Source organism: Mucilaginibacter aquaedulcis, assembly GCF_030409325.1.
GTDB lineage: Bacteria > Bacteroidota > Bacteroidia > Sphingobacteriales > Sphingobacteriaceae > Mucilaginibacter > Mucilaginibacter aquaedulcis.
On the sequence record NZ_JAUFPR010000004.1, the window covers coordinates 1 to 57,671 of the forward strand.

Annotated in this window: 50 protein-coding genes and 1 pseudogene (1 of these 51 running past the window's edge); 27 read left to right on the forward strand and 24 right to left on the reverse strand. The window is 42.5% G+C overall.

Annotated features, from left to right (window positions below; genetic code table 11):
* Positions 1-105, reverse strand: a pseudogene (locus QWZ01_RS18300) (glucosamine-6-phosphate deaminase); the annotation flags it as partial.
* A gap of 241 nt (positions 106-346) precedes the next feature.
* Here QWZ01_RS18300 and QWZ01_RS18305 point away from each other — a divergent pair.
* Positions 347-1,540: an anhydro-N-acetylmuramic acid kinase gene (locus tag QWZ01_RS18305; protein ID WP_290325800.1), complete on the forward strand. Its 1,194-nt coding sequence runs from the start codon at positions 347-349 to the stop codon at positions 1,538-1,540.
* Between the two features lie 44 nt (positions 1,541-1,584).
* Positions 1,585-3,090 (forward strand): NAD(P)H-hydrate dehydratase, encoded by a 1,506-nt coding sequence (locus QWZ01_RS18310; protein WP_290325803.1) that lies wholly within the window; start codon positions 1,585-1,587, stop codon positions 3,088-3,090.
* Between the two features lie 349 nt (positions 3,091-3,439).
* On the opposite strand, the gene QWZ01_RS18315 is transcribed toward QWZ01_RS18310, so the two are convergent.
* The 6 genes from QWZ01_RS18315 to QWZ01_RS18340 all read right to left on the reverse strand — a co-directional run bounded on the left by QWZ01_RS18315 (position 3,440) and on the right by QWZ01_RS18340 (position 7,970).
* The gene (locus QWZ01_RS18315; RefSeq protein WP_290325805.1) at positions 3,440-4,261 is read right to left on the reverse strand and encodes an anti-sigma factor; all 822 of its coding nucleotides are present in this window, start codon (positions 4,259-4,261) and stop codon (positions 3,440-3,442) included.
* 4 nt (positions 4,262-4,265) lie between these two features.
* Positions 4,266-4,817 (reverse strand): RNA polymerase sigma factor, encoded by a 552-nt coding sequence (locus QWZ01_RS18320; protein WP_290325806.1) that lies wholly within the window; start codon positions 4,815-4,817, stop codon positions 4,266-4,268.
* A gap of 32 nt (positions 4,818-4,849) precedes the next feature.
* Positions 4,850-5,734, reverse strand: coding sequence for a lipoyl synthase (lipA, locus tag QWZ01_RS18325; protein WP_290325807.1), 885 nt, complete (start codon positions 5,732-5,734; stop codon positions 4,850-4,852).
* Positions 5,735-6,008: 274 nt separating this feature from the next.
* On the reverse strand, positions 6,009-6,338 hold the full coding sequence (ytxJ, locus tag QWZ01_RS18330) for a bacillithiol system redox-active protein YtxJ (RefSeq protein WP_290325809.1): 330 nt from the start codon (positions 6,336-6,338) through the stop codon (positions 6,009-6,011).
* Positions 6,339-6,574: 236 nt separating this feature from the next.
* A complete protein-coding gene (gene ribH / locus QWZ01_RS18335) occupies positions 6,575-7,069 on the reverse strand; it encodes a 6,7-dimethyl-8-ribityllumazine synthase (RefSeq protein WP_290325811.1) in 495 nt (164 codons plus the stop codon).
* A gap of 223 nt (positions 7,070-7,292) precedes the next feature.
* On the reverse strand, positions 7,293-7,970 hold the full coding sequence (locus QWZ01_RS18340) for a tetratricopeptide repeat protein (protein ID WP_290325813.1): 678 nt from the start codon (positions 7,968-7,970) through the stop codon (positions 7,293-7,295).
* A gap of 277 nt (positions 7,971-8,247) precedes the next feature.
* Here QWZ01_RS18340 and recF point away from each other — a divergent pair, with 277 nt between their 5' ends.
* A complete protein-coding gene (gene recF / locus QWZ01_RS18345; RefSeq protein ID WP_290325814.1) occupies positions 8,248-9,348 on the forward strand; it encodes a DNA replication/repair protein RecF in 1,101 nt (366 codons plus the stop codon).
* Positions 9,341-9,631: a DciA family protein gene (locus tag QWZ01_RS18350; protein WP_290325815.1), complete on the forward strand. Its 291-nt coding sequence runs from the start codon at positions 9,341-9,343 to the stop codon at positions 9,629-9,631. Before recF ends, QWZ01_RS18350 begins: the two co-directional genes overlap by 8 nt.
* 96 nt (positions 9,632-9,727) lie before the next feature.
* On the opposite strand, the gene QWZ01_RS18355 is transcribed toward QWZ01_RS18350, so the two are convergent.
* A complete protein-coding gene (locus tag QWZ01_RS18355) occupies positions 9,728-10,147 on the reverse strand; it encodes a nucleoside-diphosphate kinase (RefSeq protein ID WP_290325817.1) in 420 nt (139 codons plus the stop codon).
* 122 nt (positions 10,148-10,269) lie between these two features.
* Here QWZ01_RS18355 and QWZ01_RS18360 point away from each other — a divergent pair, with 122 nt between their 5' ends.
* Genes QWZ01_RS18360 through QWZ01_RS18380 form a run of 5 tightly spaced genes read left to right on the forward strand, consistent with a single transcriptional unit; the run spans position 10,270 to position 15,198 of the window.
* Positions 10,270-11,280 (forward strand): DHH family phosphoesterase, encoded by a 1,011-nt coding sequence (locus QWZ01_RS18360; RefSeq protein WP_290325819.1) that lies wholly within the window; start codon positions 10,270-10,272, stop codon positions 11,278-11,280.
* Between the two features lie 14 nt (positions 11,281-11,294).
* Positions 11,295-12,257 (forward strand): FKBP-type peptidyl-prolyl cis-trans isomerase, encoded by a 963-nt coding sequence (locus tag QWZ01_RS18365; protein ID WP_290325821.1) that lies wholly within the window; start codon positions 11,295-11,297, stop codon positions 12,255-12,257.
* Positions 12,258-12,317: 60 nt separating this feature from the next.
* Positions 12,318-13,319, forward strand: a complete 1,002-nt coding sequence (locus tag QWZ01_RS18370) for an FKBP-type peptidyl-prolyl cis-trans isomerase (protein WP_290325823.1) — start codon at positions 12,318-12,320, stop codon at positions 13,317-13,319.
* A gap of 48 nt (positions 13,320-13,367) precedes the next feature.
* On the forward strand, positions 13,368-14,135 hold the full coding sequence (locus tag QWZ01_RS18375) for a TatD family hydrolase (protein ID WP_290325825.1): 768 nt from the start codon (positions 13,368-13,370) through the stop codon (positions 14,133-14,135).
* Positions 14,136-14,175: 40 nt separating this feature from the next.
* Positions 14,176-15,198 carry an asparaginase gene (locus QWZ01_RS18380; RefSeq protein WP_290325827.1) on the forward strand — a complete coding sequence of 341 codons (1,023 nt, stop codon included), beginning with the start codon at positions 14,176-14,178 and terminating at the stop codon, positions 15,196-15,198.
* Between the two features lie 346 nt (positions 15,199-15,544).
* Here QWZ01_RS18380 and QWZ01_RS18385 read toward each other — a convergent pair whose 3' ends face one another.
* The 3 genes from QWZ01_RS18385 to QWZ01_RS18395 all read right to left on the reverse strand — a co-directional run bounded on the left by QWZ01_RS18385 (position 15,545) and on the right by QWZ01_RS18395 (position 20,185).
* On the reverse strand, positions 15,545-16,702 hold the full coding sequence (locus tag QWZ01_RS18385; RefSeq protein ID WP_290325829.1) for a PepSY-associated TM helix domain-containing protein: 1,158 nt from the start codon (positions 16,700-16,702) through the stop codon (positions 15,545-15,547).
* Positions 16,703-16,711: 9 nt separating this feature from the next.
* Complete coding sequence (locus tag QWZ01_RS18390) at positions 16,712-19,093, reverse strand: TonB-dependent receptor (RefSeq protein ID WP_290325831.1); 2,382 nt, start codon at positions 19,091-19,093, stop codon at positions 16,712-16,714.
* 156 nt (positions 19,094-19,249) lie between these two features.
* Positions 19,250-20,185, reverse strand: a complete 936-nt coding sequence (locus tag QWZ01_RS18395; protein ID WP_290325833.1) for a hydrogen peroxide-inducible genes activator — start codon at positions 20,183-20,185, stop codon at positions 19,250-19,252.
* A gap of 88 nt (positions 20,186-20,273) precedes the next feature.
* On the opposite strand from QWZ01_RS18395, the gene QWZ01_RS18400 reads away from it, so the two are divergent.
* Positions 20,274-21,767 (forward strand): catalase, encoded by a 1,494-nt coding sequence (locus QWZ01_RS18400; RefSeq protein ID WP_290325835.1) that lies wholly within the window; start codon positions 20,274-20,276, stop codon positions 21,765-21,767.
* A gap of 147 nt (positions 21,768-21,914) precedes the next feature.
* Here the strand turns inward: QWZ01_RS18400 and glmS are convergent, their stop codons facing one another.
* From glmS to QWZ01_RS18415, 3 genes are all read right to left on the reverse strand, one after another.
* On the reverse strand, positions 21,915-23,750 hold the full coding sequence (gene glmS / locus QWZ01_RS18405) for a glutamine--fructose-6-phosphate transaminase (isomerizing) (RefSeq protein WP_290325837.1): 1,836 nt from the start codon (positions 23,748-23,750) through the stop codon (positions 21,915-21,917).
* Between the two features lie 191 nt (positions 23,751-23,941).
* On the reverse strand, positions 23,942-25,336 hold the full coding sequence (locus tag QWZ01_RS18410; protein ID WP_290325839.1) for a DUF4270 domain-containing protein: 1,395 nt from the start codon (positions 25,334-25,336) through the stop codon (positions 23,942-23,944).
* Between the two features lie 15 nt (positions 25,337-25,351).
* Complete coding sequence (locus QWZ01_RS18415) at positions 25,352-26,176, reverse strand: glycogen/starch synthase (protein WP_290325841.1); 825 nt, start codon at positions 26,174-26,176, stop codon at positions 25,352-25,354.
* Positions 26,177-26,415: 239 nt separating this feature from the next.
* Here QWZ01_RS18415 and panC point away from each other — a divergent pair, with 239 nt between their 5' ends.
* Positions 26,416-27,249, forward strand: a complete 834-nt coding sequence (gene panC / locus QWZ01_RS18420) for a pantoate--beta-alanine ligase (RefSeq protein ID WP_290325843.1) — start codon at positions 26,416-26,418, stop codon at positions 27,247-27,249.
* Between the two features lie 106 nt (positions 27,250-27,355).
* Entirely contained in the window at positions 27,356-27,706 is a 351-nt protein-coding gene (gene panD / locus QWZ01_RS18425) for an aspartate 1-decarboxylase (RefSeq protein ID WP_290325845.1), read from the forward strand.
* Positions 27,707-27,761: 55 nt separating this feature from the next.
* Here panD and QWZ01_RS18430 read toward each other — a convergent pair whose 3' ends face one another.
* A complete protein-coding gene (locus QWZ01_RS18430) occupies positions 27,762-28,286 on the reverse strand; it encodes a hypothetical protein (RefSeq protein WP_290325847.1) in 525 nt (174 codons plus the stop codon).
* 407 nt (positions 28,287-28,693) lie between these two features.
* Between QWZ01_RS18430 and carB the strand changes: the two genes are divergently transcribed.
* The 3 genes from carB to QWZ01_RS18445 all read left to right on the forward strand — a co-directional run bounded on the left by carB (position 28,694) and on the right by QWZ01_RS18445 (position 33,039).
* Complete coding sequence (carB, locus tag QWZ01_RS18435) at positions 28,694-31,510, forward strand: carbamoyl-phosphate synthase large subunit (protein WP_290325849.1); 2,817 nt, start codon at positions 28,694-28,696, stop codon at positions 31,508-31,510.
* A gap of 105 nt (positions 31,511-31,615) precedes the next feature.
* A complete protein-coding gene (locus QWZ01_RS18440; protein WP_290325851.1) occupies positions 31,616-32,305 on the forward strand; it encodes a hypothetical protein in 690 nt (229 codons plus the stop codon).
* 251 nt (positions 32,306-32,556) lie between these two features.
* Complete coding sequence (locus tag QWZ01_RS18445; protein WP_290325853.1) at positions 32,557-33,039, forward strand: hypothetical protein; 483 nt, start codon at positions 32,557-32,559, stop codon at positions 33,037-33,039.
* 25 nt (positions 33,040-33,064) lie between these two features.
* Here QWZ01_RS18445 and QWZ01_RS18450 read toward each other — a convergent pair whose 3' ends face one another.
* A complete protein-coding gene (locus QWZ01_RS18450) occupies positions 33,065-33,529 on the reverse strand; it encodes a DUF4920 domain-containing protein (RefSeq protein ID WP_290325855.1) in 465 nt (154 codons plus the stop codon).
* 252 nt (positions 33,530-33,781) lie between these two features.
* Here QWZ01_RS18450 and QWZ01_RS18455 point away from each other — a divergent pair, with 252 nt between their 5' ends.
* Positions 33,782-35,164, forward strand: coding sequence for an NHL repeat-containing protein (locus tag QWZ01_RS18455; protein ID WP_290325857.1), 1,383 nt, complete (start codon positions 33,782-33,784; stop codon positions 35,162-35,164).
* 237 nt (positions 35,165-35,401) lie between these two features.
* Here QWZ01_RS18455 and radA read toward each other — a convergent pair whose 3' ends face one another.
* The 4 genes from radA to QWZ01_RS18475 all read right to left on the reverse strand — a co-directional run bounded on the left by radA (position 35,402) and on the right by QWZ01_RS18475 (position 39,970).
* Complete coding sequence (gene radA, locus QWZ01_RS18460; RefSeq protein WP_290325859.1) at positions 35,402-36,865, reverse strand: DNA repair protein RadA; 1,464 nt, start codon at positions 36,863-36,865, stop codon at positions 35,402-35,404.
* 172 nt (positions 36,866-37,037) lie between these two features.
* Positions 37,038-38,588 carry an Rne/Rng family ribonuclease gene (locus tag QWZ01_RS18465; RefSeq protein ID WP_290325861.1) on the reverse strand — a complete coding sequence of 517 codons (1,551 nt, stop codon included), beginning with the start codon at positions 38,586-38,588 and terminating at the stop codon, positions 37,038-37,040.
* Between the two features lie 230 nt (positions 38,589-38,818).
* Positions 38,819-39,667, reverse strand: coding sequence for a tetratricopeptide repeat protein (locus QWZ01_RS18470; RefSeq protein WP_290325863.1), 849 nt, complete (start codon positions 39,665-39,667; stop codon positions 38,819-38,821).
* Positions 39,668-39,676: 9 nt separating this feature from the next.
* Positions 39,677-39,970, reverse strand: a complete 294-nt coding sequence (locus tag QWZ01_RS18475) for an HU family DNA-binding protein (RefSeq protein ID WP_090470293.1) — start codon at positions 39,968-39,970, stop codon at positions 39,677-39,679.
* Positions 39,971-40,346: 376 nt separating this feature from the next.
* Between QWZ01_RS18475 and mutY the strand changes: the two genes are divergently transcribed.
* Positions 40,347-41,396: an A/G-specific adenine glycosylase gene (mutY, locus tag QWZ01_RS18480; RefSeq protein ID WP_290325871.1), complete on the forward strand. Its 1,050-nt coding sequence runs from the start codon at positions 40,347-40,349 to the stop codon at positions 41,394-41,396.
* A 24-nt stretch (positions 41,397-41,420) separates the two neighbouring features.
* Complete coding sequence (locus QWZ01_RS18485) at positions 41,421-41,834, forward strand: single-stranded DNA-binding protein (RefSeq protein WP_290325873.1); 414 nt, start codon at positions 41,421-41,423, stop codon at positions 41,832-41,834.
* Between the two features lie 75 nt (positions 41,835-41,909).
* Here QWZ01_RS18485 and QWZ01_RS18490 read toward each other — a convergent pair whose 3' ends face one another.
* Complete coding sequence (locus QWZ01_RS18490; protein ID WP_290325876.1) at positions 41,910-44,096, reverse strand: S9 family peptidase; 2,187 nt, start codon at positions 44,094-44,096, stop codon at positions 41,910-41,912.
* A 106-nt stretch (positions 44,097-44,202) separates the two neighbouring features.
* Between QWZ01_RS18490 and QWZ01_RS18495 the strand changes: the two genes are divergently transcribed.
* On the forward strand, positions 44,203-45,735 hold the full coding sequence (locus tag QWZ01_RS18495; RefSeq protein ID WP_290325878.1) for a serine hydrolase: 1,533 nt from the start codon (positions 44,203-44,205) through the stop codon (positions 45,733-45,735).
* A 104-nt stretch (positions 45,736-45,839) separates the two neighbouring features.
* On the opposite strand, the gene QWZ01_RS18500 is transcribed toward QWZ01_RS18495, so the two are convergent.
* The gene (locus QWZ01_RS18500) at positions 45,840-46,151 is read right to left on the reverse strand and encodes a hypothetical protein (RefSeq protein ID WP_290325880.1); all 312 of its coding nucleotides are present in this window, start codon (positions 46,149-46,151) and stop codon (positions 45,840-45,842) included.
* Between the two features lie 107 nt (positions 46,152-46,258).
* Between QWZ01_RS18500 and QWZ01_RS18505 the strand changes: the two genes are divergently transcribed.
* From QWZ01_RS18505 to QWZ01_RS18535, 7 genes are all read left to right on the forward strand, one after another.
* The gene (locus QWZ01_RS18505) at positions 46,259-48,076 is read left to right on the forward strand and encodes a M61 family metallopeptidase (protein ID WP_290325883.1); all 1,818 of its coding nucleotides are present in this window, start codon (positions 46,259-46,261) and stop codon (positions 48,074-48,076) included.
* Between the two features lie 6 nt (positions 48,077-48,082).
* Entirely contained in the window at positions 48,083-49,378 is a 1,296-nt protein-coding gene (locus tag QWZ01_RS18510; protein ID WP_290325885.1) for a M20/M25/M40 family metallo-hydrolase, read from the forward strand.
* A 63-nt stretch (positions 49,379-49,441) separates the two neighbouring features.
* Positions 49,442-49,969: an AAA family ATPase gene (locus QWZ01_RS18515; protein ID WP_290325887.1), complete on the forward strand. Its 528-nt coding sequence runs from the start codon at positions 49,442-49,444 to the stop codon at positions 49,967-49,969.
* Between the two features lie 258 nt (positions 49,970-50,227).
* Complete coding sequence (locus QWZ01_RS18520; protein ID WP_435404567.1) at positions 50,228-50,686, forward strand: RNA polymerase sigma factor; 459 nt, start codon at positions 50,228-50,230, stop codon at positions 50,684-50,686.
* Positions 50,683-51,249 carry a hypothetical protein gene (locus QWZ01_RS18525; RefSeq protein ID WP_290325889.1) on the forward strand — a complete coding sequence of 189 codons (567 nt, stop codon included), beginning with the start codon at positions 50,683-50,685 and terminating at the stop codon, positions 51,247-51,249. Before QWZ01_RS18520 ends, QWZ01_RS18525 begins: the two co-directional genes overlap by 4 nt.
* The gene (locus tag QWZ01_RS18530) at positions 51,230-52,654 is read left to right on the forward strand and encodes a DUF4097 family beta strand repeat-containing protein (RefSeq protein ID WP_290325894.1); all 1,425 of its coding nucleotides are present in this window, start codon (positions 51,230-51,232) and stop codon (positions 52,652-52,654) included. The genes QWZ01_RS18525 and QWZ01_RS18530 overlap by 20 nt, the downstream gene beginning before the upstream one ends.
* 84 nt (positions 52,655-52,738) lie before the next feature.
* Positions 52,739-53,506, forward strand: a complete 768-nt coding sequence (locus tag QWZ01_RS18535; protein ID WP_290325897.1) for a TerC family protein — start codon at positions 52,739-52,741, stop codon at positions 53,504-53,506.
* A gap of 175 nt (positions 53,507-53,681) precedes the next feature.
* On the opposite strand, the gene QWZ01_RS18540 is transcribed toward QWZ01_RS18535, so the two are convergent.
* Positions 53,682-54,869: a class I SAM-dependent rRNA methyltransferase gene (locus QWZ01_RS18540; protein ID WP_290325898.1), complete on the reverse strand. Its 1,188-nt coding sequence runs from the start codon at positions 54,867-54,869 to the stop codon at positions 53,682-53,684.
* A 224-nt stretch (positions 54,870-55,093) separates the two neighbouring features.
* Here QWZ01_RS18540 and QWZ01_RS18545 point away from each other — a divergent pair, with 224 nt between their 5' ends.
* Positions 55,094-55,942 carry a DUF2911 domain-containing protein gene (locus QWZ01_RS18545; protein ID WP_290325901.1) on the forward strand — a complete coding sequence of 283 codons (849 nt, stop codon included), beginning with the start codon at positions 55,094-55,096 and terminating at the stop codon, positions 55,940-55,942.
* A gap of 18 nt (positions 55,943-55,960) precedes the next feature.
* Here QWZ01_RS18545 and QWZ01_RS18550 read toward each other — a convergent pair whose 3' ends face one another.
* Positions 55,961-57,671 carry the 3' portion of a sodium:solute symporter family protein gene (locus QWZ01_RS18550; protein WP_290325903.1) on the reverse strand. The gene runs 2 nt beyond the window's last position, so 1,711 of the gene's 1,713 nt are visible here — the last part of the coding sequence; only part of the start codon is in view: it crosses the right edge, with 1 base visible at position 57,671; it ends in the stop codon at positions 55,961-55,963.

Consider the following 57,671-nt stretch of genomic DNA (forward strand, 5'->3'; position numbering starts at 1 on the left):
CGCTATCCGTTGTGCTACCGCTAATGACGCTTCCTGCTGGGTGCTGTATACGCTTACCGGCAGCTTCTCGTACCGGGTCTCTTCCAATAAATTTAATCGGGCCATGTGTATTGATTAATAGGTTTGTAAGCTTGTTCAAAACAAATATATCAGATATTTATAAAAAGCCTCACCTAAATCCTCTCCAAAGGAGAGTACTTTTTACCTTTAAACGATCATTTGTTTATTTAGCCCTTCTCCAAAGGAGAGGGGTTGGGATGAGGCTCTGTAAAAGTTAAGTTAATCAAAGCTCCACCTAAACGGTGAGGCTCTTTGCAAACCCAACAACTTATAGTAATTTAAACGCATGTTATCTCTCAATAAAAATTTGCAAAAGCTGGTTGATATTGCTCAAAAACCTACCAAAACGGGCATTGGCCTTATGTCGGGCACATCGCTTGATGGCTTGGATATTGCTTTATGCAGCTTTACCGGCAACGGTTTGCAAACCAAATTCAAGCTGTTACAGTTTGTTACTATCCCCTACCCGCAAAGTTTTAAGGATGAGGTTCAGCAGGTATTTGCCCGCAAAACGGCCAGCCTTGAACAGGTTACACTGCTCAACGCTTTTATAGGTAATTACCACGGCGAACTGGTTTTAGAGGCCCTTGAAAACTGGAACATAACACCTAATACTGTTGATTTTATAGCAAGCCACGGGCAAACTATTTATCATGCCCCTAAGCGTCTGCATCAGCTGCAAAATTTCCCTAATGCCACTCTACAAATTGGCGATGGCGATCATCTGGCGGTAAAAACGGACATCATTACCATTAGCGATTTCAGGCAGAAACACATTGCCGCAGGCGGCGAAGGTGCTCCTTTAGCCTTATATGGCGACGTGCTTTTAGGCAGCAAACCCGGCGAAAACAGGATACTCCTGAACATTGGCGGTATTGCCAACCTAACCTACTTACCTGGCAATGGCGATACTACTCAAATTTTATGCACCGATATTGGCCCCGGAAATACCCTGATTGATGCGGCCTGCCGCAAGTATTTTGATATGGCTTATGATCTTGATTCGGCTATTGCTAAGCGGGGTAAGGTGAACAAGGCTTTGCTCAATGCTTTACTTGATCACCCGTTTTTTGCCGAGCAGCTCCCGAAAACCACCGGACCGGAGCTGTTTGGTCTGCACTATGTAGAACAGGCACAATCGAGATCAGAAACGCAGAACATCAGCAATGATGACCTTGTGTGCACCCTAAGCGCATTCACTGCCACCTCCATCGTCAACTTTTTAAAAACCAATATAACTGCCGATAACCTGAGCATATTTGTGAGCGGCGGCGGTGCCAGGAACCCTTTTGTGATGAACCATCTGAAGCAGGCTTTTGCAGAAACACCGATCACAGATACCGGCGACCTGGGGATTGACCCTGACGCCAAAGAGGCCATCCTGTTTGCTCTGTTGGGTAATGAGGCCCTGTGCGGTGAGCCTTTAACCATTGGTGATAACCCCGCGGTACTGATGGGAAAGTTTAGTTTCCCGGTTTGAGCAATTGTAAAACAAAACCTATAATTCCTTACTTTTAGGATTATATGCAACCATTACTTACTGCCGCCCAAATACGTGAGGGCGATGCTTATACAATCGCCAACGAACCTATAAGTTCTGTTGACCTGATGGAGCGTGCCTCAAAGGCTTTTGTTGGCTGGTTCATCAATCACTTTCCTGATAAGAGAAAACCGATCAGTTTTTATTGCGGCACGGGCAATAACGGCGGCGATGGGCTGGCCATTGCCCGCCTGCTTCATCAGCATGATTATAAAAAACTGCATGTATATATAGCCCACTTCAGCGATAAGGCTACTGATGATTTTAACATTAACCTCGACCGGTTAAAGCAAACAGACATCCCGGTAACTGAAATTAATAAAGGCGGTGACCTGCCAGATGATCATAGTCATATCATCATTGATGCCCTGCTGGGTAGCGGCCTGAACAAGCCCCTCCACAGCGATTATGAGCGACTGGTAAAACATATTAACCAACTCAAAAAAACCGTAGTAGCTGTTGATGTGCCTACCGGTTTTTTTTCGGAAGGAGAAGTGTTACCCGATGCCATCGCTATAAAGGCCGATCTGGTGATCACTTTTCAACAGGCCAAGATCAATTTTTTACTACCTGAATCGGCCCCTTATTTGGATTGCTGGGAGGCGGTGAATATTGGTATCAGCGAAAAATTTGCACGATCACTAAACTCACCCTATCAATTTATTGATGAGAAAGATATTCGACAGGTATTAAAACCCAGGCATCGCTTTAGCAATAAGGGTACTTATGGCCATGCACTTATTATTGCAGGGCAGGCCAAAACCATGGGCGCGGCATTGCTCAGCGCATCGGCTGCCGCGCATGCCGGGGCTGGATTAACAACCGCTTGTGTACCTGAAAGTGGCCTTACAGCCCTGAACAGTTACCAGCCCGAAATTATGGCGATTGTACGTAATGAAGATAGCCTTCCTGAGATTGAGTGGGACAGATTCAGCTCAGTAGCCATTGGCCCCGGGTTAGGTAAGGGCGAGGATAGCGTTGCTTTATTATCAGCCGTTATTAAAAATTATAAGAAACCAATTATTGCCGACGCGGATACCCTGAACATACTGGCCGAACATCCCGACCTGTTAGCTCAACTGCCCGAATGGAGTATCCTCACCCCTCACATGAAGGAATTTGACAGGCTTTTTGGCGAGCATAAAAGCTGGTGGCACAGGCTGCAAACCGGACTTAAACAAGCACAAAAGCTTAATATATATATCGTTTTAAAAAATGATTATACCATAACCCTGTCGCCTGAGGGAAAGGCTTATTTTAATTCTACCGGTAACCCCGCTATGGCATCGGGCGGTATGGGCGATGTGCTTACCGGTATTATAGCTGCCTTACTGGCTCAAAAATATTCGCCTTTACAAGCCTGTCTTGCCGGTATTTATATCCATGGTAAAGCGGGTGATGAACTTGCACTTCCCAATCGTTTGAATGTAGTTTTGCCGGGGAAAATTGTGACGCAGCTTGCTGTTACAATGGCCAAGTTAATGGCATAAAAAAAACGGTTGTAAGTATCGTACAACCGTTTTGATTAACTATTAACTGATCTTATAAAGAACTAAATACTCAAACTCGGGAGTTAGATTTATATGATATAAAACAGGTTTTTTCAATCTAACTGGTTATAAGACGCTCGAAACATCCTATTAGTTACAAAAAAACGAATAATTGATTGAGATTATTATTAAATAACTGTTAAATAAATAAATGAAAGGCAATTTACTCACGTAATTGCTTAACAATCAATACCAAGCAGTTTAACCAAAAGATTAATATGCCCGCAATAGCATATCAAAAGCAGTTATTAATATTATATTAAGAAGTGTTGAAAAGAAGTCTATTTTTTTAGAATTTTCCTAAAACCACCATTTGATCCATGGTAGGGTTTATACTGCCACCTTTGGGTTCAAGTGTTACCGCAAAGGCATCGGCACGGGCAATTGATTTCATTTCTTTCATTTGGGAGGTATCTGCAGGGGCATCAAAAACACCCAGGTCAACAGGTTTACCACCCACCAATGCCCAAAGCTGGTATTGGTGATCTTTATCGTTCTGAGGCAGCTTCACGTTTTGCATATCAATCAGCACCTTTTTCCGGGCCGGACTAAATGCTACCGTAACGGCCAAAGCCGGATTTTTGGCTGTACCCTCTAATTTAAGCAGTTTATATGACGGATCACGGAAAACGCTTATTTCCCTATCCAACAAGTTTACCCGGTTGGTAAAATGCTGATTTTGTAATTGCAGGGTTATTAGTTGTGTGTTTGATTGCTGCAAACGTGAATAAACGCTAATGAGTGCTACACCACTGGCAACCAACAGTGCAAGGCTGGCAGCAAAGGCATATTTATAAAAATTAGGCTCTTTACGCGGCGGCAGGCTTACCACATTGGTTTTATGCGGAACCGCCTTTTGAGGAAAGTTATTATCATCACCAAAATTGGTAAGGATGCTACCTAATACACGGTGTCGTAGTTCTTCAGAAGGCTCAATCTCGTTTTCTTTTGCATAAAGCTCCATTGACCGCTCTATAGCATCCAGCTCTGCTTTTATAGCCGGATGTTTTAAAGCCATGGCCTCAACCTGCAACCTCTCGTCGGGGGTAACATCCCCCAGAACGTAAAGTTCCAGAATGCCAGATTCAATATATGCTTTTATATCTTCCACTACTTCAATTAAAATGTTTTCTGAGCTCCTGTATACCCATTCTTAACCGCGTTTTAATAGTGCCAAGCGGAATTCCTAATTCATCAGCAGCTTCAACATGCGTGTAACCTTTGAAATATACCAGATCGATAATTGATTTTTGCTCAGGCTTTAAGGTCTGAACCAAATCTTTTACCCCCATCAACTCAGGTTTGTAAATCGTACTATTCTGTTCGTCAATAGAAGTTACGTTATTTTCAATCTCCTGGTTTTTATTCTGGTTCCTAAAATCTTTTGATCTGATTTTATCAATTGCAAGATTTCGTGCAATATTGATCATCCAGGTAAACAGGCGACCTTTTTCGGTGCTGTAACTGGAAAATGAATGCCATATTTTTACAAAGGTTTCCTGTAAAACATCTTCGGCAATAGCAGTATCAATAACAATGCGTGAAATAACTCCATATAATGAAGCCGAATACATATCATATAGTGCCTCAATAGCAACCTTTTCATGGTTCCTAAGCGAAAGAACCAGTTGCTCTTCTGTCAGCGATATTTTATGTTTCTTACTCAACGATGTGAATATATAAAGGAATTATCATATTATCATATATCAAACAGATGTTTTTCTGCATGATAAGATGAACGCACCAGAGGTCCGCTCTCTACGTATCTAAAACCCTTATCTAATCCAAATTGTTTTAATCTTGCAAATTGATCTGGATGAATCCAGTCAATTACCGGATGGTGGTTGCGTGTTGGCTGTAAGTATTGGCCTAAAGTTAATATATGAACACCTGCAGCAAGCAGATCGTCCATAGCTTCTAATATATCGTCCTCGGTTTCGCCCAGGCCAAGCATAATGCCCGATTTAGTGCGCAAACCTGCCGCTGAAACGTGTTTCAGCGCCTCTAAACTACGATCATATTTAGCTTGTATACGTACCTCTTTGGTAAGGCGGCGTACGGTTTCCAGGTTATGTGATACTACTTCGGGCCGGGTTTCCAGAACGCGGGCCAGGTTATCCCAGTTACCTCTGAAATCGGGCAGCAGGGTTTCCAGTGTAGTATCTGGGCTTTCGCGGCGTATAGCGTTAATAGTTTCGGCCCATATGATAGATCCGCCATCTTTCAGGTCGTCACGATCAACCGAGGTTATAACACAGTGTTTTACCTGCATCAGTTTTACTGATGTGGCCACACGGTTAGGCTCATCAACATCAACAGCTAATGGCCTGCCGGTTGCTACAGCGCAAAACGAGCAGGAGCGGGTACAAATATTACCCAATATCATGAAAGTAGCTGTGCCGGCTCCCCAGCACTCGCCCATGTTCGGGCAATTACCACTTTCGCAAATAGTGTGCAGTTTATGCTCATCAACCAAACTACGTACGTGAGTGTACTCTTTTCCAATGGGAAGCTTAACCCTAAGCCAATCTGGCTTACGTTGGGGTTGTTGGCTTACAGCAGGAACTACCGATAATTCAATCATGGTACAAATGTAGTTAAAAACCAAATAACCCTTTAGGGGCTGCATGGCAAGTTTTACGAAAAAGAGACAAGAAATGAGAAAGGAGAATCAAGATTCAAGATTAAACTTTCATTGTAATCACTGCGTGGCATGAGCCCCCTCTAAATCTCCCCCAAGGGGGGAGACTTTAAAAAGCTTTTGAAGCCCTCTCCTCTGGAGAGGGTTGGGTAAGGCTCCTACTCTATACCCCGCAATAACTCGGGTATAGTCTCTTTTATAAAATTTCCTGAAAATGTTAGCTTAATACAGACAGGGCCTCGTCAACCGAGATTTGTCCGTGCGATTGGTCAAGTACGCACTCACCGTCTTTGATCAGCAATAACTGCGGCGATTCGTGGTGAACCTGGAAAATTTCTGCAACCTGTTTTGACAGGTCGCGATAAGTAATCAAATCTAAAAAGTAAAGAGGCATATCTTCAGGGAGATCTTCCCAGTCAAGCTCAAAACGTTTTTTGGCCATCATGCTGATTGAACAGCGGGTACTATGTTTAAATATAAGGCTGTAGCCCTGGTGTTGTTTGATACTGTTTAATTGATCTGCCGACTCCAACGATATCCAATTCATAAATGTAATTATATAGTGTACAGTGTTATAACGTAATTATAACACAAAAACTGCTTACAGGTTCAGATGAAAATAAAATATGACAATTTTCTGTTAACGGCCGCTTTTAGGATATGAACCATAAGCCGGACATAATTTATTTGAGCACGAAGAAATCATGCTGCCAACCACCAAAGCTACAAGCGCTATGTAAATAAACTTTTTCATTGTTTTTTAACTAAACAGTTTTACGTTAATCAGCCTTTTAATGTTTCGGCAAGGCTGGCCATTTTTATGGCCGTAATAGCAGCCTCATCGCCTTTATTGCCGTGTTTACCACCTGCGCGGTCAATAGCCTGCTGCTGGTTATCAGTGGTCAATACACCAAATATAACAGGTTTTGAATATTTTATGGCAACATTGCTTACTCCATTTGCTACTGCATTGCAAATAAAATCAAAATGGCGGGTTTCGCCTTGTATTACGCAGCCCAGGCAAATAACGGCATCCAGGTTACCTGTTTTAAGCAATAGGTCGGCCCCTGAGGTTAGCTCAAAGCTTCCGGGCACAGGGTAAGTAAAAATATTTTCGGGCAGGGCACCATTGTTTACCAGGCTTTGGTAAGCACCCTGATATAAGGCATTAGTAATTTCCGCGTTCCACTCGGCCACGGCTATACCAAATTTATAAGGTGCCGCTGATGGTATTTCGGTATTTGAAAAATCAGATAGGTTTTTAAGATGAGTAGCCATTTTTGATTTCGGATTTGGGATGTTCGATTTGGGGTTTATTTTGATTTCGGATTTGGGATGTTCGATTTGGGGTTTATTTTGATTTCGGATTTGGGATGTTCGATTTGGGATTTGTTTAATTTGGGATTCTGATCCTGTTTAAACAAAAAATGTCCGATTCTGGATTTAATGGCTCTGTAAGTCAATAAATCCGAAATCGAACATCCCAAATCCGAAATCTGGATTATTGTTTTGCTTCGGCGCGAGCTATGTACTCGTCAATATTTTGTGCTTCGGCGCTTTCCGGATATTCTGATTTTATCCTTTTGTATGTTTCGCTTGCAGCTTTGTTATCTTTTTGTTCTTCGTAAACCAGGCCTAATTTTTTCAAATAAAGCGGCGATAAAAATTTATTGTGTGCTTTATCAATAGCCTTGTTAAAGTTGGTAGCGGCCTTGTCATAGTCTTTCAACTCAACATACGCATCGCCCATAGCACCAAAAGCTTCCGGAGCTACCATTGCGTCATCACCGCGGTAGTTGTTCAGGTTATCAATTGCTTTGCTGTATTCGCCTTTGTTTAAATAAGCGGTACCTAAATAAAAGTAAGCCAGGTTAGCAGCTTTGGTATTGCTGTATTCGCTAATGATCTTTTCAAAACCAGGGTAGCTGGCATCGCCTTTAATAGCTTTATCCCAATCTTTTTTAGCCCAAAAATCCTGTGCAACGTGCATTTGATCAGCAGCAGTTACCTCGCGCGGACCTAAATAAAGTTTCAGATACAACAGATAAATAGCAATAAGAGCAATAATGGCCCCACCTATAAACAATAGGCTTTTTTGATTCTCGCGCACGAAGTTGCCGCTTTGCCCTAAATTGGTTTCTGGTGCTGCAACTTTGGTATTCGCCTGGATTTTTGACATTGTTGTTACAAAATTAAAGTTTGCAAAGTTACGGTTTTCATAATTTCTGGCAATACCTTTTAAATTAAATAATTGCATTATGGTTTCTTTGTGTGTTTATGCCGTAGTTTATTGGGTTTGATACCTGCAATTGGTGCCATTTTGAGCCTATAAATCGTCTACTTCCATCGTCCCTCATTGCCTGTTCAGATAAAAAACCGCAAATCAAAAAATGTTTTTTAATCCTGAACCAAACACCTCACCAACCATCTAAAATGATTAAATTTGCCCTCCCATTATGTATTTGCAACAGCTGTCAGTCATCAACTTTAAAAATTACGAAGAGGCCGAACTTGTCTTCAGTGAGGGGGTGAATGCCTTTGCCGGTAATAATGGGGCTGGCAAAACCAATTTACTGGATGCTATTCACTACCTGTCGTTATGTAAAAGTTATTTTAACCCGATAGATAGCCAGCAGATAAAACAGGGAACCGATTTTTTTATCGTTACCGGCGTTTTTAATAAGAACGATCAGCCCGAAGCTGTGGCTTGTTCTGTTAAGCGTAACCAAAAAAAGCAATTCAAGCGCAATAAAAAGGACTATCAGCGCCTGGCCGATCATATTGGCCTGCTGCCTCTCGTGATGATATCGCCTTATGATACCAGTATTATTACCGAAGGCAGCGAGGAGCGCCGTAAGTTTATTGATAATGTAATATCGCAAACCGATAATTATTACCTCGATGAGCTTATTACTTATAATAAGGTACTAACCAACCGTAACGCGCTGCTGAAACTTATTGCCGATACCGGGCGTTACGACCCCAGCCTGCTGGAGGTACTTGACGAACAGCTTACCAATTCGGGTAATAAGATATTTGAGCGGCGAAAGGCTTTTATGGAAACTTTTACGGCCATCTTTAATAAACATTACAGCTTTTTAAGCGATGGTGCCGAGCAGGTTGAACTGGCTTATGAATCGCAATTACTGAATGATGATTTTGCAGCCCTGCTAAAAAAGACTGTTGAGCGCGACAGGGCGCTGGAGCGTACCACTGCGGGTATACATAAGGATGATCTGCAATTTAATATACATGGCATGTCCATGAAAAAATTTGGATCGCAGGGGCAGCAAAAATCATTTTTAATTGCGCTGAAGCTGGCGCAGTATAGTTTTTTATATCAGCAAAAAGGCTTCAAACCGCTACTGCTGCTTGATGATATTTTTGACAAGCTTGACGATGAGCGTGTTACCAAACTCATGAAAATGGTATCAAATAATGATTTCGGGCAAGTGTTTATTACTGATACCAGTATGAACCGTGTCAGCGATATCTTTAATAAAATAAACGTGCCGGTAAAATTATTTAAAGTGACAGGAGGGGCAATTGATGCGTAAAGCAAATGACAAATCGTTGAAGGAAGCTATTGAGCAAATGCTGAACGTTTATAAAATTAAACGCCGCTTTGACGAAACCGCCGTGGTAACAGCCTGGCCCGAGCTGGTAGGCAAGCCTGTTGCCAACCGTACCAAGGAATTATTTATCCGTGATAAAAAGCTGTTTTTGCGTATAGAATCATCGGTAATAAAAAACGAGCTGATGATGATGCGCAATCAGATCATAGATAAGATAAACGAGAAAGCCAATAGTATACTGGTGGAGGAAGTTATTTTTCTTTAAAGAAAAACGGGGAAAGCAGATATCCCGCCAAACAATTCAATATAATAACCTATAAGCAGATGCAACATCAGTTACACCTGCTTATAGGTTGATCAATTAAAACTTTTCAAAAGCCGAAAAGAAGAAGTTTCCTTCAATCTCAGCGTTTTCGTCAGAATCTGAACCGTGAACTGCGTTTGCTTCAATTGATTTGGCAAACATTTGACGGATAGTACCTTCATCAGCCTTAGCCGGATCAGTTGCACCAATCAGTTTACGGAAATCTTCAATAGCGTTATCTTTTTCCAAAATAGCGGCAACAATAGGGCCTGATGACATAAAGCCAACCAGGTCCTTGTAAAAAGGACGCTCTTTGTGTACCTCATAAAACTGACCTGCTTTTTCAGGGCTCAATGAAGTATATTTTAGGGCGATGATCTTGAATCCGCTCTTGGTAATCTTGTCTATAATTGCACCAATATGCCCGTTTGCAACAGCATCAGGCTTAATCATGGTAAAAGTTCTGTTAGTTTTCATACTCTTTCTTAAAATTGGCGCAAAAATAGGGTTTTACATCTGTAACATAAAGCTTTTTGAATTAAATTAGATGGTTTGTATTTAATTTATTTATTTAGCTTTGCAACTCTTTTTTAAAATTGATGTTAGATTTAGCTGCGCTTACACACCTTTTAGAACAACCTCAAAAAATAGTGATCACTACCCATCATAAACCTGATGGTGATGCTATGGGTTCGTCATTGGGTTTGTATAATTACCTGATACAACAGGGGCATCATGCCAAAGTAATTACCCCTACAGATTATCCCGATTTTTTAAGCTGGATGCCTGGCAACGAGGAGGTTATTATTTATACCGAGCAACCGGAGCTATCGGCAACCTTAATTGCCGAAGCACACCTGATATTCTGCCTTGATTTTAACGCCCTTAGCCGCATCAACGAGATGGGCGAACTGGTGGGCCAAAGCAGCGCCTACAAAATCATGATAGATCATCACCTGGAGCCTGAAGATTTTGATGATTACCGCCACTGGAACATCAATGCCTGCGCCGCGGCCCAGCTTGTTTATGATTTTATTGTTAATCAGCTGCACCATCCCGAATTAGTTAATAAGGATGTGGCAACCTGCCTGTATACCGGCATCATGACCGATTCGGCTTCGTTCAGGCTGCCAAATACCTCTTCAACAGTACACCGCATAGTAGCCGACCTGATTGACGCGGGCGCTGTTAACTGGCGAATACACGAACTGGTATACAATAGTGCGTCTGAAAGTCGTTTAAGATTCCTGGGACATTGCCTGGCCAATTGTTTGGAGGTTTTGCCGGAGTACAATACCGCTATAATATCAGTGAGCAAAGAAGATCTGGAAAAGTTTGATGTTAATACCGGCGATACCGAAGGCATAGTGAACTACGCCCTGTCAATGGCCAGCATACGCCTTGCAGCGTTCATAGTTGAGCGCCGCGATAAGGTAAAGCTTTCCCTGCGTTCAAAAGGTGAGTTTCCGGCCAATGAGATCTGTAAAAAATATTTCAACGGCGGCGGTCATCGCAACGCGGCCGGAGGGTACTCAAACGGTAACCTTGAACAGGCGGTAAATCAATTTAAATTAATCTTACCCGAATATAAAAAACTATTAATACAGTAAGTAAAACAGTAAAAATGAAAAGAAAATTAATGTTCTTGTCTCTTGCGGCTATAGGTTTAGCAAGTTGCAACGGTGGGTTTAAACAAGGCGAAGGCGGCTTGCTTTATAACATCCACACTTCAAAAGGTGGAGCGAAAATTAAAGAAGGCGATTTTGTGAGCCTGAACATGGTAGTTAAAACCGACGGCGACTCTGTATTAAACAGCACTTATGAAAGCGGTCAGCCCAACAGACTTGCAATGCCTAAACCACAAGCCAAAGGCGATGTTGTTGCCGGTATTGGTTTATTGGGCGAAGGCGATAGCGCTACCTTCAAAATATCTGCCGATTCGATATTTAAAGGTGGTCAGCAACGTCCTCCGGGCTTCAAAAGCAAATACTTAGTATTCCAGGTTAAAATTGAAAAAGTTATTGCTAAAGGTAACCTGAATGACCAGGTTTTCCGTGGCCGCGTTACCGATTACCTGAAAGGTCAGATGGATGGTCTTAAAGCTCAGGAGCCAGCCAAGATCAAAAAATATATTGACGACAACCACCTGAAACTTGAAAAAACAGCATCAGGTTTATTATACGTAATTACCAACCCTGGCACCGGCGAAAAACCGGCTCCGCATGATACCGCTGTTGTAAACTATACCGGTAAAATGGTTAACGGTAAAGTATTTGATACCAGCATTAAAGAAGAAGCACAAAAAGCAAAGATCCCTATGGATCCAATGCGTCAGTTTGCTCCTATCCGTATCCCTGTTGGCGAAGCTAAAGTTATAGCTGGCTGGGACGAAGGCTTACAATTGCTGAACAAAGGCGCAAAAGCCATATTCATTATTCCATCTGATATTGCTTATAAAGATCAGGGAATAGGCCCAATCGCACCTTACACTCCGCTTGTGTTTGAAATGGAGATGGTAAACGTTGTTCACCCTAATCCAAATACTTCAAAACCTATTGTTCGATTACCACCACCGGTAACCAAGTAATTAAAAATATTCACTAAAGCCTTTTTGCCCGCGGGCAAAAAGGCTTTTTATTGTTTACCGATGAAAAAAGCAATTTATATCCTGTTACCCGCATTAAGCCTGCTTACACTGGGCGCTTATGCGCAGGCACCAACCCCAAGGCCTAATATGCAGCCTACCGGTAAAGGGGCATTTTATCAGTTGTTTACCAACAACACGGGCGAAAAAATAAAGCTGAATGATGTGATCACCTTCAACTTTATTCAAAAAACCGATAAAGACTCTATCCTGTACAGCACTTATAAAGCGGGCAAACCGGTACAGGCACAAATACAGCCATCACAAAACGTTGGCGACCTGATGGATGTATTCCCATTATTAACTGTTAAAGACAGCGCCCTGGTTAAAGTACCAACCGACTCTGTTTTTAAAGGCCATGAAGAATCACGCCCCCCGTTTTTTCCTAAAGGCAGCTATTTAACCTTTATCCTGAAAATTGAAAAGGTACAATCATTAAATGATGCCATAGCCGAAAAAAAGGCCGAAGGACAGAAACTAAAGGATGCAGAAGCCGCTTCAGCCGGCAGCTACATCACTTCGCACAAATTAACGCCGGTAACAACAGCGTCGGGTTTAAAATATATGGTTACCCGTCCATCAGTAAAACGTAAGCCATTGGCGGGTGATACCGTGCTGGTAAACTACACCGGCCGTACGCTAAGTGGTAAAGTTTTTGACTCCAGCGTTGAAACTGAAGCTAAAGGCGCGGGCTTAGATCAGCCGGGCCGTAAATACGAGCCTATAAGCGTTGTGCTTGGCCAGGGTCAGGTAATACCGGGCTGGGACGAAGGTTTATTATTGCTTAACGAAGGCTCAAAGGCCACACTGATCGTCCCATCATCATTAGCTTATGGCGACAGGGGTGCAGGTGAAGATATAGCTCCGTACAGCACATTACTATTTGACGTGGAACTTGTTAAGGTAAAACCGGGCAAACATGCGGTTGCGCCTAAAACCGGCATCATGAACCCGGCCAAAAAACGGGTGTACAAAAAACCACTACCAAGTAAAAAGACAAATTAGCCTACCAGCCTTCTGCCAAAAAACAGAAGGCTTTTTTATTTTTGCACCATGGTATTAACCGACACGCATACACATCAATATTACGAAACCATTGCCCATAAACGTGCTGCCTTTATGGAGCGCTGCCTCAGCAACAATATAAACCGTTTGTTTTTACCTAATGTAGATATAGCATCGGTATCGCTGATGTTTGATCTGGTGCGCGCCTATCCTGAGCAATGCTTTGCCATGCTGGGCCTGCACCCCTGTTCGGTAAAGGAAAACTGGCAGCAGGAACTTAACAGCATACGCGATGCGCACCAGCAAAATAAAATTTACGCCATCGGCGAAATCGGTATTGACCTGTATTGGGACAAAACTTTTTTAAAAGAGCAGATAGATGCCTTTCGCCAGCAGATCAACTGGGCCAAAAGTCTTAAACTCCCCATCGTGATCCACTGCCGCGATGCCTTTAACGAGGTATACGAAGTACTGCAACAAGAACAGGACGAAAACCTGCGTGGTATTTTCCATTGCTTTACCGGCACAGTGGAGCAGGCCCATAAAATAACCGGGCTTGGCTTTTACCTGGGCATTGGCGGTGTGGTAACCTATAAAAACTCAGGCCTGGATAAAGTTGTGGCCGAAATTGACCTGAAGCATATAGTTTTAGAAACAGATTCTCCGTACCTTACGCCCGTTCCGTTCCGCGGTAAGCCTAATGAAAGTTCATACCTGATCTACATTGCACAAAAAGTAGCGGAGCTGCATCAAACAACTGTGGAAACAGTGGCCAGTATTACCACTGAAAACTCCATAAAGGTGTTTGGCATATAATACTTGTTTTAATGAATTTATACAGCATACATCTTATTTCATGAGCCAGATACTGATCATCTATACCGGGGGTACAATTGGGATGATGACCGATCCCGTGACTAAAGTGCTTAAACCTATCAACTTTGAGCAAATAATGGACAATGTTCCTGAACTGGAGAAACTTAATTGCCGAATTAAGGTACACTCTTTTGAGGAGATCATTGATTCATCAAACATGAACCCGGTTATCTGGAGCCAACTGGCTGGCCTTATTCAATCAAACTATCATGATAATGATGGTTTCGTGATATTGCACGGTTCAGATACCATGGCCTATACCGCATCGGCCCTGAGCTTTATGCTCGAAAACCTGGGCAAGCCGGTAATATTCACTGGTTCGCAGCTGCCTATAAGCGCTATACGTACCGATGCCAAGGAAAACCTGATGACGGCCATTGAAATTGCCAAATCAAAAAAAGCCGACCGCGCACGTGTTCCCGAAGTTTGTATTTACTTTGATTATAAACTGTTTCGCGGTAACCGGGCATTTAAATATAATTCATCAAAATTTGAGGCTTTCCGGTCGCCAAACTACCCGATACTGGCCGAGTCTGGCGTACACCTGCGCTTCAGTGCGAATGACATCAGGCATCCGCAGGAAAATAGCGAACTCATTATCCATAATAACCTGGTGAGCGATGTGGCCGTACTTAAACTTTACCCGGGCATTGGCACCAAAGTGGTTGAAACTATTTTAAACTCTGATGTTCGCGGCATTGTGATGGAAACATTTGGCGCGGGCAATACTACTACCGACAGCTGGTTTATTGACCTGCTTAAAGGCGCTATAGACAGTGGTAAGGTTGTAGTTGATATTTCGCAGTGTAAGGTAGGAACCGTTGAACTGGGCCGCTATGAAACCAGCCGCCAGCTGAAGGATATAGGGGTAGCCAATGGCTATGATATGACCTTTGAATCAGCCGTAACCAAAATGATGTACCTGCTGGGTATGTTTGATGATCCGGCACAGGTGAAGCACTACATGGAGCTTGACCTGCGCGGCGAGATCACGGTATCGTAATACACACAAAAAAAAGACACATTGCATGTGTCTTTTTTTATTGCGCTCGTTTTAACGGGCACCTAATTTGAGGCTGCAATTGCATCACCACTTATAAATAACGAGTGCTTAATCCGTTAATCCCTTCTAAGCACTCGTTACAAACAAAGCACGTTGAGAAAGATTGTCATTTCGATAGAGCATGGGTGGAAATGTGAGTGGCGCGAAAGAGAAATCTTATACAACATGCAGGCGGATCGACTGCTCATATAAGATTTCTCCTCGTTCCTCGTCGAAATGACAATCTTTTTTAATTCGTTGGCACAAGATCAGCACATCACATCTTGCAACTACATATCATTATTACCTACGCCTGATGTTGCCGTTGCACCCTGCGGTGCGTAACATTCCTGACGGTTTTTGTTTTGGTCTTTTTGCGTTTACCCAGCCAAATGATAAATCCGGTTATGGGCAGCGAGGCACAAATTAAACTGGCCAGAAAGGCGATTATTTTGGTGGTTATCCCCCCTATTTGCCCTACGTGCAAATCGTAGTTCATCTCGTTCATCTTGAGGCCGGGACTTTTCTTAGCTTGCGGGGTTTGCTTTAACAGCTTGCCGGTATATTTTTCAAAAATGTACTCGTCGCTATTATAAAAATGCAGGGCTTGCGCATAGGCACTGATACCTATCACACCGGCAGCCGAAGCATCATCATTAATAAAAAACATTTCGGCCTTAGGTGAGCGGGCTTGGGCTATGGTAAAAGCCCTGTCAACAACCGTTTTATTTTCAATCTTCCCTTTTAACAACGAATCTGATTTCAGTATCTCTTTTTCTGAGGGATATGCCTTGCCCAGGTTGGCGGTAGTGTAAATACCTTCACGCACAGAATCAAACACCATAGATAAACCTGTTATAGATAATATGATGGCTATAGAAGTAGCGTAGAAACCCAATACATTGTGCAGGTCATAATTAACCCGGCGCCAGCGGCCATTCCATTTTATATTGAAACTGCGTTTGCGGTCGCTTTTGCGTTTGGGCCACCATAATATGAGCCCGGTGATCATGATCACCATAAATATGATGACCGATATACCTACCACCAGGCTACCCACTTTGGCAGGTAATAGCAGATACAGGTGTATGTACTCCACAATGATAAAAAAGTTTTTCATCGGGTTTTCTGTATGAGTAACCTGCCCGGTGTAGGGGTTCAGGTACACATAAAGCATACCATCTTTGGGCAAATTAACAAGTACGCCTGCGGGCCTGTCTACCCCGTAATAGTACATATAGGTGGCAGTAGCACCTTTATGGCCTTTAAGCGCTTCGGCTTTTAATACAGATGGCGGCAGGTAAGGTTTATACTGCACCTCCACATGGCGATACTTTTGCATGGCATCCTGTATATCATCCTGAAAACAGAACAAGCAGCCGGTAATACTCACTATAAACACCACCAGCCCGGATATAAATCCGAGCCAGCGATGACAAAACAGTATGATCTTTTTAAAGGTCATGTTTATGTTTTAAAATTTGTAGGTAAAGCTAAGTGCGTAACTTCTTAATCTTTGTGGATTAACGGTGGTGTAACCTATCCAGTATTTTTCATTAGTAAGGTTATCCAATTTAAACCCAACACGGTAACGGCTTACATCGTAAAATACCGAAGAATTTAACACCGTGTAAGATGGTAAGGTAAATACACCTATTGTTTTACTGTTCACAACTTTATTGTCGCTGGCATAATTACCGCCAAATCCAAATCCAAGACCTTTTACAGCACCTTTTGAAATACGGTAGCTTGCCCAGAAGTTAGCCTGATATGGTGAACCTGCAGTTGACGGACGTAGGCCTTCAACAGAGGCATCAGCTGTTTTCTCTAATTTTGAATTGTTATACGAAAAACCTGCCACTATATTTAAACCTACTATTGGGTTGGCTATAACTTCGGCTTCAATACCACGGCTAAATTGTGTACCGTCCTGTACAGACAAGTTTGGCACATCTGAAGGGCGCACAATGTCTTTCACCTTAATATCGTAATAGCTTAGGGTACTGCTTAATTTACCTTCAAATAAATCAACCTTAACACCGCCCTCTATCTGGTTGGCTTGCTCAGGTTTTAGTGGCTTGTTATCAACTGTTGTACCTGTTTGGTTATTAAAGCCATTTTGATAGTTGGCAAAGATAGAAACATGATCCTTTATTGGTTGGTAGATTAATCCAAATTTTGGCGCAAACGCGGTTTGCTTAAACCCTCCTGAAGTAGTTTTAGTATCCGGGCTGTAATTACCTTTATTATCAAAACGATCTACACGTAAGGCTGCAGAAGCCATTAACTGATCTGTTATATTAAACACATCAGAAATATAGGCACTGTAAGTATTTATTTTGTAGATAGATGGATAGGTAAAATCATATTTACCTCCAGCATATAAAGCTTCCATAGCAGATTTATTAAAACCTGAATAGTCATGGTTACCTACGGTAGAAACCGCATCAAGCGTGCTGCCAAAGAAAAACTGGTTTGAGTTTTCCCTGTAAAAATCCAAGCCTCCAACAAAGCGGTTCCTGAATTTTCCTATCTTAAAATCGCCGTTAAAGTTTTGCTGTATCTCGATCATATCATCTGTACTGTTACGGGTTGATTGATCGTTACGGGAAATTGAATCGCCTGCCAGTAAATAAAAGTAAGGGCCAAATCCGTTTGAGTAGCTATGGCTCGCGCTAAAGTTTGTGCTTGATGTCCAGGCATCAGATATTTTATATTTTACCTGGCCAAAAAAGTTGGCAGTTCTTGACGTTTGGGTTAAATCATTTCCGGTATAGCTTTGCTTATAATCAAGGTTAAGTTCATCAGCACGGTTATGTCCTAAAGCAGCAATGGTTTGCCCGAAAGGGAAAAAGAATATCGACTTGCCAATATTTTTGCCGTAGAATAACTCGGCATCAAACGAAATGGTTAACCTGTCTGTAGCTTTGTATAACAGGCTTGGCGCTATTGACCAATTTCTGTTAAAGCCGGTGTTTTGAAAGCTGCCATCATTGTTAAACGCTGTATTTAAACGGAACAGCACTTTATTTTTAGCATCTAACGGAGTATTTATATCAAGTGCAACACGGTGAAAATCGTAATTACCATCGGCAAAGGTAACTTCACCTCCAAATGATTCATAAGGCTTTTTGGTTACGCGGTTAATTAAACCACCATATGAAGTTAAAGTACTTCCGAACAATGTAGCTGAAGGGCCTTTAATAACTTCAATCCTATCCAGGTTTATTGCATCAATAGTTGAAGTTACATTACCTGCAATACCATTTCTGAGCTGGCTTTGAACAATAAAACCACGTGAGTTATAATAAGCCCCGCCATCGCCACCTCTGCCTGTAGCTTCCCACATTTTTTGTATGCCGGGAGCATTCCTTAAAGCATCATCAACAGAAAAAACCTGTTGTTCCTGTAATAGTTGATTAGTGATGGTAGTGTAAACCTGAGCATTTTCAAGATTGCTTAGCGGCATTTTAGCCACATCTACACTCCTTTTGGCCTGAAACTTGTTTACCTTTTTTCCGCTTACGCTTACTTCCTGCAAGTTATTGGTAGCATTATTTACAGTAAACTGAGGTAAAGTAAGTGTTTGTCCGGCAGATACTTCAACCAGTGTTTCCTGGCGTTTACTGCCAATCTGGGATATTACTATTGTATATTTACCTTCAGGAGCTCTAAGTATGAAATCACCGTTTTCATCGGTAACAGTTCCGTATTTGGTATCTTTTAATGTAACCGAAACGTTTTCGGCAGGGCCATCGCCCTGAATTACTACATGCCCTTTAATAATACCTTTAACCTGTTGGGCACTTAGGTTCAGCGAGCCGAAAAGAAGTGTAATGGTTAAAATTGAAAGCAAAAATATTTTGTAAAAATTAAGTTGGGGTTGGTGCATTTTATTTAGACTAATTATAAACAATGGCCAAAAGTAAGACAGATTGCCTTACAATCCAAATTATCTATACTAATTCTAAATAATAGTTGTGATTTTAGTGTATTTATAACACTTAGCCACTTAAATATCCATCACCTCTTTCTTCTTTTTACTCTTCATTCGCTTAGGTACAAATTCAAGTATCTCGTTTTTAAGGGCCTCAATCATACGTCTCTTTAAAAAGTTACGCTGTATTACAATACTTACCTCACGCGCAGGTTCGGGCGATTTAAAGTAACGCACCTTATCAAGCTGTTTATCGCTCAACTCGGCCAGGGCCAGTTCGGGTAGTATAGTGGCGCCATTATTTTGATCAACCATACGTTTCAGGGTTTCTACACTACCGGTATTGTATTCAAAATGCATAAATCCTTTGGTTGATTTACGGCGCTGGCAAATGTTTAAAACCTGCTCGCGCATACAATGCCCCTCGTTAAGCACCCAGATCTCTTCCATATCAATATCCTCGGGGTTAATATTTTTCTTTTTAGAGAGTTTGCTGTTTTTGGATACGTAAGCCACAAAATTCTCATAAAAAACCGGAATCTCGGTCAGCGTGCTTTCATGCAGCGGAGTCGACATGATACCACAGTCAATCATGCCCAGCTTTAATTGCTGTATGATCTCCTCGGTTGTTTGCTCCCAAACAATGAGTTTTACCTGCGGATATTTTTGAATAAAGCCATGTATTATTTTAGGCAGAATGTAAGGCGATACGGTGGGTATAATGCCCACACGCAATTCACCCGAAAGTTCTTTTTGGCGATCGGTGATAATTTCTTTTATCTTTTCACTTTCTGATAGCATCACCCGGGCCTGGCTAATGATCTCAACGCCTATTTCTGTTGGGGTTACGGGTTGTTTGCTGCGGTCAAATATTTTAACGCCGAGGGTATCTTCCAGCTTTTGTACCTGCATGCTTAGTGTGGGCTGTGTTACGAAGCATTTTTCGGCTGCTAATACAAAACTACGGTAGGTATCAACAGCTACAATATATTCAAGTTGCGTAATTGTCATATAGATAAATTCTATTCAAATATAACAATTATTGATTTTTTCTATTAAATTTTTATAATGACTTTTGAAACAGAAAACCAAATTACTCATGGAAACCAACAAAAAAAAATTAACCACAGCCTCGGGCATACCTTATGTTGAGCATGAAAACTCCTTAACAGCGGGCCCAAGAGGACCGATACTTCTACAAGACTTTATCCTGCACGAAAAGATGGCTCATTTTAACCGAGAGCGCATACCCGAGCGTGTTGTACATGCTAAAGGTTCGGGTGCTTATGGCAAGCTGACCATTACTCATGACATATCAAAATATACCCGCGCCAAAATATTTAATACCATAGGTAAGGAAACCAAACTTTTTCTTCGCTTTTCAACCGTGGGTGGCGAAAAAGGATCGGCTGATACCGAGCGCGACCCACGCGGCTTCGCCATTAAATTTTATACGGAGGATGGTAACTGGGATTTGGTTGGTAACAATACGCCGGTTTTCTTTATTAAGGATCCTAAAAAATTCAGCGATTTTATTCACACTCAAAAACGCGACCCTTATACCAATACTAAAAGCGCTACTATGGTATGGGATTTTTGGTCGCTGAACCCTGAAAGCCTGCACCAGGTAACAATTTTAATGAGCGACAGGGGCACACCCTACGGCTACCGCCATATGGATGGTTTCGGAAGCCATACTTTCTCATTTATCAACGCTAAAAATGAAAGGTTCTGGGTTAAGTTCCATTTTAAAAGCCAACAGGGCATCAAAAACTTTACAGATGCCGAAGCCGGCGAAATGCGCGGAAAAGCTCCTGATTTTGCACAGCATGATCTGTTAACTGCCATTGATAATGGCAATTTCCCTAAATGGGATATGAAAATTCAGGTAATGCCCGAAGCTGATGCCAAAACATACCACATTAATCCGTTCGACCTGACCAAGGTTTGGCCTCATGCCGATTATCCGCTGATTGATGTAGGCGTACTGGAGCTTAACGAAAACCCTGATAATTATTTTGCCCACGTTGAACAGGCTGCCTTTGCACCGGCGCATGTAATTGATGGCGTAGGTTACTCGCCCGATAAAATGCTGCAGGGCCGTATACTTTCCTATCCCGATGCGCAACGTTACCGTTTAGGCGGCAACTATGAGCAGATACCGGTAAACAAATGTCCGTACCTGGTGAGCAACTACCAGCGCGACGGCCAGATGCGTGTTGACGGAAATCATGGCTCGGGCCCTAACTATTTCCCTAACAGTTTTGATAATATTGAACCTGACCAAAGCTACAAGGAACCAGCCTGGGATTTTGGCCACGGTGTTGCTGATTGGTATGACCGTAACGCCGAAGGTGAAAATGATCACTACACCCAGCCGGGCAATTTATATCGCCTGATGGATGAGCAGCAAAAACATGACCTCATCAGCAATATTGTAAATTCCATGAGTGGTATAGAAGGCCCTAAAAAAGACCAGATAATTAACCGCCAGCTGTGCCACTGGTTCCGTGCCGATATCAGCTTGGGTATGGCCATTGCCAAAGGCCTGCAACTTGATCTGAACGAAACCATGAAACAAATGCCGGCTTAAGTGTAAGTGGGTTGTACCTGATACGTTTTACTTAGTACGTTATAAAAATATAAACGCCCCGAAGAATTAATCATCGGGGCGTTTTGTTTATTGTGAGTTTTATTGACTCAATAACGTACTAAGTAAAACGTATCACGTACAACCCACTTACTCGACTGTAACCGATTTGGCCAGGTTACGCGGCTGATCAACGTTACAGCCACGCATTACAGCTATATGGTAAGCCAATAGCTGCAATGGTATGGTAGCCACAAGCGGCACAAAAGCTTCATGAGTTTGAGGTATCTCGATCACATAATCGGCCATGTTACGTACCTCGGTGTCGCCTTCGGTAACAATGGCTATCACATGGCCCTTGCGGGCTTTTACTTCCTGTATGTTGCTGATCACCTTTTCGTATGATGAATGCTGTGTAGCTATAAATACAACCGGCATTTCATCGTCAATTAAAGCTATCGGGCCGTGCTTCATCTCGGCTGCCGGATAACCTTCGGCGTGGATGTAGGAGATCTCCTTAAGTTTTAAAGCACCTTCCAAAGCCACTGGGAACGAGCTTCCCCTACCCAGGAACAAACAGTTGGTTGAATCTTTAAATCTTGCGGCAATTTCCTGTATCCGCTCATTTGATTTCAGTGCCTGCTCTACCAGATGAGGTACTTCATTTAGTTCTGTTAAATACTCAATGAGTTTACTTTGGGTTATGGTGCCGCGCTGCTGTGCTATATAAAAAGCTATAAGTGTAAGCACGCTAACCTGTGCGGTAAAGGCCTTTGTTGATGCCACCCCAATTTCTGGGCCCGCGTGGGTGTAAACTCCGGCATGAGTAGCGCGTGGAATAGATGCACCCACCACATTACAAACGCCAAAAATGGTAGCACCCTTTTCTTTAGCCAATTCAATGGCCGCCATCGTATCCGCCGTTTCGCCCGATTGCGATATGGCTATTACCAGATCTTTCTCCGTAATGATGGGGTTACGATATCTGAACTCAGAGGCATACTCCACCTCAACCGGTACACGGGCATATTCTTCAATCAGATACTCTCCTACCAAACCCGCATGCCATGATGTACCGCAGGCAACAATAATGATACGATCAACATTTTTCAGCTTCTCTGCATATTCTTTAATACCCCCCAGCTGTACCTTGCCCTGTTGAGGGTAAATACGGCCGCGCAGGCAATCACGAATAGAACGGGGTTGCTCATATATCTCTTTTAACATAAAGTGATCGTAGCCGCCCTTTTCAAGCATTTCAAGCTTCAGGTCAAGCTCCTGCACGTACGGGGTTTGAACCGAGTTATCGATATTTTTGATCAGCAGGTTATCCCGTTTGATGTATGCTATTTCATTATCATTTAAATAGATCACATTTTTGGTGTATTCAACAATAGGCGTAGCGTCAGATGCTATAAAATATTCACCCTTGCCTACACCAATAACCATCGGGCTGCCTTTACGGGCAGCAATTAACTGGTCGGGTTCATCAGCACTCATGATCACTATAGCATAAGCACCAATAACCTTGTTTAAAGCCACACGCACAGCATCGCGCAGATCAAGGCCTGCCTGTTGTTGTATATCCTCAATTAAATGAATTAATACTTCGGTATCTGTATCGCTTTTAAAAACATGCCCTTTGGCCAGCAAGGTTTCTTTAATAATGCCATAGTTTTCAATAATGCCATTATGGATGATGGTTAGCTTACGATCTCCCGATGAGTGCGGGTGCGAATTTCTGTCGCTCGGCTCACCATGGGTTGCCCAGCGGGTATGGCCCATGCCTATTGATCCTTTTAGGTCGATGCCCTTTACAAACTGCTCCAGGTCATCAACTTTACCTGCCTTTTTATACACCTTGAGCTCCTGATCAAGCAAGGCAATACCGGCACTGTCATACCCCCGGTACTCTAACCGGTGAAGCCCTTTAATAACTATCGGATAAGCGTCTCTATAACCTATATAACCTACAATTCCACACATAATAAATTCTAATAAAATGCAAATTGAATAAAAATAATCAGCTATATAACACAAATGAGCCCTAATTATTTTGATTTTTTCAACTTAATCGTAGAGTTTTCCGGTACTTAAAAATAAATTTTAAAAAGTACAATTGGCTTAAATAAAAAATCCCCTTAGCGGGGATTCTTTTCATTAAAAATAGTATTCTTTTACTTGCGTATCCTGGTGTAAATAATGTTCAGCTTAATTTTATAAGGTGAATTTTTATCGCTGCCAACCGCTATGGTACGGGCGGCAACCTGTGCACTTGGCCCAATATTAGTTGTTACAATACCACTGCTTCCTGAAGTAACTTCAGTAGTATCAATTGGTGCAATGTAAGTTCCATAGTCGATAGTTTTCTTACGGATCAAATCCTGAACGTAAGAGGTAACCAAGAATCTGTATTGTTTATGAGTTTTATCATAACCTCCTCCAAATTGCGCTATTTGGGCACGTATATCACCTGTTGAAGCATCTTGAATATAGGTGCGGCGATGAGCAATATCCAACTGATACATAGTTAACTTAGGCAATGGAGCATAAGGTATACCAGAACCCGGCATCGGCGTAATCACCAGCTCGGCGCGGTTCAATACAATAGAATCAGGATTAAGCTGAGTTAAACCCGGAAAACTAACCTTTGCCCTCAACCCGGCAAGCCCCTGTAAGTAAAATGTATTTTGCGAGTTTGATTTGGCATTTAATGCAGCCTGAATAGTTGTACTATAGATATGGGTGATCTGGGCGTTATGGGTTGAAAAAGGCAGAATTGTGCTTGCCGTATCAATTGTTGTACCGTTAACCGTTTTATAAAACACATCTATATGTGATGAATCAAGCGCAAGTTGTATAACGCCACCCACATTGCTGGAGGCTCCCTTATCTAAAGTAACATACAAACCTTTTACCGCATTCTCAAAAAGAGTTGGAGAAGCCAGCTGGCTTCCGTTTGCGTTAAACAGGTTATCATAAATAAACTTTTTGCTGAAAGGGATACGTACCTGAGGGCCTACCTTTTGTATGGTATCAACCTTTGCGTCACGGATACTGGCAATAGTTACACTATCATGCGTACGGGCTATAAACGTTTTTGAGCCCAATACATTACCTGAATTATACTGCCACTGCTTATTGCTGTAATAAGTTTGAGGGTATGCTATTTCATTCAGCTGGTATACATTAGCTGTAAAACGTGTAGCCACCGAGTCGCCATAAAAGCCATTGGCATAGCGCAGTACCAACACTGCCGAGTCAATAGTTAATGTACCGGCAGGTACGGTGTACGCTGCACCGTTTGGAAGTGTAACGCCGAGCACCACATTAGAAACCGTTGTTCCGAAATCGGGATCAACAAAGTTACCAAGAGGTGTTTTTGGCAGAACTGAAGTTAACACAGAATCTTCCGCAACTGTATTAACTATTACGTTTGAGTCAACAATAAGACTACCATTGATCTGATTTTCAGGAGTAACCCCTAAACCTATCCCATCCTGGCGTTTACAACTATTAAAAATAAAAAGACTTATTAACAGCGTCAATAAGTCTAATCTTAAAAATTTCATATATAATATTAAAGATTAAGCAACATCCACCAATTCGTCGTTGGTAATTTCGTCGTAAAAATTGTAATAATTTTCGAAATCAGCGGTAGAATCAAATTCTAAAACTGATTTATTGCTGTTTTTAACATTATTTAACACATCTGCATCTATATTTTCGCTGCCTAAAACAATTCCGTCAGTGTACTGAATTGCACCAGTGTATAAAGCAGAATTTGTACCTTCTTTGTAAGCCTCAACATGTTGCTCGGTCATGTTGCTCATGATGGCTTTATTCACAAAGTCGGCGTTTAATTTCTCTTTAAAATCATTCTCATAAATAGAGTAAATGATTTTTGAATTTTTAAAAGTTGGGTCGTCCTTATAAGTAGTTTTCAAATAAGCAGGCACTAATGCACTTAGCCAACCATGGCAGTGAATAATATCTGGAGCCCATCCTAATTTTTTAACAGTTTCTAATGCACCTTTGCAAAAGAAGATCATTCGTTCGTCGTTATCGGCGTAAAACTTACCATCCTTATCACCAAACACGTGTTTACGTTGAAAATATTCTTCATTATCTAAAAAATACACCTGCATACGCGCCGCCGGGATAGATGCTACTTTAATGATCAGCGGGTTGTCATTATCATTGATGATGATGTTCATACCCGATAAACGGATCACTTCATGAAGTCTGTTCCTGCGCTCATTGATATTACCAAAACGCGGCATAAGGATACGGATCTCGTAACCTTTCTCCTGCATGGCCTGCGGAAGTTGGCGTGTTATTTCAGCAATTTTTGTGAGTTCGAGAAAGGGAGACATTTCATGAGTTATAAACAGAAGCTTAGATTTACCCATCACTTAATCAGTATTAAATATTTAAAGAAGTCAAAAAATTTGAGTCTGCAAATATAAGCATTATTATATGAACTGTCAACGAATTGTGCAAGTAACTTTTGGTATTTTTTGCGCAAATGTCCACCTTTACCAAATTTTTTTACTGTAATTGCAGTAAAAAAATAAAGGGCAGCATGCCGCAAAAAAATCAATTTTAAGGCTTCTGTTAACTTTATAAATATACAACGCAAACCTTTGCAATGAAAATATTTACCACCAAAAAAGAAACCGAAAACTACTTTGCCAACAAGGGCCAAAAGATTACCGGCTTTGTGGCCACCATGGGCGCTCTGCACCAAGGACATATATCATTAATTAAGCAGGCGCAGCAAAGTACCGATGAGGTTACATGCAGTATTTTTGTTAACCCCACCCAATTTACCGATCCAAAAGATCTTGAAAAATACCCCCGCCCGATAGCCGCCGATATTGCCATGCTGGAGCAGGCAGGCTGCGATGTTTTGTTTAATCCGCCGGTTAATGAGATGTATGATGATAATGAAAAATGGCATTTAAACCTGGGTGATCTGGAACATTTGCTGGAGGGTAAATTCAGGCCTGGACATTATCAGGGCGTTACCCAGGTAGTTTATAAGTTATTCAACATAGTTAAGCCCGATTTTGCCTTTTTTGGCCAGAAAGATTACCAGCAGGTTTTGGTGGTTAATAAAATGATTGAATTGTTAAACATGCCTGTTAAGCTGGTAATGTGCCCTATAGAGCGTGAAAACGACGGCCTGGCCATGAGCTCGCGCAATATCCACCTAACGCCGTTTGATCGCGAAAACGCCCTTATCCTCTCCAAAGCATTAAACTGGGCCAAAAATAATTTTGACAGCAATAATATACCAGCCATACAACAGCAGGCCCAGCAAATGATCAGCAGCCAGCCAGGGGTTGAACTTGAATACCTTGAAATTGCTGATGGCCAAACCCTGCATACCGCAACCTCCGAAACCAAAAACATTGTTGCGCTTGTTGCTGCCCGTGTTGGCAAAACAAGACTTATAGATAATATGTTATTTGATTGGTAGCTGATAGTTCATGGACTAAACAACTGAACTACAGACTAAAATCATTTTACAATCCGTGGACTATGAACTATGGACTATCGACTAAATTTATTTATAACTTTGCACCATGATTATTGAAGTATTAAAGTCCAAAATTCACCGTGCCAAGGTAACACAGGCCGAGCTGAATTACGTGGGCAGTATTACAATTGATGAAGACCTGATTGAGGCGGCAAACATCATCCCCAATGAAAAGGTTCAAATTGTAAATAATAACAATGGCGCCCGTTTTGAAACCTATGTAATAAAAGGTGAGCGCGGAAGTGGTACAGTATGCCTCAACGGGGCAACGGCCCGCCTGGCGCAGGTAGGCGATATCGTGATCATCATGTCATACGCTTATATGGAAGCCCAGGAAGCCCGTGCTTACGAGCCCATATTAATTTTCCCTGATGGTGATAATAAATTATTAAAGTAAATTGCGGTGCTAAACCATCGCAATTATTACCTATAAGCTTTTCATTTAGAGAATATTAACGAGGGTCGGCTCCTATACCCAGCGATACCTTCAGGCTTACATCGGTATCATAAGCTTTACGCAACAGGTAAACCATCCTGATGCGTACACTGTGTTCGCGCACCAGCTCATCTAAAAAGTGCGAGTTATCAATATCAAGCACCATGCTGTTGCCTACGTTGGCGGTAACATCTTTACGCACGGCCACCAGCACCTCGTCGCTGCCGTCTGCTTTGGCCATGTATACCCTTAAAGAAACAATATTACCGATATTGTAATTGGATGGATCTTTTGACTGCAGCCGGGCCGATATAATACGCACTTCCCTGATCTTGCCCGCGTTGTTGCCGTCTTTAGTAAAATCCTGATCAAAACTATTGGCCGTGCTGATGGCCGTATTAGGTTCCCCTACTTTGGCCGATGCCGGAATGCTCAGGTTAGCAGTGTACGGAAAAGTTGATTTTACTATGGTTTGCATCATGGCGCAGCTTCCGAAAAACAAAACGGAGGCAAGTAAAATGAATGTAGGTTTCTTTATCATTCTAATTCAGATATTTATCCTTTGCACTACATGTAAGAGCCAAACGGCTTTGCAGTGTAAATTACGTAATAAAGGTCAGTTATAAATTTTATAATGCCGATTGTTAATAAAAGAGTTTAAAACACAAGGCCCGGTTTGTATCAATTGGTTAGTTTTATATCACTTAAAAATACATATTTTTTATAATCTTAATATTATTTTAAACTCTATAAAACATCAAAATATCGACGAATAAAGCTTTTGTAAAATTTTCTAAAAAAATAGAGTAAAAAGTTTAACAAAACTCTATCTTTGCACCCCGACACTGAGGTCGGGATTTCTCGCCTTCAGTGCATAGGAAAAATCGTTTAGAGGCCCCGAAAAACCTTTAACTTTTGACTTAGAACTTTTGACTTAAAAAAAGCCCTATGCCCAAAGATAATTCCATCAAATCCGTTCTCATAATTGGCTCAGGCCCCATCATTATTGGCCAGGCTTGCGAATTTGATTATGCCGGCTCACAAGCCGCCCTTTCCCTTAAAGAAGAAGGTATCAGCGTTTCCATCATCAACAGTAACCCCGCCACCATCATGACGGATAAAGTTATTGCCGATCATGTGTACCTATTGCCCCTTGAACCTGAAAGTATTGAGAAAATATTACAGGAACAACAAATTGATGCCGTACTGCCTACCATGGGCGGCCAAACAGCGCTTAACCTTTGCATTGCCGTAGCTGAGCGTGGTATTTGGGAAAAATACGGAGTTAAAATTGTTGGTGTTGATTTAGATGCCATCGAAAAAACCGAAAACCGCGAAGCTTTCCGCCAGTTAATGGTTGATATAGGCGTGGGCGTTGCTACCTCAAAAATAGCCAACTCATTCCTGGAAGGAAAAGAAGCCGCGCAGGAAATTGGCTTTCCGCTGGTTATACGCCCAAGCTATACCCTGGGTGGTAAAGGTGCAGGGTTTGTACATAAAAAAGAAGACTTTGACGCCGCTTTAAGTCGCGGTTTGCAAGCATCACCATCCCACGAGGTTTTGGTTGAGCAGGCAGTTATAGGCTGGAAAGAATATGAGCTGGAGCTACTGCGTGATAATAACGATAACGTAATTATCATCTGCTCTATCGAAAACTTTGACCCAATGGGTATCCATACCGGCGACTCGATCACCGTGGCCCCGGCCATGACCCTGAGCGACCGCTGCTACCAAAGCATGCGTAACCAAGCCATCCGCATGATGCGCGCCATCGGTAACTTTGCCGGCGGTTGTAACGTACAGTTCTCGGTTAACCCTGCCGATGAAAGCATCATCGCCATTGAAATTAACCCGCGTGTATCTCGCTCATCAGCCCTGGCATCAAAAGCAACCGGTTACCCTATCGCTAAAATTGCTGCCAAGCTGGCTATAGGTTATAACCTTGACGAAATTGAAAATCAGATCACCAAAACCACTTCGGCTTACTTTGAGCCAACGCTGGATTATGTGATTGTTAAAATACCTCGCTGGAACTTTGATAAATTTAAAGGAGCCAACAAAGAACTGGGCCTTCAAATGAAATCTGTAGGCGAAGTGATGGGCATTGGCCGCAGCTTTATTGAAGCGTTGCAAAAAGCCTGTCAGAGCTTAGAGATCGGCCGTGCCGGTTTAGGTGCCGACGGCCGTCAAAGCCGCAACCTTGATGAAATCATGCACAGCCTGGAGCATCCAAGCTGGGACAGGTTGTTCCACGTATACGATGCACTTAGTTTAGGTGTACCAATTGAGTCGGTTCGTAAAGTAACTAAAATTGACCGCTGGTTCCTGAACCAGATCATGGATGTGGTTAACATGGAAAACGAGCTTCGCCGTTATTCACTAACCAACATTCCTGAAGATTTCTTCTATAACCTGAAACAAAAAGGTTTCTCAGATACCCAGATAGCTTACATACTGGGCAACGTAACCGAAGAGGATGTTTACCAGCGCCGCAAAGCACTGGGCATTAACAGGGTTTATAAAATGGTTGATACCTGCGCGGCTGAGTTCCCTGCAAAAACACCATATTATTACTCAACTTACGAAGGCGAGAACGAATCGATATCGTCAGACAAAAAGAAAATTATCGTATTAGGTTCGGGCCCTAACCGCATTGGCCAGGGTATTGAGTTTGATTACAGCTGCGTACATGGTTTATTGGCTGCTAAAGAAGCAGGTTATGAGGCCATCATGGTTAACTGTAACCCTGAAACGGTATCAACCGACTTTAATATGGCTGATAAGCTGTATTTTGAGCCGGTATACTGGGAGCATGTTCGCGAGATCATTGAGCTTGAAAAACCTTACGGTGTAATAGTTCAGCTTGGTGGACAAACCGCTCTGAAAATGGCTGAAAAGATGCACGAGCACGGTATCAAAATTATCGGTACCTCGTTTGATAACATGGACATTGCCGAAGACCGCGGCCGTTTCTCAGACCTGTTAAAAGAACTGAACATTCCATACCCTAAATACGGTGTGGCCGAAAGCGCAGAAGAAGCGCTGGAAGTTGCTCACCAGGTAGGTTACCCGGTATTGGTTCGCCCAAGTTACGTCTTAGGCGGCCAGGGCATGAGCATTGTTATCAACGATGAAGACCTGGAAAAAGCCGTTGTTAGCTTACTGCGCAACCTGCCAGGAAACCGTGTACTGATAGATCACTTCCTTGACCGTGCTGCAGAAGCCGAAACTGACTCGATCAGCGATGGCGACGATGTGCATATCATTGGTATGATGGAGCATATTGAGCCTGCAGGTATCCACTCGGGCGACTCATATTCGGTATTACCCCCATTTGATTTCTCAGACAGCGTGATCAGCCAGATGGAAGAGTATACCGTGAAAATTGCCAAAGCCTTAAACGTGCGCGGCTTACTGAACATTCAGTTTGCTGTTAAAGACGAAAAAGTATATGTAATTGAGGCCAACCCACGTGCCTCACGTACCGTACCATTTATAGCCAAAGCTTATGATGTACCATACATCAATATTGCTACCAAAGTAATGCTGGAAGCCAACAAGCTGAAAGACTTTACCATTGAGCGCAAACTATGGGGTTATGCTATCAAAGAACCTGTATTCTCCTTTGATAAATTCCCTGAAGTGAATAAGGAGCTTGGCCCAGAAATGAAATCGACCGGGGAGGCTATCCGCTTTATACCTAACCTGCAAGACGCGTACTTCAGGCACCTGTATAAAGAGAAATCAATGTACTTAAGCAAATAAATTAATCAAAACATTAAATTGCTCCCGCAGTTTAATTACTGAATAGCATTTACCTGCAGCCCCCCAGCTGCAGGTAAATTATTGTTGAACTAAGGTTACTATAGATTGAAAGTTAATTCGAGTAATACACAGGTATTCAACCTTAATAATGTTGATCCTGAAGATATAGGTGATGTTCTTGTAAAAATTGAAAGATCCTTTAATATCCGCTTAGATGATACATCCCCTAAAGATGTTAAAACCTTTGGTAAGCTCTGTGACATTGTTGTTGAAAAAGTAAAACAAACCAATAACGATAGCTGTACTACCCAGCAGGCTTTCTACAAAATACGTAATGCCATTAATTCCACCATTTCGCCGCCTAAGGAGTTAATAAAGCCCCAAACCAAATTAGCAGATATTTTTCCGAGAGATACCCGCTTGCAGGTTATTGCCGAAATTGAAAAGGAAATGGGTTTTAAAATAAATCTGTTACAGCCTAAGCAAGGCGTAGTGGCCACATTTGCATTTGTATTACTGGCCTCAGTGGCGGGTTTCTTTTATCAGCCGGTAATGGCTTTTATAGGCCTGATCATAGCATTTGCAGGATTACTGCTTGCCGGCAAGTTTGGCAAGGAGCTCAAAGTAAAAACTCTTGGCGATTTAGCCGAAAAGGTAGCAAGAGAACACTACATTAAATGCAGGCGCGATGCCGCCACCATTAACAGGGCCGAAATTTCTCAAAAAATAAAAGAGCTGTTTTCATCCTCCCTGTACCTGGAGCCATCCGTATTAACCCGCGACGCTAAGTTTTAAGCGTTTTAATGATCATATTTTAAAGGCCATCTGTTTAACGGATGGCCTTTTTTTGTAAAGTTGTGTCATTGCGAGCGCAGCCAGGCAATCGCAAACTGTTCAGAGAAGACTTTCATAACTCGCGGTTGCTTCTTCGTTCTCCTCGCAATGACAGGTTTTTCTTCTTGGCGCAAGCGCGAGCCTCACCTTCGCTCCGTTCACTATAAGTATATCACTTCATTATCAGGCATAATTATTAAATTGCCGCACCTATGAATATCCTGCAAAAAATTTCTAAGATCATCCTTATCATGGCCTGTATTATTTGCAGCGCCAACTTTGTACATGCACAAGCTAAAAACGCTATCGGACTTGGTGTGGGCCTCAATACTTCAAGAGAAGGCGCGGGCTTCGGCGCTATCTTACAGGGAGAGGTTAAACTTACAAACGCGATCAGCATAACTCCTTCACTCGGTGCCGAAATACCCTATGTGGTTCATTTAGGCATTGGAGGCCGGTATTACTTTAGCGATGAGGTTTATGGTGCGCTCGGAACTTTCGGGCATATCGGGGGCGATGATGGTGCTTCTGCCGGGCTGGGTGGAACTGCCGGTATCGGTTTTATTCTATTGGCTACTTCCAGGCATGTTGTTGACCTGAACTTCCATGCCGATCTTTTTGAGAACGATCACCGGCGAATTACCGTAGCCGGTTTACGCCTGATTTACAGTTTTTCCTTATCCCGCTTAAAATAAGCTTGAGTCTGTTTTTGCAGGTTCATTATTTATCTACAAATAAACCCTTCACCTCAAAGCTTACTTTACGCCTTGCATCAGTTTTAATCTTATGCTGCTTTTTACCGCTAACGGTATCCCCAGCCATATGCTGCAGATCGTCGGCTATAAATTGTTTGGCTGCTACGCCTTCAATAATTACAATATGCCCAGCCATAGCCACCGGTAGGGTAACATTATAATCCCTGAAATGAGCAGCTATCACCCTGCCGTTTCCGGCATCCATTTCAAACCAGCCCCCCTTCTCATTTTTAACCCGGAGTACCTTCCCTTTTATAGTAGTGCTTATCCGCGTTTTTTTACCCATAAAATCTTCCACTTTATCGGCATTCATCATAGCAGTTGTATCTGGTTTACTACCGTAAACCATGCCATGCGGCAAGGGTGTATGTTTTTGTGCAAAAGCTGTGGTTGATACAAATAAAACAACCAGATATAGACCTAATTTCATGTTGGTAGATTGTAGAAATGTAACAATTATATAGGCAAAATGTTAACGGCAACCTAAATGTTATTTTTTTCAGGACATTCGCAAAATAAAAACCGTGTTTAGGCATCCAAAAATCCAGTTTTTATACTCACCCTCCTGCAATTTTCGCGCATATGTTAATATATGTTAAAACACCTGTAGCGAAATAATATGAAAACCTGTATAGAGTTAATAAAGTGCTTATATATCACATATAATAAATTGTTAACACACATGAACAAAACCCTAACCAAACCAATTTCATTTGCCGTTTGCCTATTGGCCGTAATTTTTATTGTTTCAGGATGTACCAAAGGCACATCAACTACTCCCGGTGCCGCGCCCACCATAACCACAGCCGATGTTATTATTGATGCCGCAGGCTCAAGCGCACATAGCGGCGGGCTGATCACATCAACCATTACTGAATCTGTAACTGCCTATGGGGTATGCTGGAGTACCAGCAACCAAACCCCTACTACTGCTGATTCTAAAAGTACCGATACCGTTACCCAGGTATATTTTACCAGCAAAGTAACTGGCTTAACCCCTAAAACCACTTATTATTTAAGGGCTTTTGCTACAACCAGTTCTGGTACGGGCTATGGCAACGTAGTTCAATTTACAACCGGTTCTGATCTGTCATCAGCGGCAGGTACAGTGAGTTCACTGGCAGGTAATGGCTCAACAGGCTTTACTGACGGCACAGGAACCAATGCTTATTTTAACAATCCTCAGGGTATTTCTATTGATGCCACCGGCAATTTATACATCGCCGATTCATTTAACAGCGCTATCAGGAAGGTTACTCCGGCAGGCGTAGTTACAACCATATCAGGTACAGGCGCCATAGGATATTTGGACGGACCTATTGCTACTGCTAAATTTTACGCGCCACAAAGCTTGGTTGTTGATGCATCAGGTAATATTTATGTAGCCGATTTAGGCAATAACATGATCCGTAAAATTACTCCCGCAGGAGTAGTTAGCACCTTTGCAGGCAGCGGCGATGCCGGCTATGCAAACGGAACCGGAACTGCTGCCACCTTTAACAGCCCTAAAGGTTTGGCTATTGATGCCCAGGGAAATATTTTAGTTGCCGATCAGGGAAATAACCTGATACGTAAGATCACACCGGCCGGTGTAGTTACCACTGTTGCAGGCAGCACAACCGCGGGTTATCAGGACAATGCCACAGCTACCAGTGCACAGTTTAACAAGCCTGATGGTGTTGCGATTGATGCCCAGGGCAATATTTACGTTGCCGACCTGCTTAATAACGCTATCCGCAAAATAAGCACCGCCGGAGTAGTTACAACCTTTGCAGGTAACCCTAAGTTGGCTGGCCTTATCGGGAACCCTGCCGCAATCACTTTTGATGCCAAAGGAAACTTATTTATAAGCGACCAAAACGGACGCATCCTGGAAATAACAAGCAACAAGGTTTTACTTTCTATAGCAGGTAATGCTACTACCCCTGGCTTTGCCGACGGACAAGGTGCTAATGCATTATTTAATACGCAACAAGGTATCATTGCCGATGCCAGCGGAAACATCTGGGTAGCCGACAATGGCAACAACCGCATACGTAAAGTAGTGCCGCCTTCGGGACTGTAAGACTTTTTGGACTATGAGACATTGGGCTTGGGGACTATGAGACTTTAGGACTGAAGGACAAAAGACTTTAAGCCCAAGGACGAAAAGATAAAGGACGAAAGAACAAAGGATATTTTATATCATCTTTGTTTTATTTCGTCCTTTTGTTTGTTTATACTGATAATTAATATCTTATTCTTTATCAAGAAATCTTAAAGTCTTATAGTCTAATAGTCCCCAAGTCTCACTGTCCAAAAATCATCCAAACAGTAAGCCGAATACTTCTTCAATACTGCTTACTATTTTTATTTCGATGTCATAGCGGGATAGGTCCATCCGTTTTTTGTCCTGTCCGCCCGAAGGCAGGTTATATTTGGATATAAAGATCTGGTTAAAGCCCAGTTTCTGAGCTTCAGCAATACGCTGCTCTACCCTGTTCACTGCCCTGATCTCGCCCGATAGTCCGATCTCACCAGCGAAGCAGGTTTTAAAGGGTATGGGCATATCCTCATGTGACGATATAATAGCGGCAGCAAGGCCAAGGTCAATTGCAGGGTCTTCTACCCTGATACCTCCCGTTATGTTCAAAAACACATCCTTGGCACCCAGCCTGAAACCGCACCGTTTTTCCAGAACAGCCAGCAGCATGCTCATCCGTTTGGTATCAAAGCCAGTGGCTGTACGTTGAGGAGTACCATATGGCGACGCGCTAACCAATGCCTGTGTTTCTATCAGCATGGGACGCATACCCTCAAGGGTTGCCGAAATAGCAATGCCACTTAAAGGTTGATCACGTTGTGATAATAATATTTCTGATGGGTTGGATACCTCTCTTAATCCCTCGCCCAGCATTTCGTAAATACCCAATTCAGATGCCGAGCCAAACCTGTTTTTCACCGTACGTAAAATGCGGTAAACATGATGCCTGTCGCCTTCAAACTGTAAAACGGTATCAACCATATGCTCCAGTATTTTGGGGCCTGCAATCATGCCGTCTTTGGTTATATGACCTATCAGGAATACCGGGGTTGATGTTTCCTTGGCAAAGCGCAGCATTTCGGCAGTACACTCACGCACCTGTGATACACTACCTGGTGTAGATTCTATGTGTGATGAATGCAGCGTTTGTATAGAGTCGATAACTACCAGGTCGGGTTCTAAAGCCTCTATCTGTTTGAAGATGTTTTGGGTAGAGGTTTCGCAAAGCACAAAGCAAGCCCCCCTGCTCCCTAAAGGGGGAGTTTCTTTTTGAAGGCTGCTTATAGCTCCCCCTTCAGGGGGTTGGGGGGCCATGTTGAGCCGCTCCGCTCTCATCTTGATCTGCCGGTCGCTTTCCTCACCCGATACATATAGTACCTTCAAGTTAGGCATATTAAGGGCCAGCTGCAGCATCAGGGTTGATTTACCAATACCCGGCTCACCACCAATAAGTACCAGCGAGCCAGCCACAATACCCCCACCTAAAACACGGTTAAACTCCTTATCAGGTGTTTGTATGCGGTGTTCTTCGGTAAAAGTAATATCACCTACCTCTACCGGCTTGTTAGCGCGCTGTTGAGTATTGGATGGGACTTTCCAGGTAGGTACCGATGTGGTGTTACCTTTATCGATGATCTCCTCAACAAAAGTATTCCATTGCTGGCACGAGGGGCATTTGCCCAGCCACTTAGCCGACTCAAAGCCACAGCTTTGACAAAAATATGCGATCTTGGTTTTAGCCATGTTTCAGATGTACAGATTTTAGATGTGCAAATATGCAGATTTAATCGAATTTTTACTAATTAAATTAGCAAATAGAATTAAGAGATAGGTTATCTGTAAAACCCTTTAAACAAAAAATGCCGGTACTAAATAGCACCGGCATTTTTTACTGCATTGCTGCAAGTCAATCTCTTTACAGTTTTATTTCTTCGTCTTTTGATGAGAAGAAACGAAACTCCGTGATCTGGTAAGCAGGATTACTTTTAACCTTGATCCACTGGCCGTATTTTACAAACCACTTCATCTGGCGGTTATAAATACCTTTTTTAATAAATGCCTCAATATAAGGGTGAACACACAGGGTTATCCCTTTTTCATTTTGCTCATCCAAAATGTAATTGAAGTTATTTTCAATATCGTCCATCAGCAAAATGGTTGGCCTTATGGTACCTGTACCGTTACAGGTTGGGCACACTTCGCTGGTAACAATATTCATTTCGGGCCTTACCCGCTGGCGGGTAATTTGCACTAAACCAAATTTACTTGGAGGTAAAATGGTATGCTTTGCCCTATCGTAAAGCATTTCTGCACGCAGGTAATCAAATAGTTCTTTGCGGTTCTGAGGCTTGTGCATATCAATAAAATCGATAACAACAATGCCGCCCATATCGCGAAGGCGTAACTGGCGCGCAATTTCTTTAGCGGCCTCCTTATTTACCTGGTAAGCGTTCTCTTCCTGATTCTCCTTGTTAGCTGTACGGTTACCGCTGTTCACGTCAATAACGTGCAGTGCTTCCGTATGCTCAATTACCAGGTAAGCGCCGCCGGCAAGGTTCACTGTTTTACCAAAAGCGCCCTTGATCTGTTTATCAACACCAAAATGTTCAAATATAGGCTCCTTATGCTTGTGCATACGGACTATACTTTCCATATCGGGCGATATTTCATGGATGTATGATCGAATTTCTTCAAACATACTATTGTCATTCACATAAATGTGTTGAAAATCGGGGTTCAATATATCCCTGAGGATAGTTGATGTACGCCCAATTTCGCCCAAAACCTTCTTTGATGGTTCAACAGAAGGTAATTTAGTAATGAACTGTTCCCACTTAGATATCAGATCGAGCAGGTCTTTTTGTAATTCTTCAACCCCTTTGCCTTCAGATACTGTACGGATAATAACGCCAAAATGCTTTGGCTTAATGCTTTCAACAACCTTCCGTAAACGATTACGCTCTGTATTGCTCTTTATTTTTTTAGAAATAGAGATAGCCTCCGAAAATGGCACTAATACCACATAACGGCCGGCAATTGACAGATCTGAGCTTAAGCGTGGTCCTTTGGTTGATATCGGTTCCTTAGCTATTTGTACCGGAATAAGCTGGTTTTTTGATAATATCTCAGAGATTTTTCCTCCCTTATTGATATCTGCTTCCAGCTTAAAGCCATCCAAAAGCTTCGATTGGTATCCCCCGCTACGTACTTGTTTGGTTAATTTAAGCAGGCTTTGTACCTGCGGACCAAGATCAAGATAATGCAAAAAGGCATCCTTCTCATATCCAACGTCAACAAAAGCAGCATTTAAACTGGGCATAATTTTCTTTATACGCCCGAGGTAAATATCACCAACAGTATAATTGTTGCTGACTTGTTCTTTATGAAGTTCTACGAGTTGTTTGTCCTGTAATAATGCAATGGTAGCCCCATTTGGGGATGAATCGATAATTAATTCTTTTATCAACTGCTACTCCATTTCTTAAAACGGTAAAAACCGCATGTTAATAAGTGGGTAAAAAAACACTATTAAAGTTACCTTGCCCTTTAATAAAAGCAAGGTAAGCTGCTTTTAATAAAAGCAGCTTATTTCTTTTTATGTCTGTTTTTTCTTAAACGTTTTTTACGTTTGTGGGTAGCCATTTTGTGTCTTTTACGTTTTTTACCGCTCGGCATAATAATAATTTTTAAGTGTGATTAATTTTTTAACTCTTTGATATATTCATCAATGCGTTGCCCAAATACAGGATCGGGCATCATATCTTTACATTTTTGGTAAGCGTCAATAGCTTCCTTTTTCATGCCCAGTTGTTTGTAACTTTCTGCCAGGTAAAAAGTTGGCTCCAGTTCCTGCTTTTGGGCAATTAATGTTTTAAACCTGCCTACCGCTTTTTCGTACTGGCCCGATTTCATGGCAAACATCCCAAGATTAAGGTTTGCATTCCAGTTATTCGGCTCCTTTTTAACTACTTCAAGCAGCAAGGCTATACCTTGCATAGGGCTGGCGCCGCCATTTACGTAAGCAACGCCCAATCCTGTTTTTCCCTCAAGGCTTTCTGGTTTTAATTTAAGGGCACTTTGAAACGCTTCTACCGAGTTGGTTACAAATACGGGTTGCGTCAAAGTGTCCTGTGTAAGTTTGTAAGCATCGTTAAACCTGTTACCTGCGTTTAACCAATCTTCCAGCTTATTTTCTTTGCGGGCCAAAGCCTGGTAGTAAAATGCTGCCGGTGCAGGCTGGTTAACATCATCCCACTGCGTGGCTAATTGCTTTTGAAGCTTTAGCTCATCAGCGCCTGATGCGTTTTTTAACTGACCTTCCAGATCATTTATCTTAGCGGTTAAAGCCGTCCCAATTGCGGTTTTAGCTGCTGCAGATACCATATCAACCGTTACAGTAGCATTAGCCTTGCGGCTGGCAGTCATAACATTGGCTTTATCGGCTTTTGCATCTTTAGGTTTAATTAAACCTTTAACAGGTAATAAATACAAATAGCCTATTATAGCAACAACTACTACACCAACAACTATTTGCTTGTTTTTCATGCTTATAAATTATTTGCTGTTTTTGTTACCGGTTTTAACTTTCTCAACAAAAGTTTTAGCTGGTTTAAAGCTTGGTACAAAATGTTCAGGAATAATGATGGCAGTATTTTTTGAAATATTGCGGGCTGTTTTTTTCGCTCTTTTCTTTACAACAAAACTTCCAAATCCTCTAACGTACACGTTCTCGCCACCAACCATTGAGCTTTTTACTACTTTGAAAAATGCCTCAACCGTTTCCTGCACGTCTACTTTCTCGATACCTGTCTTAGATGAGATTTCAGTTATAATTTCTGCCTTAGTCATATCTGATTTACTTTTATTTAATTATATAAATACTTAACTGTTTTGGGGTTGCAAAAGTATCGCTTTATATTTTAAGAGCGAAATATTTGTCTGTTTTTTTTTATTACCAATGTAAAACGTACATTATCGTTACAAAGTATAGGGTAAATTACTAATAATTAAAGGCAAACACACCGAAGCCATACCCTGTACCAAATACACCATGAGGTGTCAAAAAATGCCTGAACGCCCTGTTCAAAATTGCCGGTAAAGGCCTTCATCCCCCCTTATTAAAAACGTTCCAGAACTTATACTTGATCCGTGAATTTTATGTTGCACACCGGCATATAAAAAAACGTTTAAACTTTTAACTATAACCCTCCGTACTTTTACACTGATGAACTTTACCGACGAACTGGTACAATGGTACCTTGAAAACAAGCGCGATTTGCCCTGGCGAAATACCACAAATGCTTATATCATATGGCTTTCGGAGATAATTTTGCAACAAACCCGCGTTGAACAGGGTCTTCCCTATTTTAACCGTTTTTTAGAACGTTACCCTGATGTAAGCAGCTTTGCCGCTGCCGATGAGGATGAAGTACTTAAGTTATGGCAGGGCTTGGGCTATTACTCCCGCGGGAGAAATATGCTTAAAACAGCCCGCCTGGTACAGGAGCAATATAACGGTGTTTTCCCGAGCAGCTATGATGAGCTCATCAAACTTAAAGGTATTGGCGGATATACGGCAGCGGCCATCGCATCATTCTCAGCCAATGAGGCCAAAGCCGTTGTTGATGGCAATGTTTATCGGGTGCTTGCCCGCTACCTGGGTATTTATGAGCCGATCAACTCCACCACGGGTAAAAAAATTTTTCAATCGCTCGCTAACGATTTTCTTAATAAGAAAAACCCCGCTTTGCATAATCAGGCCATGATGGAGTTTGGCGCTATGCTTTGCAAGCCTAAAAATCCGGGCTGCGGAATTTGCCCAGTTCATTTAAATTGTTACGCTTTTACGCATAACGCAACTACTGCCTTACCCGTTAAATTAAAAACGGTAAAAGTGCGTGAGCGCTTTTTAAATTATTTTTTAGTAACCGATGGCGATACCGTTTTAATGAATAAAAGGGGCGATAAAGACATCTGGGCTAATATGTACGACCTCCCGCTGGTTGAAACCGACACTTTAATGCCTATTCATGAACTAAAGAATTTGCCGCAGGTTAAAGAGATTTTTGGGCCCGATATTGAATTATCCGAAAGTTTGATCCCTGTTCACAAGCATATACTTACCCACCAGCGTCTGTTTTTACGGCTCATAAAAACACCTTCAAAGCCTCTTAAATTGCAACCAAACTGGTTTTATTCATCTGTTGAAAACCTGCATAGTTTCGCATTGCCTAAAGCCATTTTTATATTAGTAGAAAATATTTTTAATTTATAAAATAATTATCCGTTATTTTATGGCATGTCTGGAATTAATAAAGTAATACTTGTAGGTCATTTGGGTAAAGATCCGGAGACGCGCAGTTTAGAGGGTGGGGTATCGGTAACCAGTTTCCCTCTGGCTACTTCTGAAACCTATAATAAGGATGGCCGCAAGGTTGAGCAAACCGAATGGCACAACATTGTAATGTGGCGCGGACTGGCCGATATGGCTGCCAAATATTTACAGAAAGGCCGCCTGGTTTATATAGAGGGCAAGCTGCGCACCCGCTCATTTGAAGACAAGGAAGGCATTAAAAAATACACTACCGAGGTGGTAGCAGAAAACTTTACCCTGCTTGGCCGCAAAAGTGATTTTGATGGCGATTCCCGGACACTTCCTAAATCTGCCGATACTTATTTTAATGGAACAACTGATAATGATTCTGCCTATTGATAAAAACCTTACTTAATCCCATATCATATAACAAAAATGCCCGTAAGTGATTACGGGCATTTTACTTTCGTCTGTTTATCTGCCACCCGGCGGGCAATATTGGTTTAAGTAACGGGTAAATAAGGTTTTTAAATGCAGGTTGGTGCCCTCTCCTTCCGAAATACTGTGTGTACGATTAGGGTATGACATTAACTCAAACTGGCGGTTATATTTCACCAGCTCGTTGATCAGCTCCTCAGCGTTTTTATAATGCACATTGTCATCGCCTGTACCATGTATGTACAACAGGTTGCCGCGCAGATTTTTGGCATAAGTAACCGGCGAGCCTTTGATAAAAGCAGCACGGCCTTCGGCATCAACAGGCACACCCATGTAACGCTCCTGGTATATGTTATCATACGTTAATTGATCGCCAACAGCGGCCACAGCTATACCTGTTTTGTAAATATCAGGATATTGAAACATCAGGTTAAGCGTTGATGAACCACCGCCGCTCCAACCATGAACGGCTATGCGTGTTGAATCAACAAATGGCCATTTCAGTATCTCTTTTGCAGCCATTGCCTGATCGCGGATATTCACAATGCCGATATTCTTGTAAACAGCCTTGCGCCATGCCGTGCCTTTAGGGGCCGGGGCACCGCGTCCTTCAACCGACATGTAGATGTATCCATCATCGGCCATGCTGCCTGCGTACAACCTGTTATTGCCGGCACCCCAGGTATCGGTAACGGTTTGCGAGGCCGGTTCGCCATAAACTATAAATACAACAGGGTATTTTTTATGCGGATCAAAATTGGTTGGCTTTTTCATCCAGCCATCCATTTCAATATCATCAACCGTTTTTACCTTAAAAAACTCGGTTTTATTTTTCGCATCCTTATTTAAGGTCACTACATTGCCGCCGATGTGCTTATGCTCGGGCAGGGTAACAACCTCGCTCACCGGAGGAGTGTAACTGTTCGAAAAATTATGCAGGGCTACCTTACCGTTTGGTGAAATATCATAGCTATGCGTTCCGGGTTCATCCGCAGGCGAAACACGTTCCGGCTTTGTACCTCCGCTAATTTTAATGCGGTATAAATACTTTTGGGTAGCATTATCCGGCGAGGCTATGAAATAAATATAGCCCGATGCCTCATCAATTAAATTAATGCTGATCACATCGTAATTGCCCGGGGTTATCAGGCTTTCTTTACCCTCGCGGCTAACGCGGTAAATATGTTTCCAGCCATCTTTTTCGCTCACCCATAAAAAATCCTTGCCTTTATTAATCCACTCCCATCCGCTTGGGTCGCCGGCGTTCCAGCGTTCTTTTCCATCAATCCAGGCATTGCTTTTTTCTTCGCGTATCATGCGGGTGGTTCCGTTAGATACATTACCGATAAATACACGGCTTTCGGTTTGGGCACGATTAAGCTGCTCCAGGATAATTTCGTTGGAGTTCAGTGTCCATTCCATTCTTGGTATATAGTGTTGTACAGCATCACCCGGGGTGTTTATCCAATTGATTTTCCCAGTGCTGATATCTACCACACCCACTTTACATGAACTTGGGTCCTGTCCGGCAACCGGGTACTCAACCGGCACCACATATGGGTATATAGAATCGGTAGTGTTCAACATCAGGTAGCTTTTTATTTTGGTGGCATCAATTTGCCAGTAAGCTATCGATTTGCTATCGGGCGACCAGCGGAAGCCATCGCGGCAGCCAAATTCTTCTTCATAAGCCCAGTCAAAGGTACCGTTGATCAGCTTAGTACTGCCATCGGTGGTTAATTGTTTAACCGAACCATCGGCCAGTGTTTCCACATAAATATTATGTCCGCTCACATAGGCAGCCTTTAAACCATCGGGCGAAAATTTAGCAAACATCAGCGATGATGCTGGCAGGCTTTTACCCAGTTGCCAAAGCTTTTTGGTGCCGGTGTCGTATACCCAATAATCGCCCCGGGTATCATAACGCCATACCTTTTTGGTATTGTTGTTGATGAGCACCTTTTGACCATCGGCCGATAAAGTAAACCTTTTAACACCTATATATTGCTGCCCCTGCGGGGTAAGCATTTCCTTACTTATCCATAGTGTTTTTTTGCTGGTATCACGAGTGTCCAGTATCCGGATGCCATCGTCAGTAATTTTGTAATACTGGTAACCGTCCTTAGTCCAGTGTTGGGGTGCCCTTTGTGCATTTGCTGTATAGCCAGCCAAAATGAGCAATACAGTTGTTAGGAATAATGATCCCGAACGAAAAAAATTCATATCCGATGTTGTTTTAATTAGATTGCGGCTTCATTTAATAATTAAGCAAAGCCGCCGTAAATTTTGCATTAAATTAGCACATTCAAGCGTCTAAAAATTTTGTGTAATGAAAAAAATACTCTTTTTACTACTTATTTCCATTTCATTTATCACGATAACTCAAGCCCAACATCTCGACCGGAGCAAGTTTATAAAAGATAGTCTTGACCTTTATGTAAGCCGCGCCCTTACCAACTGGCGCGTTCCCGGCGTTGCGGTTTGTATAGTAAAAGACAATAAAATAGTACTGATAAAGGGTTATGGCATAAAGGAACTCGGCCTCATAAACCCCGTGGATGTAAACACCCTGTTCATGATCGGTAGTAATACCAAGGCCTTTACCGCTACCGCGCTGGCCATGTTGCAGGCCAACAATAAACTTTCGCTTGATGATAAGGTAACCAAATACATCCCCGAGTTTAAGCTGGAAAACAAATTGGCGGGTCAGGAGGCCATAGTGCGCGATCTGCTTTGCCACCGCCTGGGTTTTCAAACCTTTCAGGGCGATTTTACTTTTTATAATACTAACCTTACCCGTCAACAGATTATAGCCAAATTAGGCGAACTTAAAGCACCTTATGCCTTCCGCACCAAGTGGGGATACACCAACGCCGCGTTTTTAACAGCCGGCGAGATCATTCCGCGGGTAACCGGGGGCAAATCATGGGAGGCCTATATTAAGGAAGCCATTTTTGCTCCGCTGGGAATGACCAACTCACTGGCCCTGTCTAAAGATCTGCCTAAATCACTTAACCGTACCGCACCGCATACCCTGGTAGATGGTAGGTTAACCGCCATACCTTATTGCCAGATAGACGGCCTTGCCCCTGCTGGAGCCATCAGCTCATCGGCAAGTGATATGAGTAAATGGGTACTGGCATTATTAAACAACGGCAAGGTAGGCAACCGCCAGGTTATACCGCAAGCTGCCATACAAGCTACCCGCGAACCGCAGGATATTGTAGGCAGCCAGTTTCATTTAAATGGCGAAAATAATTTTGAACTATACGGGCTTGGCTGGTTTATTCAGGATTATGCCAACCACCGGCTTGTTATGCATGATGGAGGCGTAAACGGCTATCTGTCATCAGTAACTCTTTCACCTCAGGATAACCTGGGCATTGTGATATTAACCAATACCGATCAAAACCTGTTTTTTGAGGCCTTGCGCTGGGAAATTCTTGATGCATACTTTGGTCGCGGCTATCGCAATTACAGTGATGAGTACTTAAAGGAATTTAAAACACGCGCAAGCACCCAGCAAGCCGAAGATAAAAAACTGCGCGATTCCGTACTATTAAACCTTCGTCCTGCATTACCTGCTAATGCCTACACCGGTAAATACACCAACGGCATTTATGGCACAATGACCGTTACCCAGGGCGAAAACAATGACCTGGAAATGCGTTTTGAGCACCACCCAACCATGTTTGCCAAGCTACAGCCTTTGGGCGGCAACCGGTTTTATGTAACTTTTTCTGATGCTACGCTGGGCAAAGCAGTATTTCCGTTCACGGTTCAAAACGGACAGGTAAGCAGCGTAAAGGTTAAAGTAGCCGATTTTATAGAGCGTAACCCTTATGAGTTTAAAAAGGAGTAGTTTCTTTTAGTTTTGAGTTTTCAGTAATGGGTTTTGAGTTTGAAAATAACTCTTTTTCTAATAAAATTTTAAACTCACTACTGAAAGCTCACTACTCAAAACTATTAAAACTTCAGATTAGCTTTAAGCCATTCCTGAACTTCTTGCTGCAGGGTAATTTCGGGCGGGAGTTTATCATGTATAAGTTTTTCCATTTTATTGCCCGTATTGGCAAAACGGTAATCCCAAAGTATCATGAGTTTATTAATAAGGTAAACCATCTCATTGCCCTCCTCCCTGGTAAACGGGGTCGAATCGGGTTTGCCGTTTACACGCGGATCATTCTGGCCATATATGCTCCATTTATAATCGGTGTAATGCAAATTTCGTCTTGAAAAAAGGATCATATGTTGAGGAATTTCTTTAAAGATACGCATAATTAATCCGTATTGATGGAAACCGGGGTCATTAGCACCCCCAAAAGCTGGTAGGCTAATAATATTTCCTTGAATAATCGTAATTTCAGCGCTACTAATCAGGTTACATGAAAAAACTATTCTTAATTACTATTACCGCCTTATTTGCATCTGCTGCTATTGCTCAGCAGGATCAACAAAAGGCAATTTATTACTCCGTATCGTTCCCTAATGCCGAGCATCATGAAGCAGAGATCGTGATGACTGTACCCAACGCTCCAAATGTATTAAGGTTTCGCATGAGCCGTTCATCTGCCGGGCGATATGCCACACATGAGTTTGGCAAAAATATCTACAATGTTAAAGTAACCGATATTCAAGGCACCCCACTACCCTTTAACCAAGTTGAAGGTGATGTTTATGAAGTGGGCCCTCACCCTGCTAATGTTAAAATAAGTTATACCCTGTTTGCTAACTGGACAGATGGAACCTATGCCAGCATTGAGCCCAGCCATGCCCACCTGAACATGCCTGCTGCTTTTATGTGGGTATTGGGCGAGGATAAACGGCCTGTTAAATTTGAATTTAACGATCTTGATAAATATGGATGGAAGGTTGCCTCCCAGCTAAAACACGAAGGTGCCAACGTTTACAGCGCGCCGAATATGCAGTACATGATGGATAGCCCTACCGAGCTTTCTAACTATAAAGTAACCAGCTGGAATGTTGCAAACAATGGCAAAAACGAGAAGATCAATTTAAGCATACACTCAGATGATGACCAAAGTGTGGTTGACAACTTTGGCAAAATGGTTCAGAAAATGACGCTGGAAGAAAAGGGCGTTTTTGGCGAGTTGCCAGCTTATGACTATGGTGAATATACCTTTTTGGCCGATATATACCCTACTACATCAGGCGATGGTATGGAGCACCGCAACTCTACCTGTATTGTTATCCCGGTTGAAAAAATCGCCGGTAATGAAACCAATCTGTTAGGAGTATTTTCGCATGAGTACTTCCACAGCTGGAACGTGAAACGGATCCGCCCAAAATCATTGGAGCCCTTTAACTTTGAAAAGGCCAACATGAGCAGCGAACTTTGGTTTGCCGAAGGCTTTACCCAATATTATGGCGAATTACTGCTTACCCGTTCGGGCTTTAACTCGCTTGATGATTATTCACGCACACTTGCCGGCCTGGTAAACCAGATTTTGAATACGCCCGGCGCTGCAAATTACCCGGCAACACAAATGAGCCGTTATTCGGTATTTGCTGATGCAGGCGTATCTATCGATCCTAACAATAACGTAAACGATTTTACCAGTTATTATACTTACGGCGGTGCTATAGCTTTGGCTCTTGATCTGCGCCTGCGCAGCGAGTTTAACACCACACTTGATGATTATATGCGCCAGGNAACTGATCTGGCTAAACTTACCAACAACCCTAAGTTTGCTGCCGATTTCTTTAAGCGCTTTATTTACGGTACGGATAAAAACAATTACGAGGAGTTGCTGAGCAAAGCAGGTTTAGTATTGCGCAAGGCACAACCAGGTAAGGCATGGGCAGGCTCACTGGCATCAACCCCAGGCAGAGGCCGGGCAGGGCAGCAACGCGCTGCCGGAGCCGAGGGTTTGCCTATCCTTTCAAGCACCGTTATTGGCACACCTGTTTACAAAGCTGGGCTTGATGCGGGTGATATTATTTTAAAAGCTGATGGCCAAACCATTACCGATCCAAAGTCTTTTAGTGATGTACTTGCCGGTAAAAAGCCTGGCGATAAAATCAGTGTAAATTATAAAAACCGCACGGGCGCGCATGAAACCACAGTAACACTGGAAGAAAGCCCAATGCTGGAAGTAGTTCCCTTTGAAAAAGCAGGTAAACAATTAACAAAAGATCAGGAAACATTCCGCAATAACTGGTTACAATCAAAAATCAAATAACAGGTAATGAAAAAAACTTTAGCAACCGTTGCCTTCATGGCAATTTCGGCATACAGCTTTGCGCAGGATGTAAATAAGCTCATCAGCCAGGACGATGTAACCCGCATCATTAAAACCCTGAGTGCCGATGATATGCAGGGCCGGGCCACATTTACACCAGGCATTGAAAAAGCCGCCCAGTTTATTGAAAGCGAGTATACCAAGGCTGGCTTAAAACCATTGGCAGGTAATACAGGCTATCGTCAGAATTTCACAATGATACGTACAACGCCTGTTAAAGTATCAGCTACAGTAAATGGCCGTACTATACCAACAGATAGCGTCTTTGCAGCAGCCGGAGCATCATTCAACTGGTCAAACAACAGTGATGTGCAGGTAGTACAAATAGGTCCCGAAAAAAACTTTATACAGGAATACCTTGCCAGTGCGAAAAGCGGTAAAAAAACACTATTCCTGGTCGATCCTCGTTTTCAGGCAGCCTTTGCCCGCGTGCGTAAACACGTTTTGGCCGGTAGCGCGAGTTTTAAAACCGATAACAACCAGGCTTCTGTATTTGTAATTGGAAAGTTTGACAGCGTAAAATCATTTGAGGTTAGCTACGAAGGCAAATCGGAAGAGCTGCCTTTATTTAATATTGCCGGCATTATCCCCGGTAAAACCAAACCCGATGAATTTGTGGTGTTCTCCGGTCACTATGACCATTTAGGCATCATTAAACCCATGGAGGGCGATAGCATTGCCAACGGTGCCGATGATGATGCTTCGGGTACTACAGCGGTAATTTCACTGGCTAAGTACTACAAAAAGCTGAACAATAATGATCGTACACTTATCTTCGTGGCCTTTACTGCTGAAGAGATCGGCGAGTACGGGTCACAATATTTTGCTACCCAGGTTAACCCGGATAAAGTTGTAGCCATGTTTAACATCGAGATGATTGGCAAGGCATCCAAATTCGGTCAAAACTCTGCTTTTATAACCGGGTTCGACCGTTCAAACTTTGGCACTATATTGCAGCAAAACCTTAAAGGAACCGCGTTTGAGTTTCACCCGGATCCTTATCCGGAGCAGGATTTGTTTTACCGCAGTGATAACGCGTCTTTAGCAGAAAAAGGTGTACCGGCACATACCATATCAACAGATCAGATAGATATCGATAAATTGTACCATACCGTAAAAGACGAATTTAGCTCGCTCGACGTTAATAACATTACGTCGACCATCAGGGCCATAGCTTTAAGCTCACGCACCATTGTTTCGGGCAAGGATACTCCTACAAGGGTACCTAAGCTCGAAAAATAAAATACACGTTACAAACAACGTAGAAGAGGCGCATGATATGCGTCTCTTTTGCATTATATCCCCATGAAAAACATACCCAAAATAGCAGTAGTAGGTCCCGAATCAACCGGAAAATCAACCATGTCTGATTATCTGGCAGCTCATTACCATACCATAGCAGTACCCGAATTTGCCCGCGGTTACTGCGAAAAGCTTACCGAACCATGCACATGGCAGGATGAAATCAATATGTTTCACGGGCAGCTGGCATTAGAGGCCGAACTACTGCCCCGGGCCAATAAACTCCTCATTTGCGATACTACCTTTATCACCGTAAAAATATGGAGCGATCAAATGTTTGGCAAAGCCCCGCAAGAGGTGCTGGACGAGTTACCCAAACACCCTTATGACCTGTACCTCCTGCTCAATATCGACCTGCCCTGGCAGGATGATCCCCTGCGTAATTTCCCCGATTTGCGCGAACATTTCATGAATGTTTGGCTCCAGGAACTTGATAATCTGCAGGCACGCTATGTAGTTATATCAGGCACCGGACAAGACAGATATGACAGCGCCGTAAAAGCTATAGATGATTTTTTAGCTGCTTTGTAACACCCCTTACAATTCTGATAGTCAACATTTCCATATAAATTCAGGGATATTTAATTATGTATGAACAAAAAAATCTAAGTTCAAACAAATTATTTTTCACATTGATGCAACGTTGCAGAAAATGATGCGTCATTTAGTCTGAAGCCTGATCAGAATTTGGAAGCCACATACATCGATAAACATTACAACCTAGTGGTTGAATGCAAGCAGGGGAGCAAAAAAGCCTGTTACCAGTTGTACCGGTTATATTCTAAAGCAATGTTAAACGTTGCCTTTAGGATTGTGGGCAACATTGGCGAAGCTGAAGATGTTTTGCAGGAGGCTTTTCTGGATGCTTTTAACAAGGTTAAAGATTTTAGGCAGGATACCACCTTTGGTTTATGGCTCAAACAAATAGTTGTTAACCGGTCTATAAACCTGCTCCGCAAACGCCGGCTCGAATTGGTTGAGCTGGAAGGCGATCACCTGGAAAACATTCCCGAGGAAGAGAACGAGGACGAGGATGATATCCAGTACCAGGTGGCTATGGTTAAAGAAGGCATGAAACAACTGCCCGATGGTTACCGGGTTGTACTGTCGCTTTACCTGCTTGAAGGTTACGATCATGAAGAAATTAGTCAAATATTAAATATATCAGAAAACACCTCACGAACCCAGTTTTTGAGAGCTAAAAGAAAATTAATGGAGATTTTAAAAAGGAAAGGAACAGAATTATGAGCAAGCGATTTGAAGATTTCATTAAAAACAACAGGGAGGAATTTGAAGAGGTTGAACCATCGGCAGATCTGTGGAGCAAAATTGAGCAAAGCCTCAACATGCAGGAGGAGCTGCCAAAAAAGCCGGAAACAAAAACTTTTTCTCTTTCTTTCGTGCTTCGGGTCGCGGCATCGGTGGTATTGATCATGGGCATCGGTTTCGGTATATATCTGCAAACTCAAAAAAGCGCAAAAGGAATTGATTTTGCAGCCATAAACCCCGAATACGCTAAACAACAGCTGCATTACGCATCGCTTGTTGAAACTAAACTGACCGAACTCAAATCAGTAGCCAAAGCCGACCCACAGCTGTACAAAGAGTTTAGCGCCGAAATAGCTAAAATGGATTCGACCTATAAAAGACTAAATAATGATTTGGCCACCAGCCCCAACCAGGAGCGTGTTTTACGTGCAATGATCCGGAACTTGCAAATACAAACCGAGGTGCTTAATCAACAATTGAGTGTAATAGAGCAATACAACCAAATGAAAAAAGATCAAAAAAATGAAATCAAAAATATTTAAACGGCCGGTGCTTGCTTTAATGGTCATGCTTGCCATTAATACCATGAGCTTTGCACAAGAAGTTCCGGAGCCTCCTGCCCCTCAGCTTCCTCCTTCTATGCCTCAAATGGCTCCTTTGCAAGGCATGAGCAAAGAAGACACGAAAGCCTTTCAGCAAAAAATGAGGGAACTTAACGTAAAGATGAAGGCTTTGCAAAAGCAAATGGCCAGCATTAATATGCAGCATCAAAAACAAATGCAACTGCACATGAAAAATTTAAACAAGCAGATGCAGTTCAAAATGAATAAAAACCTCAATTTCAGGCTTGATAGCTTAAAGAACTTCAACTTTACACTGAACGATAGCATTAAGGATTACGTTTATAACTTCAGCACCAATATTGCTCCGCAAATAGCTTTGGGTTTTAAGGATTTTGATACCGACTTTACTTATAGCTATAATGACTCCGACGTTAACAATTCAAAAAGTGATGATGGTGTTGAAAAAGTTAAAAGTTACAGCAAAAGCTACACTGTTGATGGTAACGACATCATTAATCTGGATAACCGTTTCGGTAAAATAACTGTGAACACCTGGACTAAAAACGAGGTAAAGGTTGATGTACAGATCAAGGTGGGAGCAAATGATGAGGACAAAGCGCAAAAACTATTAGATAACGTAACTATCAGGGATAGCAAGGATGGATCAAACGTATACTTTAAAACCAGTATCAACACAAATAATGATGATAACAACTCATGGTCGTTATTTGGCGGTAAGCACAACAATGTGCGCAAAATTGAGGTGAACTACATGGTGTATATGCCTTCAAAAAACGCGCTGAACCTGAGCAACAAATATGGCAGCACCAACCTTCCTGACCTGGATGGTAAACTGACCATCAACAACTCCTACGGTAGTCTTGTAGCCAAAGCGTTAAGCAATCCGGCTAACCAGATCAGCGTAAAATATGGCAGCGCTACCATCGGTGCCCTTAACGGCAGCGATCTGGATGTGGCTTATGGAAGCCTGAGCCTTGGCGAGTGTAACAAGCTTAACGCCGACATTAGCTACGGCTCTGCAAAAATTGGCAAGATTACCACATCGGGCAACATCAACGTAAAGTTCAGCGGTAATTTAAATATAGATGAGGTAGATAAAAATGTGAAAAACCTTGCCGTTAACGCTTCGTACTCCAGCGTAAAACTGGGGCTCGGCGGCGATCAAAATTCAAACTTTGATGTAACCGTGCGCTATGGCAGCTTTAACTACGGCAGCCGCGATCTGAGCATTACCAGCAAAACACCTGCCGATGGCGACAAGGGATTTAACCCAACCAAAAACTATAAAGGCCATTTAGGCAAAGGTGGCTCTGATAAAACCATCACCATAAACACCAGTTACGGCAGTGTGAGTTTTGATTAAAACTTTTCATATTTAACACAAATTTGCAAACCTCTGCCATTTACGGCAGGGGTTTTGTTATTTTTAAGGCACAAACTGCACCCTATGGAAATATTTGCCCAGGCCGAATCATGGATCTCCCTCATCACGCTTACTTTTTTGGAGATTGTTTTGGGGATTGATAATGTGATATTCATATCCATCCTTGCCGATAAGCTACCGGCTAATCAGCAGTCGAAGGGACGCAGGGTTGGATTGGGTATGGCCATGATTACCCGGGTATTGCTGCTGCTTTCCATAAGCTGGGTAATGACACTTACCACACCCTTATTTAACCTGGGACACCTGTTCAATGTAACTGATACCGACTGGGTTGAGAAACTGGCCATCTCCGGCCGCGACCTTATCCTGATTGTTGGTGGTTTATTCCTGATCTACAAAAGCACTGCCGAAATTCATCATAAAATTGAGGGCGATGAAGAAAATACAGATAATATTAAACGCCATTCATTCTGGGGTACAATTGTTCAGATCATGTTGCTTGATATTGTTTTCTCGCTCGATTCTGTAATTACCGCCGTGGGTATGGCCAGTCATGTCGAGATCATGATCATTGCCGTAGTGATTGCGGTAGGTATTATGATGTGGGCATCAAACGGCGTGGCCAAATTTGTAAATAACCACCCTACCGTAAAAATGCTGGCCTTATCATTTTTGCTGCTAATAGGTGTTTCGTTACTGGCCGAAGCCTTTGAGCAGCATATCCCTAAAGGCTATATCTACTTCGCCATGGCATTCTCCGTTTTGGTTGAAATGCTGAACTTGAAAATGAAAGCCAAAGCCGTAAAGAAGGGATTAAAGGCGAAAGATTGAAACAGTAAACGTCTTACTCCCTTGCGCTCGTTTATAACGAGTGCTTAATATGTATTGGCGTTTAAAACGCCGATACATGTTAAGCACTTCAATTTAGAGAAGCGATGCAATCGCTATACCATATTAAGCACTCGTCACAGACGAGCGCAGGAAAAACAAACTTTTATCTTCCTCATTAAAACACCCTGCAAAGCAAGCCCTTTAAATATTCCCCTTCCGGGAACGAGGCCCGTACCGGGTGATCTTCGGGTTGGTGGAACTGGTAAATAAACTGTACCTGTTTACCGGCATCAAGCGCGGCCCAGGCAATTACTTGTTTAAAGGTTTCCATATCCATAGCACCCGAGCAGGAATAGGTGGCCAGCAAGCCGCCCTCATTCAATAACAACATACCCAAACGGTTCAAATCTTTATAAGCCCGAGAAGCCCTTGTTAATGCGGAGCGTGATGGCGCGTATTTAGGTGGATCGAGCACAATAACATCAAACTTTTCGCCTTCATCCCTGAATTTGCGCAATTGCACGTTAACATCAGATTTAATGGCTGTATGTTTGGCAGCATCGAGTTTATTTAGCTGGATATTTTCTTTTAAGGTTTCAATAGCCAATGCAGAGCTGTCCACACTGGTTACCGATGCGGCTCCGTTTTTTAAACTGTTCAGCGTAAAGCCGCCGGTATAGCAAAAGCAATCCAGCACTTTTTTGCCTTTAGCATGCAAAGCCAGTACATGGCGGTTATCGCGCTGATCACAATAAAAGCCAGACTTTTGGCCCTCTGTAATGTTGATACCATATACAACATTGTTTTCCAGTACCTCAACAATTTCGGGCGGCGGGTTGCCGGCAAGTACCTTGTTTTCGGTTTCGGCCATACCCTCATGCGCTCGTGAAGCGGCATCACTTTTATCAGATATACTTTCGGGATTCAGCAGCTTTTGCAATTCATCAATAATTACCGGCATCCTGCGCTCCATACCCGATGTAAGCACCTGCACCGCCAAATGCCCCGCGTATTTATCAACAATTAAACCCGGCAGATAGTCTGATTCGCTGAAAACCAAACGGCAGGTATTGGTGCCGTTCTCCAATATATTGGCACGGCTTTTAACCGCGGTAGCCAGTTTAGTCCGAAACCAGGCATCGTTAACTTCCACACTTTCGTCCCACTCCAACAGTCGCAGTGCCACTCTTGATTGATCGTTATAAAAGCCGTAAGCCATAAAATCACCTTTAGTGTTAAGCAGTCGCACTACATCACCATTGGCCGGCTTGCCTTTTACTTTTTCAATAGCCCCCGAAAACACCCAGGGATGTTTTTGAATAACAGCTTTCTCTTTGCCTTTATTTAATATAACATCAATCATGGTGCAAAGGTAATAAAAAGGTGAGTGGTGAGGAGTGAGTGGTGACTGGTTGAAACAGGTTAATTATTTGCATCATTCTCTTTTTATTTAATTGTTTGCATTTTTACTAACCACTCTTAACTCACCATTCTCTATCAACCCAATTAAACTTTTACAAATTTTATTGCTCCAATACAATATTAGCCGATTAAAAACATTTGATATCTTAGTATCGAAAACATAATATGAGAAACACTTACTTATTTTTAGTTACCATGCTATTGGCATGTGTAAGCTATAAAAGCTATGCTCAGATTCCGCGTATTCCGGAAGCAAGTTCAACCCAAACAATAATGCAGGATTTTGGACTGGGAAAGGTTAACATTACTTATTCAAGACCAAATGTTAAGGACCGTAAAATATTTGGCGGCATAATTCCGTACGGTGAGGTATGGAGAACAGGCGCCAACTCGGCCACTACCATTACATTTACCGAAAAGGTGGTTATTGAGGGTAATAGCGTACCTGCAGGTACTTATTCGCTTTTCTCCATTCCGGAAAGAAGCGAATGGACCATTATCTTGAACAAAAAAGTAAAACAATGGGGTGCTTACAGTTATAAACAGGCTGATGATTTTTTAAGGTTCACCGTAAAATCAAAACGGGTAAATGAAAAAAGGGAAACCTTTACCATGCAGTTTGTAAACACCACCACTAAGGCTACTGATCTGTACCTGGTATGGGACCATACAGCGGCCATTATACACATGGAAACTGACGACGATGCCAAGATCACAGCCAATATTGACGAGTTAATGAAAGGCGACCGCAAGCCTTATTATTTTAACGCTATACAGTATTACTACGAAAACAATAAAGATGTTGACAAAGCTTTAGGCTGGGTAGCCGAAGCAGAAATTGAAGAACCCAAAGGCCCATGGTTTAAGCTTTGGAAATCGCGCTTATTATTGAGAAAAGGCGATAAGGCCGGCGCTATAGCTGCGGCCCAGGCCGGTATTCAGCTGGCTAAGGATAGTAATGATGAAGAATACATCAGGCTGAACCAGGAGGCGCTTGATCAGGCTAAAAATTAAGCTTACAGTTATTTTATACTACAGGCCCGGCTCAAGCAGATCCGGGCTTTTTTGTGGCATTAGTGTATTCACCAAATACGCTATAATGATCACCAGGATACATCCAATGGCATTGAGCCATAAATAGGCTATTACATCAAAATATCCTAAAAGACACACAACAATTTCTGTTATCGCCGCGGCTATAAATACGGCGTTGCCTTTTATTTTCTTCAGGTAAAAAGCAACTACAAAAACCCCTAATATGGTTCCATAAATATAAGAGCCCAGCTCATTAACCGCCTCCAGTAAATTGCCAATGCGGCTGGCGTAAAGAGCCATGCCAATACAAACCACTCCCCAGAATATGGTAGCCAACCGGCATGCATTGAGGTAATTTTTTTCAGAAGCTTCCTTGTTAATAATCCTTTTATAAATATCAATTACACTTGTTGATGCCAGTGAATTTAAGGCGCTGGCTGTTGAGCCCATGGAAGCCAGGAAAATAATGGCAACCAGCAATCCTATAAGCCCTTTAGGTAAATACTGGGTAACAAAGGTGAGGAAAACGTAGTTGGTATCATTACCATCGGCCCCGTTACTGTTTTTTTTCATGAGGTCGATAGCCTGCTGCCTAATCATGCGCGATTGTATATCGGCCACCTTTAAAGCATCCTGGGCTCTGTCTATCTCCGTTTGATCCTTACTGTCAAATGCCTTTATCAGCTCGTTGGTTTTAATCTTTTTCCGTTCAAAAGCTTGGGAATATTGCCTGTCGAGATAATGATACTGCGGAGCATAGGCACTCTTTTCTATCCTGTTTACTTCATACTGGTTAAAAAATATGGGCGGTTTGGTAAACTGGTAAAATGCAAAAACCAATACACCAATCAGCAGTATCAGGAATTGCATGGGTATTTTTATCAGTCCGTTCATAATAAGGCCCAGCCTGCTTTGTCCCTCTGAGCTCCCGGTTAAATATCGGCCTACCTGGCTCTGATCGGTACCAAAGTATGATAGTTGCAGAAAGAACCCGCCGATCAACCCGCTCCATACATTATAACGGTTATTAGGCTCGAATTTCCAGTCGATAACATTCATGCGCCCCAGCTTACCCGCCATTTTCAGGGCATGACCAAAACCAACACCCTGCGGCAAAAGATTAACAACCAATATACCCGCCAAAAACATTCCCGAAAAAATAATACTCATTTGCAGTAGCTGCGTATAGGATACAGCTTTACTGCCACCATAAACGGTATAAAATATTACCAATCCACCTATAAACAGCGTGGTATAGGTAGTATTAATATTGAGGATGGTTGATAAAATGATGGATGGTGCATAAATAGTTACCCCGGTTGAAAGGCCGCGCTGTACGAGGAAAAGGAAAGCAGTAAGTGCCCGGGTTTTCAGATCAAACCGCTGCTCCAGAAACTCGTAAGCAGTATATACTTTTAAGCGGTGAAATATGGGTACAAAGGTGATGCAAAGCACAATCATGGCCAGCGGCAAGCCAAAATAAAACTGCACAAACCGCATCCCATCGGAGTAAGCCTGCCCGGGGGCCGATAAAAAAGTGATAGCACTGGCCTGGGTGGCCATAACCGAAAGCCCTACATGGTACCAGGGTAATGATCGGTTACCCATTAAAAACTGATCGATATTTTTATTACTGCCGCTTTTCCATACGCCGTAAAGCACTATGACAAAAAGCGTGGTACCTAAAACTATCCAATCGGTTAAGCTC

Coding starts and splice junctions, on each gene's coding strand:
- QWZ01_RS18305 (WP_290325800.1), top strand. CDS start 347: ATGTTATCTCTCAATAAAAATTTGCAAAAGCTGGTTGATATTGCTCAA.
- QWZ01_RS18310 (WP_290325803.1), top strand. CDS start 1,585: ATGCAACCATTACTTACTGCCGCCCAAATACGTGAGGGCGATGCTTAT.
- lipA (WP_290325807.1), bottom strand. CDS start 5,734: ATGATTGAATTATCGGTAGTTCCTGCTGTAAGCCAACAACCCCAACGT.
- ytxJ (WP_290325809.1), bottom strand. CDS start 6,338: ATGAATTGGATATCGTTGGAGTCGGCAGATCAATTAAACAGTATCAAA.
- ribH (WP_290325811.1), bottom strand. CDS start 7,069: ATGGCTACTCATCTTAAAAACCTATCTGATTTTTCAAATACCGAAATA.
- QWZ01_RS18340 (WP_290325813.1), bottom strand. CDS start 7,970: ATGTCAAAAATCCAGGCGAATACCAAAGTTGCAGCACCAGAAACCAAT.
- recF (WP_290325814.1), top strand. CDS start 8,248: ATGTATTTGCAACAGCTGTCAGTCATCAACTTTAAAAATTACGAAGAG.
- QWZ01_RS18350 (WP_290325815.1), top strand. CDS start 9,341: ATGCGTAAAGCAAATGACAAATCGTTGAAGGAAGCTATTGAGCAAATG.
- QWZ01_RS18355 (WP_290325817.1), bottom strand. CDS start 10,147: ATGAAAACTAACAGAACTTTTACCATGATTAAGCCTGATGCTGTTGCA.
- QWZ01_RS18360 (WP_290325819.1), top strand. CDS start 10,270: ATGTTAGATTTAGCTGCGCTTACACACCTTTTAGAACAACCTCAAAAA.
- QWZ01_RS18365 (WP_290325821.1), top strand. CDS start 11,295: ATGAAAAGAAAATTAATGTTCTTGTCTCTTGCGGCTATAGGTTTAGCA.
- QWZ01_RS18370 (WP_290325823.1), top strand. CDS start 12,318: ATGAAAAAAGCAATTTATATCCTGTTACCCGCATTAAGCCTGCTTACA.
- QWZ01_RS18375 (WP_290325825.1), top strand. CDS start 13,368: ATGGTATTAACCGACACGCATACACATCAATATTACGAAACCATTGCC.
- QWZ01_RS18380 (WP_290325827.1), top strand. CDS start 14,176: ATGAGCCAGATACTGATCATCTATACCGGGGGTACAATTGGGATGATG.
- QWZ01_RS18385 (WP_290325829.1), bottom strand. CDS start 16,702: ATGACCTTTAAAAAGATCATACTGTTTTGTCATCGCTGGCTCGGATTT.
- QWZ01_RS18395 (WP_290325833.1), bottom strand. CDS start 20,185: ATGACAATTACGCAACTTGAATATATTGTAGCTGTTGATACCTACCGT.
- QWZ01_RS18400 (WP_290325835.1), top strand. CDS start 20,274: ATGGAAACCAACAAAAAAAAATTAACCACAGCCTCGGGCATACCTTAT.
- glmS (WP_290325837.1), bottom strand. CDS start 23,750: ATGTGTGGAATTGTAGGTTATATAGGTTATAGAGACGCTTATCCGATA.
- QWZ01_RS18410 (WP_290325839.1), bottom strand. CDS start 25,336: ATGAAATTTTTAAGATTAGACTTATTGACGCTGTTAATAAGTCTTTTT.
- QWZ01_RS18415 (WP_290325841.1), bottom strand. CDS start 26,176: ATGGGTAAATCTAAGCTTCTGTTTATAACTCATGAAATGTCTCCCTTT.
- panC (WP_290325843.1), top strand. CDS start 26,416: ATGAAAATATTTACCACCAAAAAAGAAACCGAAAACTACTTTGCCAAC.
- panD (WP_290325845.1), top strand. CDS start 27,356: ATGATTATTGAAGTATTAAAGTCCAAAATTCACCGTGCCAAGGTAACA.
- QWZ01_RS18430 (WP_290325847.1), bottom strand. CDS start 28,286: ATGATAAAGAAACCTACATTCATTTTACTTGCCTCCGTTTTGTTTTTC.
- carB (WP_290325849.1), top strand. CDS start 28,694: ATGCCCAAAGATAATTCCATCAAATCCGTTCTCATAATTGGCTCAGGC.
- QWZ01_RS18445 (WP_290325853.1), top strand. CDS start 32,557: ATGAATATCCTGCAAAAAATTTCTAAGATCATCCTTATCATGGCCTGT.
- QWZ01_RS18450 (WP_290325855.1), bottom strand. CDS start 33,529: ATGAAATTAGGTCTATATCTGGTTGTTTTATTTGTATCAACCACAGCT.
- QWZ01_RS18455 (WP_290325857.1), top strand. CDS start 33,782: ATGAACAAAACCCTAACCAAACCAATTTCATTTGCCGTTTGCCTATTG.
- radA (WP_290325859.1), bottom strand. CDS start 36,865: ATGGCTAAAACCAAGATCGCATATTTTTGTCAAAGCTGTGGCTTTGAG.
- QWZ01_RS18470 (WP_290325863.1), bottom strand. CDS start 39,667: ATGAAAAACAAGCAAATAGTTGTTGGTGTAGTAGTTGTTGCTATAATA.
- QWZ01_RS18475 (WP_090470293.1), bottom strand. CDS start 39,970: ATGACTAAGGCAGAAATTATAACTGAAATCTCATCTAAGACAGGTATC.
- mutY (WP_290325871.1), top strand. CDS start 40,347: ATGAACTTTACCGACGAACTGGTACAATGGTACCTTGAAAACAAGCGC.
- QWZ01_RS18485 (WP_290325873.1), top strand. CDS start 41,421: ATGTCTGGAATTAATAAAGTAATACTTGTAGGTCATTTGGGTAAAGAT.
- QWZ01_RS18490 (WP_290325876.1), bottom strand. CDS start 44,096: ATGAATTTTTTTCGTTCGGGATCATTATTCCTAACAACTGTATTGCTC.
- QWZ01_RS18495 (WP_290325878.1), top strand. CDS start 44,203: ATGAAAAAAATACTCTTTTTACTACTTATTTCCATTTCATTTATCACG.
- QWZ01_RS18500 (WP_290325880.1), bottom strand. CDS start 46,151: ATGCGTATCTTTAAAGAAATTCCTCAACATATGATCCTTTTTTCAAGA.
- QWZ01_RS18510 (WP_290325885.1), top strand. CDS start 48,083: ATGAAAAAAACTTTAGCAACCGTTGCCTTCATGGCAATTTCGGCATAC.
- QWZ01_RS18515 (WP_290325887.1), top strand. CDS start 49,442: ATGAAAAACATACCCAAAATAGCAGTAGTAGGTCCCGAATCAACCGGA.
- QWZ01_RS18520 (WP_435404567.1), top strand. CDS start 50,228: ATGTTAAACGTTGCCTTTAGGATTGTGGGCAACATTGGCGAAGCTGAA.
- QWZ01_RS18525 (WP_290325889.1), top strand. CDS start 50,683: ATGAGCAAGCGATTTGAAGATTTCATTAAAAACAACAGGGAGGAATTT.
- QWZ01_RS18530 (WP_290325894.1), top strand. CDS start 51,230: ATGAAATCAAAAATATTTAAACGGCCGGTGCTTGCTTTAATGGTCATG.
- QWZ01_RS18535 (WP_290325897.1), top strand. CDS start 52,739: ATGGAAATATTTGCCCAGGCCGAATCATGGATCTCCCTCATCACGCTT.
- QWZ01_RS18540 (WP_290325898.1), bottom strand. CDS start 54,869: ATGATTGATGTTATATTAAATAAAGGCAAAGAGAAAGCTGTTATTCAA.
- QWZ01_RS18545 (WP_290325901.1), top strand. CDS start 55,094: ATGAGAAACACTTACTTATTTTTAGTTACCATGCTATTGGCATGTGTA.